Raw genomic sequence first — 57115 nt, 5'->3', positions numbered from 1 at the left:
TATATAATTCGAGCGCCTGGACCGGGGTGTTGTAGCGGATCTGTACACCCATCTGCTCCGCGCTGCGGTAATAAGCATTTATAAGAGCCTTGCCGCCGCCCATGAAAAAGGCGTTGGTGCGGGCGACGTGCAGTGCGCCGGAGAGCGGCGGCTGAAAGTTAACTCCGTGCTGGCGCATCCAGTCCCGGCACTGCGATGAGGTACGGATCACCAGCCGCGCCAGCGCTTCGTTGGTATTACCCTCGGTGACGCGCAGCAGATCCTGCCAGTACTCTTCTTCCGGATAGCTGTCGACCAGCACATCCTGCGGAGCATCGTGCATACAGCGAAGGTTCCGCGTGTGCTGAGAGTTTCCGCCGCGCCATTCTTTCGGTGCGGCCTCCAGCAGCAGCACGGACGCGCCGGATTCCCGGGCGGTCAAGGCGGCGCATAGCGCAGCGTTGCCGCCGCCAATCACCAGTACATCCACCATTTTTGGCTCCATTACGGTTTGCTTTATTGTTAAATTTGTAATGGAAATGTATGCGCTCAGGGCAGCAGGACGCTATGGCGTATTGCTAAAGAGGGGTTTAGTGTGCGTAAAGGCTGGCGCCAGGCCAGCGGCCAGATTCGACCAGCTGACGCATGACTTTTGCCAGTATGACTCGCGCGGCGAGACCCGATGGGGTCAGTTCATCATCGGAAAGACTGACGAGAAAATTAGGCCGACTGAGTATCGGATTGTTGATGCCGATCACTCTCAGGGGGTCGCCATCGAGATGAGAAATCGCTGCTCCCGGCTGCAAAGTGGCGCCGAGGCCGTCGCGCACGGCGCGCATCAGCAGGGCCAGACCGTCGATTTCAGCGACCACATCGACATTAAGCGCATGCTCCTGGCAAATCGCCTCCAGCCTGCCGCGCAGCCCATGCCCCAGGCTTGGCATAATCAGCGGGACAGCGGAGAGCTGGTCCGGCGAGATGCTATCGTCGGGAAGGGGAGCCAGTACCTTATGGGTGCCAATCAGAAACAGACGCTCTTCAAGAATCGGCCTGGCGCTCCAGCGCACAAGCTTCTCCTTCTGGAACACGATCGCTAAATCGAGCTGACGGGTGTTGATCATGCGTTCAAGGTTGCCGGAGAGACTTTCTACCAGATGCAGGCGGACGTCGGCATAGCTTTCGCGCATCGCGTTGATAAAGGGTACGCCGAGCACAGAGGCGGTGCTGGGGGCCATGCCGACGCTGACGTGGCCAGATAGCCGCGCCTCGCGCGCAGCAAGAACCGCATCATCAGCGTGACGTAGTGCCAGCTGCGCCTGTGAATAGAAGGCGAGGCCAGCGCTGGTGGGCATTACGCCGCGAGACGTCCGTTGTAGCAGGCGAATGGCGAGTTCATTTTCCAGGCGCGCCATTTGTTGGCTAAGCGCGGAGACGCCGATATTCAGGTCAAGCGCGGCGCGGCCCATACTGCCGGTTTCAATAATGCGCACAAAATAGCGTAGCTGGCGAAGCTCCATAAGCACTCCGTATAAAGCAGGATGCACCGACAGTAAACGTATTCAGGCGCGAGAGGAAGAGGCGGCAGATGGCGGGCAAAAAAAAGCCAACCCGCAGGCTGGCTTTGGCTGATAAACGATGCGGTGATTATTTCTCTACCGCGTCGTGGGCATGTTCATCTTCGCGGCAGTCGCCTTCTGCACAGTGGCCGTACAGGTACAGACTGTGGTTGGTGAGGCGAATACCGTGTCTGGCGGCAATCTCACGCTGGCGCGCTTCGATGGAATCATCGCTAAACTCGATCACTTTGCCGCAGTCCAGGCAAATCAGGTGATCGTGATGGTGCTGCTGCGTCAGTTCAAAAACGGATTTACCGCCTTCGAAATTATGACGGGTGACGATACCGGCGTCGTCAAACTGGTTCAGTACGCGGTAGACGGTGGCCAGGCCAATCTCTTCACCCATATCAATCAGGCGTTTGTATAAGTCTTCCGCACTGACATGATGGTTATCCGGTCCTTGCAGCACTTCCAGGATTTTTAATCTCGGAAGCGTCACTTTCAGGCCAGCTTTCTTTAATGCGGTATTGTTGTCAGTCATGCGGAATCTGTCCTGTTGCTAAACGATCTACTTCCATCAGCGGAAGTAATACAGAGAATCACCCGATGTAATGCGTCTCATTATAGAACTGCCATGGTGAAATGAAAACTGCAAGCATCGGGCCTTGTATGCTGTCAAAAACGAGGCACTCGCTACAAAGTGCTTCACGCGACCCCGTTAAATCAGAGGACATTGTACAGATATGTGATTAAAAGTTAAAAACTTGTAGCTATAACTTTGATTGCTTTTATCTATCAATTCGGCGAAATATGGTGATTACGCCGTTTAGACTCAGGCATTCTTGATTTCTTCGAGGTGCAGCTCCTCGGAAATCTGTTTTACCCATTTTTCGACGCGTTCGTTAGTCAGTTCAGGCTGACGGTCTTCGTCGATAGCCAGACCGACAAAATGATCGTCATCGGCCAGGCCTTTAGAGGCTTCAAAATGGTAGCCAGCGGTCGGCCAATGGCCAACGATAGTTGCGCCGCGCGGTTCGATGATATCGCGAATGGTGCCCAGCGCATCGCAGAAGTATTCAGCATAGTCTTCCTGGTCGCCGCAGCCAAAGAGGGCTACCAGTTTGCCATTAAAATCGATCTCTTCCAGCGTCGGGAAGAAATCGTCCCAATCGCACTGGGCTTCACCGTAGTACCAGGTTGGGATGCCGAGCAGCAGGATATCGTGAGCTTCCAGATCCTCTTTGCTGCTTTTGGCAATGTCGTGAACATCAGCAACATCTTTACCAAGCTGCTTTTGAATCATTTTTGCAATATTTTCGGTGTTGCCGGTGTCGCTGCCAAAAAAGATGCCGATGATTGCCATGAGTAAAATAACCTCTTGAAACTTAATGATGTGGTAGTGGCGTAATGCCCGCAGATAGGGGCAATGATAGCAGAACTGAGAAGGGCGCGGAAACAGCAATCACGCCCAACTGCACACTCTGCTACATGAAAGCTTATTTTTTGAGGGTTTTAGGCTTTATCCTGGCCGCGCAGGGCTGCCAGCTGGGTCATCAGCATCTCTTCGATCAGATCGCTGCGGTTCATGTTACGGGCTTCGGCCAGCTCATTGAGCGCATCGACCGCATCGGCATTGAGCTTAAGCTCCACGCGCTTCAGGCCGCGGCTCTTGTCGCGTTTAAGCTGATTGCGTTTGTTGATGCGCAGCTGTTCATCGCGCGAAAGCGGATTCGTTTTCGGTCTTCCCGGCCGACGCTCAGTTGCGAACAAATCTAATGTCGTACGGTCCGTTTGTTCTTTTGCCATGATTCAGAGTGACTTCGGGGGAAACAAGCTATCGGGCATAGCCGACGCAGACAGCGCGCCATAATACATCAGGCGGCGGGCTGCGCCAACGGCCGCGGACATTAAGCCGCGCGGTCGAGTATATTTTAGGCAGTTACGCGGCGATAGAGGTCAAATAACGGCGAATGGCGCGGATCACGGCCTCCGGTTTTTCAGCGTGCACCCAATGCCCGGCGCCGGCGATAACGTGCGCCCGAGCTTCGGGAAACTGCGCAAGCAGCGCGTCACGACAGGCATCGGTCACGTAAGGGGAGTTGCCGCCGGGGATAAACTGCGCCGGATGCGGCCATGCCGGGACGGTTTGCCAGCCGACGATGTTGTCGTACTGCTCCCACAGCACCGGTACGTTAAAACGCCACTGGCCATCCACAAAGGATTTCAGCAGAAACTGAACTACGCCCTCTTCATTAAGATGTTGACGCATGACCGTCGCTGCCTGCTGACGCGTAGCGGCGCCCGCATCGGTGACGGCGTTGATGGCAGCAAAAATTTCATCATGGCGGCGGACGTGATAATCCACCGGGGCGATATCAATAGCTACCAGGCCTGCGATGCGCTCTGGTGCCAGCGCGCTCAGCGCCATCACCGCTTTGCCGCCCATAGAGTGACCAATAAAGGTGGCTTTCTCAATCTGCGATTCATTGAGAGTATCAAGCAGATCCTCAGCCATCGCGGCGTAGGTCATCTCCGGCGCGCGCGGGGAGAGACCGTGGTTTCGCATGTCGACCTGCACCGTATCGTGATCGACAACCAGATCGCGGGCGAGGATCCCAAGGTTGTCCAGGCTGCCAAAAAGGCCGTGGACCAGGACGATAGGGGGATTATTGTGCTGATTCTGTGCAGATTGCGCTCGGCTATTTAATTTCATGGCAAAGTTCTTTTTTTCGCTCCGTCGGGTTAGGGTATTATGTTGAACATTCTGCCATCCGGCTGCAAGACCCGGAAGATTTCTGAGTTTTGCCGTCATCCTGGTTTGACGCTATCCGCGGTTGGGATTTGTCCCTATAATCCCGACAACTTGTATTCAGAAAAAGATATCGCACTGGATTAAGATGAAAACAATTGAAGTTGATGATGAACTCTATAGCTATATTGCCAGCCACACCAAGCATATTGGCGAGAGTGCATCCGACATTTTACGGCGCATGTTGAAGTTTTCCGCCGTTTCCCAGCCTGCCGCACCGGTAGCGAAAGCCGCTCCGGCACCGGCGCCAACGCCTGTCGTTGACGTGAAGCCCGCTAATCCTCTGAAGGATAAAGTTCGCGCGATGCGTGAGCTGCTGTTATCTGATGAGTATGCCGAACAAAAGCGCGCGGTAAACCGATTCATGCTGGTTCTGACTACCCTCTACACCTTAGACAGCAAAGCGTTTGCCGAGGCCACCGAGTCTCTGCACGGGCGCACCCGCGTCTATTTCGCTGAAGATGAGCGCACGCTGCAGAAAAACGGTAATCAGACTAAGCCTAAGCAGGTCCCCGGTACGCCGTGGTGGGTTATCACAAATACCAATACCGGTCGCAAATGCAGCATGATCGAACACATCATGCAGTCCATGCAGTTCCCTGCGGAATTGATCGAAAAGGTTTGCGGTACGATCTAGTCATTTAACTTTTGCACCAGAAGGATCAGGCAATGGCAATCGATAAGCGCGCAGGTCAACCTGCGCAACAGAGTGATTTGATTAACGTCGCCCAACTGACTGCCCAGTACTATGTGCTGAAGCCGGAAGTAGGCAATGCGGAACATGCGGTGAAGTTTGGCACCTCCGGCCATCGCGGCAGCGCGGCGCGCCATAACTTCAACGAGCAGCATATTCTGGCGATTGCCCAGGCAATTGCTGAAGACCGCGCGAAGAACGGGATCACCGGCCCATGCTACGTCGGGAAGGACACCCACGCGCTCTCCGAACCTGCCTTTATTTCCGTACTGGAAGTGCTGGCGGCGAACGGGGTTGACGTTATCGTGCAGGAAAACAACGGTTTCACCCCGACGCCGGCGATTTCCAATGCGATTCTGGTGCACAACAAAAAGGGCGGCCCGCTGGCTGACGGTATTGTTATTACGCCGTCCCACAACCCACCGGAAGACGGCGGTATCAAATACAACCCGCCGAACGGCGGCCCGGCTGATACCAACGTCACCAAAGTGGTCGAAAACCGCGCCAACGAACTGCTGGCGGCGGGTCTGCAGGGCGTGAAGCGTATGACGCTTGATGCGGCGCTGGCCTCCGGTCACGTCAAAGAGCAGGATCTGGTGCAGCCGTTTGTTGAGGGATTAGCGGATATCGTCGACATGGCGGCGATCCAGAAAGCCGGACTGACGCTGGGCGTCGATCCGCTGGGCGGCTCCGGTATCGAATACTGGAAGCGTATCGCCGAGCATTACAACCTAAACCTGACTATCGTGAATGACCATGTGGATCAGACTTTCCGCTTTATGCACCTCGATAAAGATGGCGCAATCCGCATGGACTGCTCCTCCGAGTGCGCGATGGCGGGCCTGCTGGCGCTGCGCGACAAGTTTGACCTGGCTTTCGCCAACGACCCGGATTACGACCGCCACGGTATCGTCACGCCGGCCGGGTTAATGAACCCGAACCACTACCTGGCGGTGGCGATTAACTACCTGTTCCAGCATCGCCCGCAGTGGGGCAAAGATGTTGCGGTGGGTAAAACCCTGGTCTCCTCGGCGATGATTGACCGCGTAGTCAACGATCTGGGCCGCAAGCTGGTGGAAGTACCGGTTGGCTTTAAGTGGTTCGTTGATGGCCTGTTCGACGGTAGCTTCGGCTTCGGCGGCGAAGAGAGCGCGGGGGCGTCGTTCCTGCGCTTTGACGGGACGCCGTGGTCCACTGACAAAGACGGCATCATCATGTGCCTGCTGGCGGCGGAAATCACCGCGGTGACCGGGAAAAACCCGCAGCAGCACTACGACGAGCTGGCAGAGCGCTTCGGCGCGCCAAGCTACAATCGACTGCAGGCTTCCGCGACTTCAGCCCAGAAAGCGGCTCTGTCTAAGCTCTCTCCGGAAATGGTGAGCGCCAGCACCCTGGCAGGCGATCCGATTACCGCGCGTCTGACTGCGGCTCCGGGCAACGGGGCGGCGATTGGCGGTCTGAAAGTGATGACCGACAACGGCTGGTTCGCCGCGCGTCCGTCAGGTACCGAAGATGCCTACAAAATCTACTGTGAAAGCTTCCTCGGCGCTGAACACCGTCAGCAGATTGAAAAAGAAGCGGTGGAGATTGTCAGCGAAGTGCTGAAAAACGCCTAATCTCCCACATGATAATCAGGCCCGTTTCAGGGCCTGATTTTTTTCGCAAGGCGGCGATGAAACTAAAACGTAAACACGTCTTCCGGTTCTGGGGCGGGATGGATCTCTTTTATCTCATCCAGTTTCTCGGCTGGAATCTTTACCATCAGCGCCTGCCTTTCTACGACGACATCCTCTCTTATCTCCAGCTTGTACCCACCCTTGGCCCCGCGGCCGCCTGGCTGTTCCCGCTGAATGTGCTGCTGATTGTCACTATTCCCGTGTCGATGGTTCTCCTCTGGCGGCAGAGCCGCTATGCCCTGCGGTTGGCCTGTGCGCAAACGCCCCTGCGGCTGGCCTTTATGCTGCCCTCACTTTCGCTGGTGCTATGGGGCGCGCAGGTCCTGGGAGTTAAAGGCGCGGCTTTCTTTATCGCTCTGCTGCTGGTCTCTGAGGCGGCAAAATTGATGACGTTATGGCGATGGCGAAAGATTTAACTTTTCGCGTTATCTTCACGGGGCAGGGGTATCCGGTAACACGGTGACCGAATCGGGCATAAACGGGTATCAGGTCGTTGACCGGGTTTGCCCGTTTTGCCGAATTAACTACCGGAGCAGGTGAACAATCACGGCTAATTCTGCGATTTTAGTCACAAATTTCTCGTGATTAAAATGAAATTTCCCATATATATATGATCTACTTCAAATTAAAAAAAGCTAAAAGCTTGTTTTGATTTTGTATGATTTATGTCACTTACTGATATGGATGATTTTGTTATATTTATGTCATTAAATCCTGGATGCTTTCTTGAGAACTTATATGTTACAAGTTAAACGTCACTCATTAATTGTGGAATATGTCGTAGAAAAGGGATGTGCCAGAGTTAATGAGCTGTCGCGATTATTTGGTGTATCTCCGGAAACTATTCGACGTGATTTAACTGCGCTGGCCAGGAATAAGAAAATAGTGCGCAGCTTTGGCGGCGCAATGATTTCCGAAAATACGGCATCGTTTTTAGCTGCCGATATGCCGGCAAATAACGGAAACTTTGTCGATAAAGCCGAAGCCTTTATTAAACGCACGAAAGAACAGCCAGAACGTAAGATGCGCATCGCCAAAGGTGCGCTGCAATTTATTCATGAGCATGAGTGCATCATTATGGATAATAGCAGCTCCTGCTGGTTTTTAGCCCGTCAGCTACCTGACATTGAATTGACCGTTATTACTAATTCTTTGAATATTATTCAAACCTTAGCCTGTCGCAAAAAAATAAGAATTGTCAGCGTTGGTGGTGAATATTCTGAGCGTCACGGTGACTTTCACGGTCCGGTTGCTGAGTTCATTATCAACAATTTTAAGGTCAATAAGCTGTTTTTTTCCTGTCAGGGCCTGGACTCCGGTCTGGAAATTAAAGACAGTAATGAAGTCAACGTCCGGCTAAAGCAAGAGATGCTGAAAGTTGCCGATCAAAAAATTCTGATGGTCGATAGCAGTAAATTTGAACGCTATTCGCTTTATAAAATATGCGATCTGGCGGATATTGATATCTTGATCACTAATGAGTTACCCGGCGATATCTATCGCCAGCATCAGGTACATATTGTAGAGACCAAATAAGGCTCTGAATAATAATCTAATTGCATCATCATTTAATCGCTCTGTACCAGTTGGAGGAGTATTGCATTAGCAATACTGTCCCTCTTCATTATTTATCCGAAAAAGAGGTTTACGATGGAACAATTACCTGAAGATATGAAAGCGGTTGTCTGCCACGGTCCCCAGGATTATCGCTTTGAGAAAATTCGCCGCCCGATCGCCAAAGAAAAGGAAGTGGTCATTAAGGTTGACGGCTGTGGAATATGCGCCGGTGATTGCAAGGCCCAGGACGGTGCGCCGATGTTCTGGGGTGATAATCCGTGGGTAAAAACGCCGGTAGTGCCCGGCCATGAGTTTTACGGTCGGGTTGCTGAATTAGGCCCGGGTTCCGCTGAAAAATATAAATTAAAAATTGGCGATCGCATTCTCGCTGAACAGATTGTTCCCTGCCATGAGTGCCGTTTCTGTAAAACCGGAAAATACTGGATGTGTGAAACCCATGATATTTACGGCTTCCAGAAAGATGTCGCCGATGGCGGTATGGCTGAATATATGCGTTTCTCCGAACGCGCGATTATTCATAAAATTCCTGAATCATTAAGTGAAGAAGATGCGGCGCTGATCGAACCTATGGCCTGTGCAATCCATACGGTACGCCGCGGGGATATCGAACTGGATGATGTGGTCGTTATCGCCGGCGCCGGGCCGCTGGGGCTGTGCATGGTGCAGGTCGCTCATCTTAAGACGCCGAAGAAACTGGTGGTCATCGATACCATGGAAGATCGCCTGGCGCTGGCTAAAGCGTTTGGCGCCGACGTGGTCATCAACGCGGCGAAAGAGGACGCCGTCGCCATTGTTAAATCCATGACGGACGGATACGGCTGCGACGTTTATATCGAAGCGACCGGCGCGCCTGTTGGCGTGACTCAGGGACTGGAGATGATACGCAAACTGGGGCGCTTCGTTGAATTTAGCGTGTTTGGGAAAGAAACCACCGCCGACTGGTCGATCATCGGCGACCGCAAAGAGCTCGATATTCGCGGTGCGCATCTCGGCCCCTATAGCTATGAAATCGCTATCGATCTTTTTGAGCGTGGCCTCTTGACCGCCAAAGGCGTGGTAACGCATTTCTATTCTATCGATGAGTGGAAAGCCGCTTTTGAGATGGCCAAATCGCTGGATTCCATCAAGGTCGTTATCAAGCCATAAATTTATCAACATTCACTCGCGTCATTTATATTTATTGTTCTGCACTTTCATAAATGGCTGCTAAATCAATACTTGATTTCTTCAATCATGGGGATTGCTGAGATAAATGTCGGTAGCCTCTGCTAATTACCAGTGGTGAATTTATTGCTCAGTAAATCAGGCAACATTAGTACCATGAAAACGCTGCTGAATAATTTATATTCCGCAGCGCACAACTCAATAAGGAGATATTGAATGCCTGTTAAATTTAATACCAAAGCATTACTCTCAGGACTTCTGGCTATGAGCATGGTCGCCTGCGTTAATGCTAAACCTTTGACTATCGGCATGTCCTTCCAGGAATTAAACAACGAATATTTCGTGACCATGAAAGAGTCACTTGAACAGTCGGCAAAAGATATTAACGCCACCGTCTATACTGCGGATGCGGCGCATGATGTCTCCAAGCAGATTAGCGATGTTGAGGATATGCTGCAAAAGAAAATTGATATTTTGCTGATTAACCCGGCAGATAGCGTTGGCGCGGAAACCGCCGTCCTGGCCGCCAAAAAAGCCGGCGTGGTGGTGGTGGCGATAGATGCTCAGGCTAACGGTCCGATTGATTCTTTTGTGGGTTCAAAAAACTATGATGCGGGCTTTATCGCCGGAGAGCATTTAGCCAAAGCGCTGGGAGATAAAGGCAACGTGGCGATTCTCGACGGAATTCCGGTGGTGCCTATTCTGGAGCGTGTGCGCGGCTTTGAAGATGCGATGAAAAAGCATCCCAATATTAAAGTGCTTACCAAACTGAATGGTAAACAAGAGCGCGATACCTCCATGAGCGTGACGGAAAATATGCTGCAATCCAACCCGACGCTCAACGGTATTTTCAGCGTCAATGATGTTGGCTCACTCGGTGCCTTGGCGGCTATTCAGTCATCTGGACGCGATGTCAAGCTGGTCAGCGTCGATGGATCTCCGGAAGCGGTGGCTGAAATTGCCAAAGGTAATACGCCGTTTATTGCTACCGCAGCACAGTTCCCGCGCGATCAGCTGCGTATTGGCTTAGGTATTGCCCTGGCAAAACACTGGGGGGCGAATATTCCTAAAGAGATTCCTGTTGATGTGAAGCTTATCGATAAAAACAACGCCAAAGATTTCCACTGGTAATCGCGTTATTACGCCACAGCGGCTCTCGCTTATTCAGGTGAGCCGTGCCGGATTCTTATTAAAGTATGGCTCGCTATTTTATCGAGCCATTATGGAGCGATGTTTATGCCCAGCTTACTGGAAGTCAAAAACGTCAGTAAAAGCTTCCCCGGAGTCAAGGCGCTGGATAATGTTAATATCACCCTTGCTCGTGGAGAAGTTCACGCTTTATTAGGTGAAAACGGCGCGGGTAAATCGACGCTGATGAAAATCCTGTGCGGGATCTATCAACCTGACGCCGGTAATATTTATATTGATGGTAAGCAGCAGCATTTTCATAACTATCGCGATGCGATTGCCTGCGGCGTAGGGATTATCTTTCAGGAGTTTTCTCTTATTCCCTATCTGAACGCTTATGAGAATATTTTCCTTAATCGTGAAAAGGTAAATCGTTTTGGCCTGTTAGATCGTAAAGCGATGCGTCGGGAGGCGTTACGCATTTTTAAAGAGCTTGGCGTCACGCTCGATCCCGACGAGCAAATCTGCCATCTCAGCGTCGCCGAGCAGCAGTTCGTGGAAATTGCCAAAGCGCTGTCGCTGGATGCGCGAATTCTCATTCTGGACGAACCCACCGCGACCCTGACTCCTGGCGAGGCGGAACATCTTTTCCGCGTGATGCGCGATTTAAAGGCCAAAGGCGTCGGCATGTTCTTTATCTCGCATCATCTGGAGGAGATATATGAAATCTGCGATAGCCTGAGTATTCTGCGCGACGGCAAATATATCGGATCGGCAAAGGTCGACAATATCGATATCGCAGAGATGATCCAGATGATGGTCGGCCGTGAGGTAGAGAACATCTATCCCGAGCGGCGGACGCTGGCGCATGATGAAATACTGCTGGAGGCGGAAATTCAGCTGACCGAAAGTAGTCAGGTTAATCGGCTGACGTTGCGCAAAGGGGAGATCTTAGGTCTTGCCGGGCTGGTGGGGTCGGGGCGTTCCGAAGCGATTCTGGCTCTGACCGGCGCGGATAAATGCTACAAAAAACGCGTCCGTCTGGCCGGAAAAGAGGTGACGATAAATTCAACCGATCGGGCTCTGCGTCTGGGTATCGGCCTGTTGCCGGAAAGCCGCAAAACGCAGGGACTGGTACTGCCTTTTTCGGTCAAAGACAATATCTGGCTTAACAAACACGCCTGCCAGTTCTCGCTAATCCGCGATAACGAAGAGCGCCTGACCGCCGAGCGTTTAATTAGCCACGTTGGTGTGAAAACGCCAGATGCCGGGACCGCGGTGGGGACGTTGAGCGGCGGTAACCAGCAGAAAGTCGTTATTTCTCGTTGGTTAAATCATGACGTCAATATTCTTATTTTTGACGAGCCGACTCGCGGTATTGATGTCGGAGCAAAATCAGAAATCTACCAGATTATGCGCGACCTCACCGCCCAGGGGATTGCGATAATTATGATTTCATCTGAGCTTCCAGAGGTCATAGGCGTCAGCGACCGGGTGATGGTTTTTCGCGACGGTAATATCGTTGCGGAGCTTGAGAACGACCAAATTAATTCCACCGTCATTATGCTGCATGCTGCCGGTAATATTATTTAGGGAGTATTAAATGAGTAATGAAAACGTATCATTAGCGCCAGCCGTGTCTCCTGATAAAAATAAAAAGATGCTGCATAGTTTATTAAAAATGCCTGCATTCCTGCCATTCGTTGGTCTGGTACTCCTGTTTTCCTGTATGGCCATTTTTAATGACTACTTCTTAACGGTTGATAACTTATCTACCGTCGCCCGTCAGGTCTCGATCAATGCCATCATCGCCATCGGAATGACCTTTGCCATCCTGACCGGCGGGATCGACCTCTCCGTCGGCGCGGTCATGGCCCTGGCCGGTACGCTGATGGCGGGATTAATGAAGTACTATGGTTTAGACCCGTGGTTAGCCATTCTTATCGGCCTGGGTTCCGGCGTCGCCTTTGGCGCGCTAAACGGCTTTTTAACCGCCTACGGCAAAATGCCGCCGATTATCGTAACCCTCGGCGCGATGATTATTGCGAAGGGGCTGGCACTGATCTATACCGGCGGCTATCCCATCTCCGGCTTACCGGATTCATTCGCTTTTTGGGGCCGTGAATATCTGTTCGGTATTCAGGTACCTATTATTCTGATGGTGGTTTTATATTTCATCTTTTATATCGTGCTGAATCATATGCCGTTTGGCCGCTATGTTTATTCTCTTGGCGGCAATGAAGAAGCGGCGCGCCTGAGCGGACTGCGGGTTAAATATTATAAATTGCTGGTTTATGTGATCAGCGGTTTTACCGCCAGTTTTGCCGGTCTTATTTTTACCTCACGGGTGATGAGCGGTCAGCCTAATGCGGGCGTCGGTTTTGAACTGGATGCTATTGCCGCCGTGGTGCTCGGCGGGGCATCGATTGCCGGTGGGCGCGGAATGATTATTGGCACGCTGATCGGCGCCATGATGCTCGGCGTACTGAATAATGGATTAAACCTGTTAGGGATCTCACCTTACGTTCAGTACGTGGTGAAAGGGCTTATTATTTGGGGCGCCACCTTTATTAGCTCAGCCAGACGTTAACTTATATTAATTATGGGACGAAGGGATATGAATTTTATCGGAGTGGATATCGGTGGTACGGTCACCAAAGCCGGGATATATACTGAGTGCGGGCAGGAGATCCACGTGGCTTCGCAATATGCTCAGGTATTATCCGAACAGCCGGGTTTTACCGAGCGGAACATGCATGAGCTATGGGATACCGTTTGCAGCGTAATAAAAAAAGCGCTGTTTGAAAGCCAGGTGCCAGCGTTAAGTATTGGCGGGATCGGCTTCTCCTCGCACGGCAAAGGGCTGTACGCGATTGATAAAAAAGGCGAGCCGGTGCGCAACGGAATTATCTCATCCGATACCCGGGCGCTGGCGTTCGTCAAAAAATGGTACCGCGAAGGGGTCGATAAACTGGCCTATCCCAAAGGGCTGCAGCAGTTGTGGACCGGGCACCCGGTATCGCTGCTGGCGTGGTTAAAAGCACATGAGCCCGCCAACTACGACAGAATCGACGCCGTTTTAATGGTGCACGACTACATTCGCTTTCGTCTGACCGGCGAGGCGACGGCGGAAATTACCAATATTTCCGGCAGCAATTTTTATAACCAGCTTTCCTCCCGCTACGACCGCGACATGATGGCGCTGTTCGGCATTGAGGAAGTGGCGGATAAGACCGCGCCGGTGGTCAACTCGACGGACTGCGTGGGCCACATTACCCTGCAGGCCTCGCTGGACTGCGGATTATGTCCCGGAACGCCGGTATTCGGCGGCTTTTTCGACGTGGTGGCCTCCGCCGTCTCATCGGGCATTGACCGGGCGGATACCCTGAGCGCAGTGGCCGGTACATGGAGTATCGCCACCTCGGTGGTGGACAGCATTATTGCCAGCGACTATCCCTACATTTGGGGAAAATACTGCATTCCGGGCAAATATTTTGTTCATGAGGGCAGCCCCACTTCGGCGAGCAATCTCTCCTGGTTTGTGAAACAGTTTTTCCCTGACGATGACCGCTGCTACGACCATTTCGAAAGCTGGATTGCGCAAGAGACCGACAGCAACCTGATTTTTTTACCTTATCTGTTCGGTTCCAATCTGGCGATGGATCTGCCGGGTGCGCTGGTAGGTCTGGCGGGACATCATACGAAAAAGGATATTATTGCGGCCATCTACCGCGGGATCGTTTTTTCTCACCTGATACATCAGGACCGCATTATTGAACTCAATCGGGGTATTGAAAAAATTCGCTTTACCGGCGGGCCGAGCCAGTCGAGAGGCTGGACCCAGATGTACGCCGACGCTGCCAATCTTCCTCTGGAAGTCGTGGACATCGAACAGGCGGGATGTCGAGCCGCCGCGCTGTGCGCAGCCGCCGGCAGCGGAGCCTACGCCAACTTCAGCGAAGCGATAGCGGCCACGCAGCCCGAGGTGGTCAGTTATCAACCGGACGGCAAGCGGCATCAGCAGCTGCGCGAAGGTTATGCCCGTTACGTAGAGGTCGCGCAAAGCCTCTCCAGGGCAACGGGGGCGGCGCAATGAAACCGAGACTTGGTATCTACGAAAAAGCGCTTCCCGCTGCGCTGGACTGGCCGAAACGCTTCGAAATGGCGGCTGGCCTGGAGTTTGATTTTATCGAAATCTCCGTTGATGAGAGTCCTGAACGCCAGGCCAGGCTGCGCTGGAACCGTGGACAGCGGCTGGCATTTGTGGCCGACAAAATTAACAGCGGTATCGATGTGCCGAGCATGTGCCTCTCCGCGCACCGCAGCCATCCCTTTGGTAGCGTCAATCGCGAGACCCGGCTCAAGGCGCGGGAACTGATGCTTGATGCGCTGGATTTTGCCAGCCACGTCGGTATTCGCAACATCCAGCTGGCAGGCTATGACGTCTATTACGAATCCTCTTCGGCGCAGACCCGGGAATACTTTATTGAGGGCATCAACTGGGCGGTAGCCGAAGCGGCGAAAGCGCAGGTGATGCTGTCGATGGAGATTATGGATACCGCCTTTATGAGCAATATCTCCCGCTGGCTGGATCTCGAAAGGAAGGTCTGTAGTCCGTGGTTTTGCGTCTATCCGGACGTCGGCAACTTAAGCGCATGGCAAAACGATGTTCCCGAAGAGTTGAGTAAGGGAATTCATAAAATCACCGCCATTCATTTGAAGGATACGCAGCCGGTGTCCCACGCTTCGCTGGGGCAGTTTCGCGATGTGCCATTCGGTACCGGCTGCGTCGATTTCACGGAGATATTTCGTACGCTCTCGGCGCTGAACTATCGCGGCGCCTGGCTGATTGAGATGTGGGCCAAAAACGACGGGCTGGATAGCGAGAGAATCGCCGACGCTAAAGCGTGGCTAACGGATAAATACCAGCAGACATTTCGTCCACCGCACTATGAAGGCATTGTGAATTCAGGAGTGAAGTATGTTGGATAACCTCAAGCAGGCGGTTCTTGATGCCAATCTGGCGCTGCCGAAATTTAATCTCGTGACCTTTACCTGGGGCAACGTCAGCGGCATCGATCGCGACGCCGGGCTGGTGGTGATCAAACCCTCCGGCGTGGAATACGCCGTGATGACCGCTGACGATATGGTGGTGGTGGAGCTGGCGACCGGCAGCGTGGTGGAGGGACGCTATAAGCCCTCGTCGGATACGCCGACCCATCTCGAGCTGTATAAGGCATTCAGCGGCGTGGGCGGAATTGTGCATACCCATTCGCGCCATGCGACGATTTGGGCGCAGTCGGGGAGGTCGCTGCTGGCGATGGGCACCACCCATGCCGACTATTTTTATGGGCCGATCCCGTGTACCCGTCCCCTTAGCGATGATGAAATCCGCAGTGATTATGAAACCAATACCGGTCACGTGATTATCGAAACGCTGGGCGCGCAGCATACCGATCCACTCAGCGTGCCCGCCGCGCTGGTTCACGGCCACGGCCCATTTGCATGGGGAAAAGATCCGGCGAACGCGGTGCATAATGCCGTGGTGCTGGAAGAGATTGCCTATATGAATATGTGGACCCGCCAGTTAAGCGCTGACGAACAGCCGGTCTCTGCGACCCTGCTGGATAAACACTATTTGCGTAAACACGGCGCGGGGGCCTACTACGGGCAGTAATTGTCTGCATTCCCCGGATGGCGGCGTAAACGCCTTATCCGGGCTACCGGTCCGCAGTCGACGGTGAACCCGTAGCCCGGTCAGCGCAGCGCCACCGCGATGAAACAGCGCAGGAACTGTAGCCCGGCTAAGCGAAGCGCGAGCCGGGGACAACGGCTAGGGCATAAACCGATAGCCGATCCCCGTTTCGGTCAGCAAGTGCTGCGGACGGGCCGGGTCGGCCTCCAGCTTTTGCCGCAGGTGCCCCATATAAATCCGCAGGTAGTGGCTGTGCTCCACCGCATTTGGCCCCCAGACCTGGTTGAGCAGCTGTCGCTGGGTCAGCACTTTGCCAGGGTTGTTGAGCAGGACCACCAGCAGGCGAAACTCAATCGGCGTCAGGTGGATCTCTTCATCGCCGCGCACGATGCGGCGGGCGGGGATATCAACGTCAATATCGGCAAAACGCACCCGCGGCTCGTCGGCCTGGGCGCCGGCATGGCGACGCATCGCCACCCTCAGTCGCGCCTGCAGCTCGCCAATGCCAAAGGGTTTACTGAGATAGTCATCGGCTCCTGCGTCAAGGGCGGCGATTTTGTCCTGCTCCTCGGTGCGCGCCGACAGCACGATAATCGGCATCTGGCTCCACTGGCGAACCTCGCGAATAAACGCGTTGCCGTCGCCATCGGGCAGACCCAGATCGAGAATAGCTAAATCCGGCTTGCGGGTCGCGGCTTCGATCAGCCCGCGCTGCAGCGTCTCTGCTTCAAATACGCGCATGCCGTCGGCTTCCAGCGCGGTGCGCAGAAAGCGGCGGATAGCGTTTTCGTCTTCGATAATCAGAACGTTAATCACATTTCCTCGGCTAACTCTTCCAGTTCAGGGGGCGCTTCTCGCGGCAGTGTAACACGGAAACAGGCGCCGCCTTGCGGGCGCGTCTCGGCGCTAATCGTTCCGCCGTGCACCTCAACGATGGCCTGACAAATCGCCAGTCCCAGGCCTACGCCGGGGATCGCCGACTCTTTATTGCCGCGGGCGAATTTATCAAAGATAGCCTGTTCCTGCCCTGGAGGAATACCCGGCCCGTTATCCCACACCTCAAGCAATAAATGGTGCGGGTCGACATGCGCCGCGATGCCGATTTGCGCCTGCGGCCCGGTGTACTTCACCGCGTTTTCCAGCAGATTAATCAGCACCCGTTCAAATAGCGGGCCATCGACGTGTACCAGCAGCAGCGGGTCCGGCAGATCGAGCTGAATATGCCGCCCACCGAGCCCCGGTTCCAGCATGCGCAGCGCGCTGCCGACCACCTCTTCGAGGGTTAACCACTCTTTATGCAAATTAAAGCCGCCGGACTGGATCCGCGCCATATCCAGCAGATTATTCACCAACCGGGTGGTGTTCAGTACGTGCTGGCGTATCTCATTGGCCTGCGGCGCGTGCTTCGACCCTTCGCTGGCAAGATCGAGGGTCAGGATCTCCGCCTGGCCGAACAGCACCGTCAGCGGGGTGCGTAAATCATGGGACAGCGCCGCCAGCAGCGAGTTGCGCAGGCTTTCCCGCTCGCTGTTCAGCCGCGCCTGCTCTTCGCTGGCGGTGAGCGTCAGTCTCTCCAGCGCGCTGGCGACCAGCAGGGTAAAGGTTTCCAGCAGGCGCTGTTGTTCGGGGATCATCAGCTGGCGCAGGTTAGCCGGCTCCACCACCACCAGCCCCCAGGTACGGGCGGCGCTTTTCAGCGGCAGGATTTGGTAGGGGACGCCGGGTAACGTATCGGTACCCGCCCCGGCGGGCAGCCCCTTATCGAAGCTCCAGCGGGCGATCGCGTCGTCCCAGGTGATGGCCGCGGTGGGTTGAGTCAATGGAGAGAGCCGGTTCATCTCATCGGGCAGCAGTAGCTGACTGCGCGCCTGAAACGTCGAGGCGATAAACCGTTCGCTGGTGGCGGCGATATCTTCACGGCTGCGGCCCACCGCCAGCGCTTTGGACATTTCGTACAGATGCCGGGTGCGCCGCTCGCGATAGCGCGCCACCCGCGCCTGGTAGCGAACGCCGGCGGTGAGGTTGCCGATAAGCAGCCCGACGGTCAGCATCACGCCAAAGGTGAGTAAATACTGTACATCTGAAACCGCCAGCGTACCGCGCGGCGCAACGAAAAACAGATCGAAGCTGACCACGTTAATCACCGTCGCCAGTACCGACGGCCAACGGCCATACACGAGAGCGATAATCACCACGCCAAGCAGATACAGCATCACCAGGTTGGCGGCCTCAAAGGCCATCAGCCACTGCATGGCGACAACGGTAATCACCGCGCACAGCGCGATGGCGACGACGCAGCCCTGGAGCTGTAGACGCCATTTATCCATCGCCGTCCGGCTATCGCTGGCGCGAGCCGGCAGGGAGGCGGCTTTTTCATCCAGCGCGATCACCACCAGATCGAGATCCGGGGCGTGACGGGCCAGCCGATCGGCGAAGCCGCCGCGATCCCACCAGCGCCTTTTCTGCTGGCGGCCAATCACTATCTTGCCGAGATTATGTTCGCGGGCGTAGTGCAGAACGGCCTTCTCTTCGGAGGGATCGGAGAGGGTGGCGGTTTCCGCTCCCAGCTCCTGCGCCAGCCTGAGCGCGGCGAGAATCGCCCGCCGCTTCGCCTCCGACAGGCGGTGCAGCGACGGGGTTTCAACATACACCGCATGCCAGACGCTGCCCAATCTGGCGGCCAGCCGGGCGGCGGCGCGCACCAGCTTTTCGCTGCCGGTGTTATGGCCGATGCAGAGCAAAATGGCGTCGCGGGTATGCCAGACTTTTTCCTGGCCCTGGCGATCGCGCCAGGCGCGCATCTGCTCATCGACTCGATCGGCAGTACGGCGTAGCGCCAGCTCGCGCAGGGCGATGAGATTGCCCTTGCGAAAGAAGTTTTCAATGGCCCGCTCAGCCTGACCGCCGATATAGACTTTACCTTCATTGAGCCGCTGACGCAGATCGTCCGGAGGCAGGTCAACCAGCACCACATCGTCGGCGGCGTCGAAAAACGGATCGGGGACGGTTTCGCGAACCTGCACGCCGGTGATGCCGCTGACGACATCGTTCAGGCTCTCGAGGTGCTGAACGTTAACGGTGGTAAACACATCGATGCCGGCTTCCAGCAGCTCTTCGACGTCCTGCCAGCGTTTAGGATGACGCGATCCGGGCGCGTTGCTGTGCGCCAGCTCATCGACCAGGATCAGCGCCGGGCGGCGGGCCAGGGCGCCGTCAAGGTCAAACTCCTTCACGTAGCGCCCGCGGTGGGAAAGGCGGCGCAGGGGCAGGGTACTCAGCCCCTCAAGCATCGCCGCCGTCTCTTTTCGCCCGTGGGTTTCCGCCACGCCAATCAGGATATCCAGCCCCTGGGCGCGCAGCCGCTGCGCTTCCGCCAGCATCGCCCAGGTTTTACCGACCCCGGCGCAGGCGCCGAAAAATATCTTTAGCTTACCGCGATGCGGGGCGGCGGCGTGTTGCAGCAGGCGATCAGGGTCCGGACGCAGCGGCTCATCACTCATCTTACTTATCCTTCAGGGCATCCAGCGACATATTCAGCTGCAGTATATTTACCACAGGTTGGCCGAGAAAACTGAGCAACGGTTTTTGCGTTGCCTCGTTCACCAGTTGCGTGACCTGCTCCACGCTGAGCTGGCGCGCTTTGGCGACGCGCGGCGCCTGCCACAGGGCGGCGGCAGGCGTCAGGCTGTAATCCAGTCCGCTCGCCGAGGCGGTGACCAGCTCCACCGGAACCGTGGCGCTGGCGTCCGGATTGGCGGCGCGCAGGGCCTGCACCCGTTCGCTGATGGCGTTGTCCAGCGCCGGATTGCTGGCGGCCAGGTTGCTGCCGCCGGAGGCCAGCGGGTTATCCGGCATCTCCGCCGTGGCGGAAGGGCGGCCCTGGAAATAGCCCGGCGCGGTAAAGTTCTGCCCGATGAGACGGGAACCGCGCACTTCGCCGTCAATCCGCACCAGCGAGCCGTTGGCCTGCTGTGGGAACCACCACTGTCCCAGCGCGGTGGTCAACAGCGGGTAGACGCCGCCGGTGAGCAGCGTTAACAGAATAAACAGTACAAGGGCAGGACGAATGAATGACATGGTTTTTTCCTCACAGCAGCCCGGTCAGGGTCAATAACAGGTCGATAGCTTTGATACCGATAAAGGGCACCAGCAGTCCGCCCAGGCCGTAGACCCACAGGTTGCGGCGCAGCATCGCCGAGGCCGTCAGCGGCTTATAGCTCACGCCCTTCAGCGCCAGCGGGATCAGGAAGATGATAATCAGCGCATTAAAAATCACCGCGCTCAGGATCGCCGAAGAGGGCGAGTGCAGATGCATCACGTTGAGCATCGCCAGCGGCGGATAGACGGCGGCAAAGGCGGCCGGAATGATGGCAAAGTACTTCGCCACGTCGTTGGCGATACTGAAGGTGGTCAGGGATCCGCGGGTCATCAGCATCTGTTTACCGATATGTACGACCTCGATCAGTTTGGTGGGGTTAGAGTCGAGATCCACCATATTGCCCGCCTCTTTCGCCGCCTGGGTACCGGAGTTCATCGCGACCGCCACGTCGGCCTGCGCCAGCGCCGGGGCGTCGTTGGTACCGTCGCCGGTCATCGCCACCAGCCGACCTTCCGCTTGATACTGGCGGATCAACGCCAGCTTGGCCTCCGGCGTCGCTTCGGCGAGAAAGTCGTCCACTCCGGCTTCCGCGGCGATAGCGGCGGCGGTCAGTCGGTTATCGCCGGTGATCATCACCGTTTTAATCCCCATTTTACGCAGTTGGGCAAAACGCTCTTTGATGCCGCCTTTCACGATATCTTTCAGCGAGATAATCCCCAGCACCCGCTCGCCTTCGGCGACCACCAGCGGCGTCGCGCCAAGACGCGCCACTTCTTCAACCTGCTTATCGACATCGGCCGGAAAGTGGCCGCCGTTGGCCTCAACGTGGCGGCGGATGGCATCTACGGAACCTTTGCGGATCATCCGCTGGTCGATGTTGATGCCGCTCATCCGGGTCTGGGCGGTAAACGGCACAAAGGTGGCATGCAGCGACTGGAGATCGCGCTCGCGCAGGTTAAAGCGCTGTTTGGCCAGGACGACGATGCTGCGGCCTTCCGGCGTTTCATCGGCCAGCGACGACAGCTGGGCGGCATCGGCAAGGGTTTTCTCTTCCACGCCCTGCGCAGGCAGGAATGCCGAAGCCTGGCGGTTGCCGAGGGTAATGGTGCCGGTTTTGTCCAGCAGCAGGACGTCGACGTCGCCCGCCGCCTCAACCGCGCGGCCGCTGGTGGCGATGACGTTCGCGCCGAGCATGCGGCTCATCCCGGCAACGCCGATGGCCGACAGCAGGCCCCCAATAGTGGTGGGGATCAGGCATACCAGCAGCGCCACCAGTACCGTTACGCTGACCGCATTACCGCTCCAGGCGGAGAAGGGCCAGATAGTGGCGGTGGCCAGCAGGAATACCAGCGTCAGGGCAATAAGCAGGATGGTTAGCGCAATTTCGTTCGGCGTCTTGCGGCGCTGAGCGCCTTCAACCATGGCGATCATCCGGTCAAGGAAGGTTTCGCCCGGGTTGACGCTACAGCGGATCACCAGCCAGTCGGAGAGAATACGCGTCCCGCCGGTCACCGAGGCGAAGTCGCCGCCGGATTCGCGGATAACCGGCGCGGACTCACCGGTAATGGCGCTCTCATCTACCGACGCGCCGCCTTCGATAACCTCGCCATCGCAGGGGATAATATCTCCCGCTTCCACCAGCACCACGTCACCTTTACGCAGCTCTTCGGCGGGGACGTGGTCAATTTGCGCATCGTGCTGCGGCGCGCGCAGCTTACGGGCAAAGGCGGTCTTTTTGACACCTTTGAGGCTGTTGGCCTGCGCTTTACTGCGGCCTTCCGCCATCGCTTCGGCAAAGTTGGCGAACAGGACGGTGAACCACAGCCAGAGACTAATGGCGGCGGTAAATCCGGCGCTGCCGACGATTTGCCCGCTCGCCATGGCAATGGCCAGCAGGGTGGTGAGCAGGCTGCCGATCCAGACGATAAACATCACCGGGTTACGCCACTGTACGGCAGGGCTCAGTTTTTTCACGGCGTCGAGCAGGGCCTGACGCACCAGCGTCGGCTCCAGCAGGGCTAATGATTTGCGACTCATAACAGGTTGCTCCGCAATCGCTTAAAGTAAGGAAAAATGTTCTGCCAGCGGGCCGAGCGCCAGCGCGGGAATAAAGGTCAGGGCGCCGACCAACAGTACGGTGCCGATCAGCAGGCCGATAAACAGCGCGTCATGGGTGGCGAGCGTGCCGCTGCCGGCGGGCTGAATTTTCTTCGTCACCAGCGAACCGGCAATCGCCATCACCGGGATAATCACCGCGAAGCGGCCGACCAGCATGCAGAATGCCAGTAGCAGGTTCCAGAACGGTGTTGCCGCGCTGAGGCCGCCAAAGGCGCTGCCGTTGTTGTTCGCCGCTGAGGTGACGGCATACAGTACTTCGCTGAAGCCATGCGGCCCGGGGTTAAACATGCCCGCGCGACCGGCCTCGGTCAGCATCGCCAGCGCCGTGCCGAGGAGCACCAGCGTCGGGGTAACGAGGATCGCCAGCGCGATCATTTTCATTTCGCGGACGTCGATTTTTTTCCCGAGGTATTCCGGGGTGCGGCCAATCATCAGCCCGGCGATAAACACGGCCAGCATCACGAACAGCAGCATGCCGTACAGACCTGAGCCGACGCCGCCGAAGACCACTTCGCCTATCTGCATCAGCCACATAGGGACCATCCCGCCCAGCGCGGTAAAGGAGTCGTGCATGGCGTTGACCGCCCCGCAGGACGCGGCGGTGGTGACCACGGCAAACAGGCTGCTGGCGAGAATACCGAACCGGCTCTCTTTGCCTTCCATGTTGCTACTGCTGTCGGCGCCAAGGCTCAGCAAGTGAAGGTTGCCGCGGGTTTCTGCCCACATCACTACCGCCACGCAGACGATGAAGATGAGCGTCATCGCCCACAGAATCGCCCGACCCTGACGGCGATCGCCCACCGCCTCACCGAAAGCGAAGCACAGCGCCGCCGGAATGAGAAAGATCGCCAGCATCTGCACCAGGTTGGTCAGCGCGGTGGGGTTTTCAAAGGGATGCGCCGAGTTGGCGTTAAAGAAGCCGCCGCCGTTGGTACCCAGCATTTTTATCGCTTCCTGCGAAGCCACCGGCCCCAACGGCAGCAGCTGGCGTACCCCTTCAAGCGAGGTAAATTCCTGATTCGGCGATAAACTTTGCGGCACGCCCTGCTGGATAAAGAACAGCGCAATCAGCAGCGAAATCGGCAGCAGCACCCAGAGAGTAATGCGGGTCAGATCGACCCAGGCGTTGCCCAGAGCGGTGACTTTCTGCCGGGCGTATGCGCGGGTGAGGGCAAAGATCACCGCGATGCCGGTAGCGGCGGAGAGGAAGTTTTGCACCGCCAGTCCGGCCATCTGGCTAAGGCTACTCATGGTGGCTTCACCGGCATAGGCCTGCCAGTTGGTGTTACTGACAAAGCTCACCGCCGTATTCAGCGCCAGATCCCATGACAGACCGGGCAGATGCTGCGGGTTGAGCGGCAGAGAGCCTTGAAACATCAGCAGAGCGAACAGCGCCGCCAGACCCAGCGCGTTAAACAGCAGAATCGCCACTAAATACTGGAGCCAGTTCATCTCCTGCGAACGAATCCCCGCTGCCTGCCATAAACCGCGTTCAATCCGGGCCAGACCCGGTAGCGGCATATCATTGATCATCGTCGCCAGCGCCGTACCCAGCGGACGAGCGAGGATCATTAGCAGCAGAATAAAAGTCGCGATGAGTAAAAAACCTTGAGCGGCCATCAGAATGCCTCCGCATGTATCAGGGCATAAACCAGATAAACCAGCAACAGGAACACCAGCGCTACGCCAGCGATTACGCCTGTAGTCACAATCCACCTCCGGATGTCTTTTTTGATTTACGAGGAGAATAGGAAGTCGGGCGCAAAGATTTCGCAAAAATCAGCCACGGGGGTGTAAAAAAAATATAAAAATGGCCAAAACCACAATTTAACTAATGATTAGTATTAATTTAACCTTTATGTAACTTAATTACCGGATGAATGTAAATAAATCCTGAATAGGCGTTTTTTAGTGGTCGGATGAGTAGTAAAATTACAGCCAAAGCGGTACTATTTTAAGCAGAGAAACAGATTAACTTTACCGGCTTTGCTTGCCGGCCTGACAAAGGGGAGAGAAATTATGGCGTTGTACAAAACTTATCCTGCTCATATCATCTTTGCGCGTCGCGCTTTCGCCGTGGCGGCTGGCGTACTGGCGCTGCCGGTGATGCTGTTCTGGAAAGATCGCGCCCGTTTTTACAGCTGGCTGCACCGCGTGTGGGCAAAGACCAGCGAACAGCCGGTATGGATGGCGCAGGCCGAAAAAGCCTCCGCAGATTTTTATTAATAACGGCTTATGGCTCAGCGCGTGCGCGCCGTGGAAACAGGCTAATGTATTGAGATTGCGGTTTATTTACCCTGTCTCCTCCGCCAGACTCGCGACACAGCGTGCCAACAGATTGCTTTATCATCATGCCGCCGGTTTATCCGGCGGTTTTTTTTTGCCATGAGTGGCTTACACTTATTCACTCCCCGAAGGTTAACCTGCGGGAGGATTAAATATACGTCGAACTTATCAATTTTCATGATGAAAGGAATGTTATGGCCACCCATCTGGTCTGGTTTCGCGCGGATTTGCGCATCCACGATAACCTGGCGCTCGCCGCCGCCTGCCGCGATCCGCATGCCAGGGTGCTGGGATTATTCATCGCCACGCCAGGGCAATGGCGTCAGCACGGTATGGCGCCGCGCCAGGCGGCGTTTATGGTCAGCCATCTGCACAGCCTGCAAGCGGCGCTGGCCGAAAAGGGGATCCCGCTGCAGATTGAACATGCTGAAGATTTCACCGCCAGCGTAGAGCTACTCGTCAGCATTTGCCGGCAGCAGCAGGTGACGCATCTGTTTTACAACTACCAGTATGAAATCAATGAGCGCCAGCGCGATGCGGCGGTGGAAAAAACCTTAGCAGAGGTGACCTGTCAGGGGTTTGATGACAGCGTGCTGCTGCCGCCCGGCAGCGTGCTGACCGGCAGCCGCGAAATGTATAAGGTATTTACGCCGTTTAAAAATGCTTTTGTTCGGCGTTTACAGGAGGCGCTGCCGGAGTGCGTCGCCGCGCCGAAAGTCCGTGCGGGTGGGCCCATCACAGCCTCGTCTGCAGTAAAAATAGATTTTCCACAGACGTCATTCGATAGCGAACTGTTCGCCGCGGATGAAAAAAGCGCTATCGCCCGGCTTCGCGGCTTCTGCCAGCAAAAGGCCGCCGAATATGAACAGCAGCGCGATTTTCCGGCCATCGAAGGGACCAGCCGGCTGTCGCCGTGCCTGGCTGTGGGGGCGCTCTCGCCGCGCCAGTGTCTGCACCGCTTACTGGTGGAGCTGCCGCGGGCGCTGGATAGCGAAGCCGGAGCGGTATGGCTCAACGAGCTTATCTGGCGCGAGTTTTATCGCCACCTGATGGTTTACTACCCGGACTTGTGTAAAGGTCGGCCTTTTATTGGCTGGACCGATAAGGTTGCCTGGCTGGACGATAAAACCGCGCTTCAGGCCTGGCAGCGTGGGCAAACCGGCTTCCCGATTGTCGACGCCGCGATGCGTCAGCTTAATGCGACCGGCTGGATGCATAACCGCCTGCGGATGATTGTCGCCAGTTTTCTGGCGAAAGATCTGCGCATCGACTGGCGGCTGGGGGAGCGCTATTTTATCGAACAGCTTATAGATGGCGATTTGGCGGCGAATAACGGCGGCTGGCAGTGGGCGGCTTCGACCGGCACCGATGCCGCGCCCTATTTTCGTATTTTTAACCCTACGACCCAGGGAGAGCGCTTCGACAAAGCGGGGCAATTTATTCGTCAATGGCTACCGGAGCTGGCCGGGGTGCCTGAGAAAGCGCTGCATCAACCGTGGCTGTGGGCGGAGAAACAGGGCGTAACGCTGGATTATCCGCGCCCGATTGTCGATCACAAGCAGGCGCGGCTGGAGACGCTGGCGACCTGGGAAGCCGCCAGAGAAGTTAAGACTCCATCGCCAGGCGGCGAGCCCTGATCTTAACGGAGTGATACAGCCAGATAGCCAGCACCAGGCCGACGCAGGCCAGCGAGCCCCAGGTTATCTGGCTGAACACCTCAATGTAGGCATTAATTGAATAGTTGACGGCTCCGGCGGCGTCGAACGATCCCTGCGAGGTCTGATCGGCAATAACCCCAGCCAGATAGTTGGCGATAGCGCCGGAGAGCAGCATATATATGCCGGTCAGCACGCCGGTCACGCCGGGGATCTCGATACGGGTAATCTGCGACATCGCCACCGGGTCGATAAACAGTTCGGCAAACCCCATCACCGCCAGGCCCAGCACCATCAGCGGCATTGAGGAGTGCCCATAGGCGGCTGACCAACGTGCGCTAAGGGTCAGGATGCAGAACCCGGCGCTCATCAGGCCAAGGCCCAGCGCGAACTTACCCCAGATGCGCACGGTACGGTTGCCGTTGATGTTTTCTTTCACCAGCCACGCCAGAACCACCCCGCAGAGCATCACCGCAAAGGCATTGACCGACTGGAACATCGCGGTCGGAATCTCATAGCCCATAAAATGACGGTTAACAAAACGGTCGATGTACAGGCTGATGGAGCTGCCGCCCTGCTGCGCAAAGGCCCAGAACAGCAGGCTGAAGCAGGTGAGCACCATAATCAGGCGCAGCTCTTTACGCTGCCTGGCGGTCTCTGCCCGCAGGTAGATCCGCGCCAGTACCGCCAGACCAATCACCGTCGCGACAATCAGCGCGTACACCGACCACTCCTGCCAGAACAGCACGGTGATCAGCAGCGGCGCGGCGATCAGCAGAACCAGCAGCCAGCCCCAGTTCGGTAAGACAAAACTCCGCGCCCGCAGCGCTTCGCGATTCACGCCCCGGGTGTGGCGGAAATGGTGATTGCCGCTGAGGAAAATCACCAGCCCGGCAATCATGCCAACGGCCGCCAGCGCGAAGCCCATCGCCCAGCTGTACTCTTGCTGTACGTAGCCGCAGGCGATTGGCGCGACGATAGATCCGACGTTGCCCGCCGCGTACATCAGCGAAAAACCGCCATCGCGACGCGGGTCTGTGGGTTCATACAGTTCACCGAGCAGACAGCTGACGTTGGATTTAAACAGCCCGTAGCCGCAGACAATAATCGCCAGCGACAGATAGAGAAAGGTGGGGGCGATTTCGCTGGCGCCGAGCACCAGATGGCCGATGGCCATCAGCAGCGCGCCGAGCATCACCGCCATACGGTTGCCCAGCAGCTTATCGGCCAGGAAGCCGCCGAGAATCGGCGTGACGTAGACTAAAGAACAGTAGGCGCTGAACAGCGCATAGGCATGATTATCGTCATACTTGAGCTGATTGGTGAGATAAAGAATGAGCAGCGCGCGCATGCCGTAAAAACTGAAGTATTCCCAGATTTGCAGCGCGACGACGTAATAAATCGCCCGCGGCTGTGAAGATTGTGTGTTCATGAAACGCTTTGTCCTGCCATAAAAATGAAAGTCGATCTTTCTGCATGAATAGCCACTCGCTAGTGATATTCATGGCCTTATAGGCTTTCTGGTTATTTAATATGCTGTAATAGTGCATAAATATACACGAATGCGCGAGAAGGTGAGTAGACAAATTGCGGGATTTTGTGAATGGGCAAAATTGACGGCGACGCGGCAGGACTATCGACTGATTGGGCGGATACCGTTATGTTATTCCTCTGCATAAAACGATGACCTGGTGGAACGGCAATGAAAAATAGTGAACTGGAACAACTGATTAATGAAAAACTCAATAGCGCGGCCATCAGTGATTACGCACCCAATGGGCTCCAGGTGGAAGGTCGCGAGACGGTTCGGAAAATCGTCACCGGCGTAACCGCCAGCCAGGCGCTGCTTGATGAGGCCGTCCGTCTTGAGGCGGATGCGGTCATCGTCCACCACGGCTACTTCTGGAAAGGCGAGTCGCCGATTATTCGCGGCATGAAGCGTAATCGCCTCAAAACGCTGCTGGCTAACGACATCAACCTTTACGGCTGGCATCTGCCGCTTGATGCCCATCCGGAGCTGGGCAATAACGCCCAGCTGGCGTCGCTGCTCGGCATTAACGTGATGGGCGAAATTGAACCGCTGGTGCCGTGGGGCGAACTGTCGATGGCGGTCTCGGGCCTGGAACTGGCGTCGTGGATTGAAGCGCGGCTGGGGCGCAAACCGCTGTGGTGCGGCGACACCGGGCCGGACAAAGTGGCCCGCGTGGCGTGGTGTACCGGCGGCGGCCAGAGCTTTATCGACAGCGCAGCCCGCTTTGGCGTTGATGCATTTATTACCGGCGAAGTTTCAGAGCAAACCATCCATTCGGCGCGCGAGCAGGGGCTGCATTTTTACGCCGCCGGACATCATGCCACCGAGCGTGGCGGAATTCGCGCGTTAAGCGAATGGCTGACGGAAAATACCGAGCTGGATGTCACCTTTATTGATATCCCGAACCCGGCCTGATGAACGGAGGTAAAAGTGCAGCGAGCGCGTTGTTATCTATTAGGTGAAACGGCAGTCGTACTGGAGCTTGAACCTCCGGTGACGCTGGAGAGTCAGAAGCGGATCTGGCGATTAGCCCAACGGCTGGTTGGTCATACCGAGGTGGTGGAAGCCGTTCCGGGTATGAACAACATTACCGTGATACTGCGAAATCCCCAGCAGACGGCGTGGGACGCGATCGAGCGCCTGCAAATCTGGTGGGAGGAGTGCGATACGCTCGAACCGGAATCGCGGGAGATTCTGGTGCCGGTCGTTTACGGCGGCGAAGGCGGTCCGGATTTGGGGGAAGTGGCTCGCCACAGCGGACTGAGCGAAAAGCAGGTGGTGGAGCTGCATTCATCGGTGGAGTACGTGGTGTGGTTCCTCGGCTTCCAGCCGGGGTTCCCCTACTTCGGCGGCCTGCCAGAGCGCCTGGCGATGCCGCGGCGGGCGGAACCGCGTCTGCTGGTGCCGGCGGGTTCGGTGGGGATCGGCGGAGCGCAGACCGGGATTTATCCGCTGGCGACGCCGGGAGGTTGGCAACTGCTGGGCCGAACGCCGCTGGCGCTATTTGATCCGAAGCGCAAGGAGCCGGTGCTGCTGCGCTCCGGCGACAGAGTGCGTTTCGTCCCGCAAAAGGAGGGCGTATGTTAAAAATCATCCGTGCCGGGATGTATACCTCGGTGCAGGACGGCGGGCGTGAAGGTCTGCGTCAGCTGGGCATCAGCCGCTGCGGTGCGATGGATAAACCGGCGCTGGTTACCGCGAATCTGCTGGTGGGCAACGGGGCCAATGCCGCGGCGCTGGAGATCACGCTGGGCCAGGTGGATATTCAATTTGAACGCAGCGGCTGGTTCGCGCTCACCGGCGCCGCCTGCGAGGCGAAGCTTGACGGCGAGCCGGTGTGGGTGGGCTGGCGGACGGCGGTCAAGGCCGGGCAGCGTCTGGTGCTCAAGAATCCACAGCACGGCGTGCGCAGCTATCTGGCAGTGGCGGGCGGTATCGCGGTGCCGAAGGTGCTGGGCTCGCGCAGTACCGATCTGAAAGTGGGTATTGGCGGTCTGGAAGGTCGACGTTTGCAGGATGGAGACCGACTGAAGCTGGGGAAATCGGATAAGCAGTTCCGCGGGCCGCGCGGGGTGAAGCAACTGCCCATCGGCAACCGCATCCGCGCGCTGCCCGGCCCCGAGTATCAGGAGTTTGACAGCGTGTCGCAGGACACCTTCTGGCGCTCGCCGTGGCAGCTTAGCCCGCAGAGCAACCGCATGGGCTATCGTCTGCAGGGGCAACCGCTGAAGCGGACGACCGATCGCGAGATGCTTTCGCACGGTCTGCTGCCTGGCGTGGTGCAGGTTCCGCATAACGGTCAACCTATCGTACTGATGAACGATGCCCAGACCACCGGCGGTTACCCGCGCATCGCGACGATTATCGAGGCCGATATGTATCAGCTGGCGCAAATCCCGCTGGGGCAGCCGATCCACTTTGTTCCCTGCTCTCTGGAGGAGGCGCTGAAGGCGCGCGCCGACCGGCAACGTTATTTTGAACAACTGGCATGGAGACTGAACGATGAAGATTGATTTAAACGCCGACCTTGGCGAAGGCTGCGCCAACGATAGCGCGCTACTGCAGCTGGTCTCTTCCGCCAATATCGCCTGCGGTTTCCATGCGGGCGATGCGGTGATGATGCTGCAGTGCGTGCGCGAAGCGCTGAAATATGGCGTCGCGGTGGGCGCGCACCCCAGCTTCCCCGACCGGGAAAATTTTGGCCGCACGGCGATGCAGCTGCCGCCGGAGACGGTTTATGCGCAAACGCTGTATCAGGTGGGCGCGCTGGCGGCGCAGGTGCGCGCGCAGGGCGGCGAACTACAGCACGTCAAACCGCACGGCATGCTCTATAACCAGGCGGCAAAAGATCCGCAGCTTGCTGACGCTATCGCCAAAGCGGTATATGACGTTGACGCCGGTCTGGTGCTGGTGGGCCTGGCGGGCAGCGAGCTGATTCGCGCCGGGCAGCGTTATCAGCTGACCACCCGCCAGGAGGTCTTCGCCGACCGCGGCTATCTGGCGGACGGTAGCCTGGTGCCGCGCACTCAGCCAGGGGCATTGATCGAGAGTGAAGAGCAGTCGCTGGCGCAAACGCTGGAAATGGTGCAGCACAGCCGGGTACGCAGCATCACCGGCGAATGGGCGCACGTGGTGGCGGAAACCGTTTGTCTGCACGGCGACGGCGAGCATGCGCTGGATTTTGCGCGTCGCCTGCGCGCGGCGTTCGCCGGACGTAACATTCAGGTGAGCGCGGAAGCAGAAGAATAAAAATAATATTATTAATCAATAAATTAATAACAAACAACACTTCACAACAACATACAGGATGTAATTATGGGAGAGTCATTATCTCTCTGGCCGCTGATCGGCATTGCCGCGATCGTGGTCGGATTTGTTCTGCGTTTTAACCCGGTGCTGGTGGTTATTGTTTCCGGGATCATCACGGGTCTGACGGCGCATATGCCGATCGCGACCATTCTGGAGAAGCTGGGTGAAGGATTTCTCAATACCCGCAATCTGCCGTTTATTCTTCTGTTGCCGCTGGCGGTGATTGGCCTGCTGGAGCGGCACGGTCTGAAAGAGCGCGCGCAGACGTGGATCGCGAAAATCCGCAGCGCCACCGCTGGTCGTCTGCTAATCGTCTATCTTTTCGTGCGTGAAGTGACCGCGGCGATGGGCCTTACCAGCCTGGGCGGTCATCCGCAGATGGTGCGCCCGCTTCTGGCGCCGATGGCGGAAGGGGCGGCGGAAAAAAACTTTGGCGCCTTGCCGGGAAATGTCCGCTATCGCCTGCGCGCGATGTCGGCGGCCACCGACAACGTGGGCCTGTTCTTCGGCGAAGATATTTTCGTTGCCTTCGGGGCGATTATCTTTATGCATAACTTTATGCTGGAGTCGGGGGGCATTCAGACTGAGCCGCTGCATATTGCCTTGTGGGGGATCCCAACGGCGGTATGCGCCTTCCTGATCCACTCTGCCCGCCTGTGGCGCCTCGACCGTCATCTCCAGCGCGAGCTGGACAAGGTTAACGCCGGACAGGCGAAAGGCGGTGCCGCATGAATTTTCAGCAAACCTGGCTGTACTGGCTGGCGGGCGTCGTTCTGCTGGTGGTGGCGGTGATGTCATGGCGCGATAAGGCTAATCCGCGCAGGCTGACAACCGGTCTGTTCTGGGGTCTGTACGGCGTGGTCTTTCTGTTCGGCGACTGGACCTATGCGCTGGTCGGCGACAAGCGCCTCGTCAATATCGGCGTTGGCGTGGTGGTCGTGGTGCTGGCGCTGATCGCCGGATTTGGCGGCGTGCGTCTCGGTCGTTATCACCAGCGCTCGCAGGAAGAACGCAGCGCCAGCGCCGCGCGCCTCGGCAATCGGCTGTTTTTCCCGGCGCTGGCGATCCCGGTAGTGACGGTGATCGGCGTCCTGCTGTTTAATAATTTGCCCTCGCTGCAGGTCGTCATTTTTGGCCCGGGCAATCACGCCACGCTGATTACGCTGTTTTCAATGACCGCGGGCACGTTGATTGGTCTGGTGATGGCTATCCGCATGACCCATGAAACGGCGGTTCAGCCGTTACAGGAAGCTCGCCGTCTGCTGGATTCTGTGGGCTGGGCGTTTATTTTGCCGCAAATTCTGGCGGTTCTTGGGCTGCTGTTTACCGCCGCGGGCGTCGGCAACAGCATCTCCTGGCTGACGCAGCACTATCTGGCGGTGGACAGCCGGTTTATCGCCGTCGCCGTCTATACCCTTGGTATGGCGCTGCTGACGATGGTGATGGGCAACGCGTTTGCCGCTTTCCCCATCGTGACGGCAGGGGTCGGGATCCCGATTCTGGTGCTGCAGCACGGCGGTAACCCGGCGGTGATGGCGGCAATTGGCATGTTCTCCGGCTACTGTGGAACGCTGATGACGCCTATGGCGGCGAACTTCAATATCGTCCCGGCCGCGCTGCTGGAGCTGCCGGACAAAAACGCGGTGATCAAAGCCCAGGTGCCGACCGGCATTATGTTGCTTATCGTGAACGTATTTTTGCTCTATTTCCTGATGTTCCTGTAAGGAGGGATGATGGCTGGCGTATTGATTACCGGTTTTGAACCGTTCGGCGGCGAAGCGGTTAACCCTTCGTGGGAAGTGGTAAAGCAGCTGGATGGCGCTATCATTGCCGGGCAACCGGTGGTGGCGCGGCAGCTGCCCTGCGTCTTCGGCGATGCCCTGATGGCGCTGAACACCGCGCTGGATGAGCTGCAGCCGCGCCTGATCCTGGCGATTGGCCAGGCGGGCGGTCGTGTCGACATCACCGTTGAACGGGTAGCGATCAACGTCGATGATGCGCGGATCCCGGACAATAAAGGTCTGCAGCCCATTGACGTACCGATCGTGGCTGACGGTCCGGCGGCGTACTTTAGCACGCTGCCGATCAAAGCGATCGTTGCCGCGCTGCGCAGCAAGGGGATCCCGGCGTCGGTATCGCAGACGGCGGGGACGTTTGTCTGTAATCACGTGATGTACGGTCTGCTGCATAGCCTGCATAACAGCAGCGGCGTGAAGGGCGGGTTTATCCATATTCCGTATTTGCCTGAGCAGGCCGCGGCTCACCCCGGGGCCGCCAGTATGGCGGTAGAGACGGTGCGTGCGGCGCTGGAAACGGCTATCGCCGTTGCCCTGCAGCAGGATGGCGACGTAAAAATCGGCGGCGGCGCAACGCATTAACACAAGGATATTATTATGCCGGAAGGTCCGGAAATTCGCCGTGCGGCGGATAGCCTGGAAGCGGCGATTAAAGGCGAACCCCTGACTGAGGCGTGGTTCGCCTTCCCGCAGTTACAACATTACCAATCTCAGCTTGTCGGCCAGCGAGTGACGCGCATTGAAACACGCGGTAAGGCGCTGTTGACCCATTTCTCCGGCGGATTAACGCTGTATAGCCACAACCAGCTGTATGGCGTCTGGCGAGTGGTGGATGCGGGGGCGCAGCCAGAAACCACGCGCGTGTTGCGCGTTCGGCTGCAGACGGCGCGTAGAGCGATTTTGCTCTACAGCGCCTCCGATATTGAAATGCTGACGCCCGAGCAGCTCGCCCGACACCCATTTTTGCTGCGGGTCGGACCGGATGTGCTCGATATGAGCCTTAGCGTTGAACAGGTTAAAGAGCGGCTGCTGTCGGCGAAATTCCGCAACCGCCAGTTCTCCGGACTGCTGCTGGATCAGGCGTTTCTTGCCGGATTGGGCAACTATCTGCGCGTGGAGATCCTCTGGCAGGTCGGGCTAACCGGTCGTCATAAAGCCTCTGAACTGGATGAAAAGCAGCTCGATGCGCTGGCCCATGCGCTGCTGGAGCTCCCGCGTTTGTCCTATAACACGCGCGGTCTGGTGGACGACAATAAGCACCACGGCGCGCTGTTTCGCTTTAAGGTTTTTCATCGCCAGGGTGAGGTCTGCGAGCGCTGCGGCGGGATTATCGAGAGGACCATGCTATCGTCGCGGCCGTTTTACTGGTGCCCGGGCTGCCAGCAATAAAAAAACGCGCCTTCAGGCGCGTTTTTTGTCGCTGCGAAAGCTGACTTAGCGGGCGATATCGTTCTTGAAGTCGCGTTTTTCGTAGCCGGTATAGAGCTGACGCGGGCGGGCGATTTTCATGCCGTCGCTGTGCATTTCGTTCCAGTGCGCAATCCAGCCCACGGTACGCGCCATCGCGAAGATAACGGTAAACATCGAAGACGGAATGCCCATCGCTTTGAGGATGATACCGGAATAGAAATCGACGTTCGGGTAGAGTTTCTTCTCGATGAAGTACGGATCGTTGAGCGCAATGTGCTCAAGCTCCATGGCCACTTCCAGCAGATCGTCCTTCGTTCCCAGTTCTTTCAGCACTTCATGACAGGTTTCACGCATCACGGTGGCGCGCGGGTCATAGTTTTTGTACACGCGGTGGCCAAAGCCCATCAGGCGGAAAGAGTCGTTTTTGTCTTTCGCGCGACGGACGAATTCCGGAATGTGTTCAACGGAGCTGATCTCTTCGAGCATCTTCAGCGCCGCTTCGTTGGCGCCGCCGTGTGCCGGTCCCCACAGGGAAGCAATGCCTGCAGCGATGCAGGCGAACGGGTTGGCGCCGGAAGAGCCGGCAGTCCGCACGGTGGAGGTGGAAGCGTTCTGTTCGTGGTCGGCGTGCAGGATCAGAATACGGTCCATTGCGCGTTCCAGAATCGGGTTCACTTCATATTTTTCACACGGCGTGGAGAACATCATATTCAGGAAGTTACCCGCGTAGGAGAGGTCGTTGCGCGGATAAACGAAAGGCTGGCCGATGGAATATTTGTAACACATTGCCGCCATCGTCGGCATCTTGGAGAGCAGACGGAATGCGGCGATATCGCGGTGGCGTGGGTTATTTACATCCAGCGAATCGTGATAGAACGCAGCCAGCGCGCCGGTAATACCGCACATTACGGCCATCGGATGAGAATCGCGGCGGAACGCGTGGAACAGACGAGTGATCTGCTCGTGAATCATGGTGTGGCGCGTCACGATGGTTTTAAATTCGTCGTACTGCGCCTGGGTCGGTTTCTCACCGTTTAACAGGATGTAGCATACTTCCAGATAGTTAGAGTCGGTTGCTAACTGATCGATCGGGAAACCGCGGTGCAGCAGGATACCTTCATCACCGTCGATAAAGGTGATTTTAGATTCGCAGGATGCGGTTGAGGTGAAACCAGGGTCAAAAGTAAATACGCCTTTTGAACCAAGACTACGAATATCAATAACATCCTGACCGAGAGTGCCCTTTAGCACATCCAGTTCAATAGCAGTATCACCACCCAGGGTGATTTTTGCTTTAGCATCAGACATTTATGGTCTCCTTAGCGCCTTTATTGCTTAAGACTGCCGGGGTGGTGGATTTGCATTCGGCCCGTAGCAGATGACGTTACCAGTTTGTTATGTTGCACATCGCTCTGCGTCGCGAAAGGGGCAGGGTACAGAGCAAGGGCGCTTGATGGTACGTCTTCAGCCTACGATGAAACAGCAGCAAATCAGCGTTTTAGCAGCCCGAATATTATAAAACTATATACCACTAATAACTGTCCTGATTACATCGGTCAATACTCTCTCACTGTTGCATAACTTATTCTCAGGTAAAAGAGTGACCCCATAACTTTTGCGTATTATTGCATTTATCTGGTAATGGTTGTAACAATAATGTTTAATATTTGTCAAATCAGATGATTAAAAATTAAAAATATGTTGTTATCGTGACATAGATCACTGTTCGGGAGAAAACCCGACAAACTATATGTAGGTTAATTGTAATGATTTTGTGAACGGCCTATACTGCCGCCAGGTCTCCGGAACACCCTGCAATCCCGAGCCACCCAGCGTTATTTTGTCACGCTTTAACTCCTGGAAAGGCGTTTTAACATGACTTTTAGTTATAGATAAGGACGCTGTCTGACCCGCAAGCAGACCGGAGGAAGGAAACAATAAGAACAGCATGTGGGCGTTATTCATGGTAAGAAATGTGAAAAAACAAAGACCTGTCAATCTGGATCTGCAAACGATCCGGTTCCCAATCACGGCGATAGCGTCCATTCTCCATCGCGTATCCGGAGTGATCACCTTCGTGGCGATCGGGATTCTGCTATGGCTGCTGGGCACCAGCCTTTCCTCTCCCGAAGGTTTCCTCACAGCGGCATCCATTATGGATAGCTTCTTTGTGAAATTCATCATGTGGGGCATCCTGACCGCGCTGGCGTATCACGCGGTGGTCGGTATCCGCCATCTGCTGATGGATTTTGGCTATCTTGCAGAAACTCTCGAATCAGGGACACGCTCCGCCAAAATTTCTTTTGTTATTACTGTCGTGCTTTCACTTCTCGCAGGAGTCCTCGTATGGTAAGCAACGCCTCAGCACTAGGACGCAACGGCGTACATGACTTTATTCTGGTCCGTGCTACCGCTATCGTTCTGACCCTCTACATCATCTATATGGTTGGCTTCTTTGCCACCACCGGTGAAATTTCATGGGAAGTCTGGACGGGCTTTTTCTCCTCCGCGTTCACTAAAGTCTTCACCCTGCTGGCTCTCGTTTCCATTCTGATCCACGCCTGGATCGGCATGTGGCAGGTGTTAACGGACTACGTTAAACCACTGGCCGTGCGCTTAATTCTGCAACTGCTGATCGTTGTTGCGCTGGTGGCTTACGTTCTTTATGGATTTGTTGTGGTGTGGGGTGTGTAATGAAATTGCCTGTCAGAGAATTTGATGCAGTTGTGATTGGTGCCGGTGGCGCAGGTATGCGCGCGGCGCTGCAGATTTCCCAGAGCGGCCAAAGCTGTGCGCTGCTCTCCAAAGTTTTCCCGACCCGTTCCCATACCGTTTCCGCACAGGGCGGTATCACCGTCGCGCTCGGTAATACCCATGAAGATAACTGGGAATGGCACATGTACGACACCGTTAAGGGGTCGGACTACATTGGCGATCAGGATGCCATCGAATATATGTGTAAAACCGGCCCGGAAGCGATTCTGGAGCTGGACCATATGGGTCTGCCGTTCTCGCGTCTCGATAACGGCACGATTTATCAGCGCCCGTTCGGCGGCCAGTCGAAAAACTTCGGCGGCGAGCAGGCGGCACGAACCGCTGCGGCGGCTGACCGTACCGGTCACGCCCTGCTACATACTCTCTATCAGCAGAACCTGAAAAATCACACCACGATTTTCTCCGAGTGGTACGCGCTGGATCTGGTGAAAAACGCCGATGGCGCGGTGGTCGGCTGTACCGCCCTGTGCATCGAGACCGGTGAAGTGGTTTACTTCAAAGCCCGCGCTACCGTGCTGGCGACCGGCGGCGCCGGCCGTATTTATCAGTCCACCACCAATGCGCATATCAATACCGGCGACGGCGTTGGCATGGCGATCCGCGCCGGCGTTCCGGTACAGGATATGGAAATGTGGCAGTTCCACCCGACCGGTATTGCCGGGGCGGGGGTTCTGGTGACCGAAGGCTGCCGCGGCGAAGGCGGCTATCTGCTGAATAAACACGGCGAGCGCTTTATGGAGCGTTATGCGCCGAACGCGAAAGACCTGGCGGGTCGCGACGTGGTGGCGCGTTCCATCATGATCGAAATCCGTGAAGGTCGCGGCTGCGACGGTCCGTGGGGCCCGCACGCCAAGCTGAAACTCGATCACCTCGGTAAAGAAGTGCTTGAGTCCCGCCTGCCGGGTATCCTGGAACTCTCCCGTACCTTTGCCCACGTCGACCCGGTGAAAGAGCCGATTCCGGTCATTCCAACCTGCCACTATATGATGGGCGGTATTCCGACCAAAGTGAGCGGCCAGGCGCTGACCGTCAACGAGCAGGGCGAAGACGTGGTGATTCCGGGGCTGTTTGCGGTAGGCGAAATCGCCTGCGTATCGGTACACGGCGCAAACCGTCTGGGCGGCAACTCGCTGCTTGACCTGGTGGTCTTTGGCCGCGCGGTAGGTCTGCATCTGCAAGAGTCTATCGCCGAGCAGGGCGTACTGCGCGATGCGACGGATGACGAGATCGACGCTTCTCTGGAACGTCTGAACCGCTGGAACGGCAACCGGAATGGCGAAGATCCGGTCGAAATCCGCAAAGCGCTGCAAGAGTGTATGCAGCATAACTTCTCGGTATTCCGCGAAGGGGATGCGATGGCGAAGGGCCTTGAGCAGCTGAAAGCCATCCGCGAGCGTCTGAAAAACGCCCGTCTGGATGATACTTCCAGCGAGTTCAACACCCAGCGCGTTGAGTGCCTGGAGCTGGATAACCTGATGGAAACCGCTTACGCCACCGCAATGTCTGCAAATTATCGTACCGAAAGCCGCGGCGCGCATAGCCGCTTCGACTTCCCGGATCGTGATGATGAAAACTGGCTGTGCCATTCCCTGTATCTGCCAGAGTCGGAATCCATGACGCGTCGTAGCGTCAATATGGAACCGAAACTGCGTCCGGCATTCCCGCCGAAGATTCGTACTTATTAATGCGGAGACAGGAATATGAAACTCGAGTTTTCAGTTTATCGTTATAACCCGGACGTAGACGATGCTCCGCGTATGCAGGATTACACCCTGGAAGCGGAAGAGGGTCGTGACATGATGCTGCTGGATGCGTTAATCCAGCTGAAAGAGAAAGATCCGTCGCTGTCGTTCCGTCGCTCCTGTCGTGAAGGGGTATGTGGTTCCGACGGTCTGAACATGAACGGTAAAAATGGTCTGGCGTGCATCACGCCGATCTCCGCGCTGAATCAGCCGGGTAAGAAAATTGTTATCCGTCCGCTGCCAGGATTACCGGTTATCCGTGATTTGGTGGTAGACATGGGGCAATTCTATGCACAATATGAGAAGATTAAGCCTTACTTATTGAATAATGGGCAAAATCCTCCGGCTCGTGAGCATCTGCAGACGCCAGAGCAGCGTGAGAAACTCGATGGTTTGTACGAGTGTATTCTCTGCGCATGTTGTTCGACTTCTTGCCCGTCGTTCTGGTGGAACCCGGACAAGTTTATCGGCCCGGCTGGCCTGCTGGCCGCGTATCGCTTCCTGATCGACAGCCGCGATACCGAAACCAGCGATCGCCTCGAAGGGCTGAGCGATGCTTTCAGCGTATTCCGCTGTCACAGCATTATGAACTGCGTCAGTGTGTGTCCTAAGGGGCTGAACCCGACGCGCGCCATCGGCCATATTAAGTCGATGCTGCTGCAGCGTAGTGCGTAAGTAACCCGGTCTGTCCCGGATGGCGCTACCGCGTATCCGGGCAATCCGAAGCAGTAGCCCCGGCAAGCGTTCGCGCCGCCGGGGGATATAGCAGGAAATCTTTAAAAACCGCCAAATATGTACCAGTAATCAAGGCGTTCAGAGCGAGGTAAGGCGGCAACTGAACGCATCCCCGGGAGCATAGTGAACTATGTGACCGGGGTAAGTGAAGGCAGCTAACGCAACCGCAGCCTGAACGCCGAAGATTAATGGCAGTTTTTAAAGGTTCCTTAGCGGACGAAACCACAACTCCTCCGCAACAAGTGAACCCCGGCACGTACAACTTCTGTGCGTGGTAGTTTCTACGGCGAAATAAGCATATAAATGCTTAAGGGATCACGATGCAGAACGGCGCAATGAAAGCCTGGCTGGACTCTTCTTACCTCTCTGGTTCGAACCAGAGCTGGATAGAACAGCTCTATGAAGACTTCTTAACCGATCCTGACTCTGTTGACGCCAACTGGCGTTCTATGTTCCAGCAGTTACCTGGCACCGGAGTCAAACCGGATCAATTTCATTCCAAAACGCGTGATTATTTCCGCCGCCTGGCGAAGGATGCCTCGCGTTACACTTCTTCGATTTCCGACCCTGACACCAATGTGAAGCAGGTTAAAGTCCTGCAGCTCATCAACGCATACCGCTTCCGTGGTCACCAGCATGCGAATCTCGATCCGCTGGGACTGTGGCAGCAAGAGAGAGTGGCGGATCTCGATCCGGCTTACCACGATCTGACCGAGGCCGATTTCCAGGAGATCTATAACGTAGGTTCTTTCGCCATCGGCAAAGATACGATGAAGCTGGGCGATCTGATCTCCGCCCTTAAGCAGACCTACTGCGGCTCCATCGGCGCGGAATATATGCATATTACCTCCACCGAAGAAAAACGCTGGATCCAGCAGCGCATTGAGTCGGTAGCAGGCAAAGCGAACTTTAGCGCCGAAGAGAAAAAACGCTTCCTCAGCGAATTGACCGCGGCGGAAGGCCTGGAGCGCTACCTCGGCGCGAAATTCCCGGGCGCTAAACGCTTCTCGCTGGAAGGCGGCGACGCGCTGATCCCGATGCTGAAAGAGATTATCCGCCACGCGGGTAAGAGCGGCACCCGCGAAGTGGTGCTGGGTATGGCGCACCGCGGACGTCTGAACGTGCTGGTCAACGTGCTGGGTAAAAAACCGCAGGACCTGTTCGACGAGTTCGCCGGTAAACATAAAGAACACCTCGGCACCGGTGACGTGAAGTACCACATGGGCTTCTCTTCCGATATGGAAACCGAAGGCGGCCTGGTGCACCTGGCGCTGGCGTTTAACCCGTCGCATCTGGAAATCGTCAGCCCGGTGGTTATCGGCTCCGTCCGCGCTCGTCTCGATCGTCTCGACGAACCGAGCAGCAACAAAGTTCTGCCGATCACCATTCACGGCGACGCCGCGGTAACCGGCCAGGGCGTGGTTCAGGAAACCCTGAACATGTCCAAAGCGCGCGGTTACGAAGTCGGCGGTACCGTACGCATCGTTATCAACAACCAGGTGGGTTTCACCACTTCCAACCCGCTGGATGCGCGTTCTACCCCGTACTGTACCGATATTGGTAAAATGGTCCAGGCGCCTATTTTCCACGTGAATGCCGATGATCCGGAAGCGGTCGCTTTCGTGACTCGCCTGGCGCTGGACTTCCGTAACACCTTTAAACGCGATGTCTTCATCGACCTGGTGTGCTACCGCCGTCACGGCCACAACGAAGCCGACGAGCCGAGCGCAACCCAGCCGCTGATGTATCAGAAAATCAAAAAGCATCCGACCCCGCGCAAAATCTACGCTGACAAGCTGGAAGCGGATAACGTCGCGACGCTGGAAGACGCCACTGAGCAGGTTAACCTCTACCGCGACGCGCTGGATGCCGGCGAATGCGTGGTGAAGGAGTGGCGTCCGATGAACATGCACTCCTTTACCTGGTCTCCGTACCTCAACCACGAGTGGGATGAGAGCTATCCGGACAAAGTTGAACCTAAGCGTCTGCAGGAGCTGGCAAAACGCATCAGTACGGTACCGGAAGCCGTTGAAATGCAGTCGCGCGTGGCGAAAATCTACGGCGATCGTCAGCTTATGGCCGCCGGCGAGAAGATGTTTGACTGGGGCGGCGCGGAAAACCTCGCCTACGCCACGCTGGTCGATGAAGGCATTTCGGTGCGTCTGTCCGGCGAAGACTCCGGGCGCGGAACCTTCTTCCACCGCCATGCGGTGATTCACAACCAGAAAAATGGCTCAACCTATACGCCGCTGCAGCACGTGCACAACGGCCAGGGCCATTTTAAAGTCTGGGACTCCGTGCTGTCGGAAGAAGCAGTGCTGGCGTTTGAATACGGCTACGCCACCGCTGAGCCGCGCACCCTGACCATCTGGGAAGCGCAGTTCGGCGACTTCGCCAACGGCGCGCAGGTGGTCATCGACCAGTTCATCAGCTCCGGCGAGCAGAAATGGGGCCGTATGTGCGGCCTGGTGATGCTGCTGCCGCACGGCTACGAAGGCCAGGGCCCGGAGCACTCCTCCGCGCGTCTGGAGCGCTATCTGCAGCTCTGCGCTGAGCAGAATATGCAGGTTTGCGTACCGTCCACCCCGGCGCAGGTTTACCATATGCTTCGTCGCCAGGCGCTGCGCGGCATGCGTCGTCCGCTGATCGTGATGTCGCCGAAATCGCTGCTACGTCACCCGCTGGCGGTATCAAGTATGGACGAACTGGCTAACGGCACTTTCCAGCCGGCGATCGGTGAAATCGACCAGCTCGATCCGAAAGCAGTGAAGCGGGTTGTGCTGTGCTCTGGTAAGGTTTACTACGACCTGCTGGAACAGCGTCGTAAAAACGAGCAAAAAGATGTCGCTATCGTTCGCATAGAGCAGCTCTATCCGTTCCCGCATCAGGCGGTACAGGAAGCGCTGAAGCCTTATGCGCACGTGCATGATTTTGTCTGGTGCCAGGAAGAACCGCTCAACCAGGGCGCGTGGTACTGCAGCCAGCATCACTTCCGTGAAGTGATTCCGTTTGGGGCCTCTCTGCGTTATGCAGGCCGCCCGGCCTCCGCCTCTCCGGCGGTAGGATACCTGTCCGTTCACCAGAAACAGCAACAAGATCTGGTCAATGACGCGCTGAACGTCGATTAATTAAAGGATACATAATGAGTAGCGTAGATATTCTGGTTCCCGACCTGCCTGAGTCCGTAGCTGACGCAACGGTTGCCACCTGGCATAAAAAACCGGGCGATGCGGTTGTTCGTGACGAAGTGCTGGTAGAAATCGAAACTGACAAAGTGGTACTGGAAGTACCGGCTTCAGCGGATGGCATTCTGGACGCGGTGATTGAAGACGAAGGCGCCACCGTGCTTTCCCGTCAGATCCTCGGCCGCCTGCGCGAAGGTAACAGCGCGGGCAAAGAGTCCGGTGCGAAAGCTGATGCTAAAGAGTCGACTCCGGCCCAGCGTCAGCAGGCTTCTCTGGAAGAGCAAAATAACGATGCGCTGAGCCCGGCAATCCGCCGTCTGCTGGCGGAACACAGTCTCGACGCGGCAGCCATTAAAGGCACCGGCGTTGGCGGCCGTCTGACCCGCGAAGACGTTGAGAAACACCTGGCGAAAGCGCCAGCGAAGGCGGAGGCCCCGGCCGCAGCGCCAGCCGCTGCTCCGGCTCCACAGCTGGGCAATCGCTCTGAAAAACGCGTGCCGATGACCCGTCTGCGCAAGCGCGTTGCCGAGCGTCTGCTGGAAGCGAAAAATTCTACCGCCATGCTGACGACCTTCAACGAAGTCAACATGAAGCCGATTATGGATCTGCGTAAGCAGTACGGCGAAGCGTTTGAAAAACGTCACGGTATCCGTCTGGGCTTTATGTCCTTCTACGTGAAGGCGGTAGTGGAAGCGCTGAAGCGCTACCCGGAAGTGAACGCCTCTATCGATGGCGATGACGTGGTGTACCACAACTACTTCGACGTCAGCATGGCGGTCTCTACGCCGCGCGGCCTGGTAACGCCGGTTCTGCGCGATGTCGACCTGCTGGGCATGGCGGATATCGAGAAGAAAATTAAAGAGCTGGCAGTAAAAGGCCGCGACGGCAAGCTGACCGTAGACGATCTGACCGGCGGTAACTTCACCATTACCAACGGCGGCGTATTCGGTTCACTGATGTCCACGCCGATCATCAACCCGCCGCAGAGCGCGATTCTGGGTATGCATGCCATTAAAGATCGCCCGATGGCGGTGAATGGTAAGGTAGAAATTCTGCCGATGATGTACCTGGCGCTCTCCTACGACCACCGTCTGATCGACGGACGTGAATCGGTAGGCTACCTGGTAGCGATTAAAGAGCTGCTGGAAGACCCGACTCGTCTGCTGCTGGACGTGTAGTCAGCAAGAGTATTACCTACCGTAGGCCGGATAACGCGCCCTGGCGCCGTTATCAGGCCTACAGGTTTAAAGATAATTATTTCCTGAAGGATGGACTGAACACATGAACTTACATGAATATCAGGCAAAACAACTTTTTGCCCGCTATGGCTTACCGGCGCCGGTGGGTTATGCCTGTACTACTCCGCGTGAAGCAGAAGAAGCCGCTTCTAAAATCGGCGCGGGTCCGTGGGTAGTGAAATGTCAGGTTCACGCTGGTGGCCGCGGTAAAGCGGGCGGTGTGAAGGTAGTAAAAAGCAAAGAAGACATTCGCGCATTTGCTGAGCACTGGCTGGGCAAGCGCCTCGTCACCTATCAAACAGATGCGAACGGCCAGCCGGTTAACCAGATTCTGGTTGAAGCCGCGACCGATATCGATAAAGAGCTATACCTGGGCGCGGTAGTTGACCGCAGCTCCCGTCGCGTGGTCTTCATGGCCTCCACCGAAGGCGGCGTGGAAATCGAAAAAGTGGCGGAAGAGACTCCGCATCTGATCCACAAGATCGCCCTCGATCCGCTGGCGGGCCCGATGCCTTACCAGGGTCGTGAACTGGCGTTTAAACTGGGTCTGGAAGGTAAACAGGTTCAGCAGTTCACTAAAATTTTCATGGGCCTGGCGACCATTTTCCTTGAGCGCGACCTGGCGCTGATCGAGATCAACCCGCTGGTTATCACCAAACAGGGCGATCTGATCTGCCTCGACGGCAAGCTGGGCGCTGACGGCAACGCGCTGTTCCGCCAGCCGGATCTGCGCGAAATGCGCGACCAGTCGCAGGAAGATCCGCGCGAAGCGCAGGCTGCGCAGTGGGAACTGAACTACGTCGCGCTGGACGGCAACATTGGTTGCATGGTTAACGGCGCGGGCCTGGCGATGGGCACCATGGACATCGTTAAGCTGCACGGCGGCGAACCGGCTAACTTCCTTGACGTTGGCGGCGGCGCAACCAAAGAGCGCGTCACTGAAGCGTTCAAAATCATCCTCTCTGATGACAACGTAAAAGCGGTTCTGGTTAACATCTTCGGCGGTATTGTACGCTGCGACCTGATTGCCGACGGCATCATCGGCGCGGTTGCCGAAGTGGGCGTTAACGTACCGGTAGTCGTACGTCTGGAAGGTAACAACGCCGAACTGGGCGCGAAGAAACTGGCTGACAGCGGCCTGAATATTATTGCAGCGAAAAGTCTGACGGATGCAGCTCAGCAGGTTGTTGCCGCAGTGGAGGGGAAATAATGTCCGTTTTAATTAATAAAGACACCAAGGTTATCTGCCAGGGTTTCACCGGTAGCCAGGGCACATTCCACTCTGAACAAGCCATCGCTTACGGTACGCAAATGGTCGGCGGCGTCACCCCGGGCAAAGGCGGCACCACGCATCTGGGCCTGCCGGTATTCAATACCGTTCGCGAAGCGGTCGAAGCCACCGGCGCAACCGCATCCGTCATCTACGTTCCGGCGCCGTTCTGCAAAGATTCTATTCTGGAAGCTATCGATGCTGGCATTAAGCTGATTATCACCATCACCGAAGGTATCCCGACGCTGGATATGCTGACCGTGAAAGTGAAGCTCGACGAAGCGGGCGTGCGCATGATCGGGCCGAACTGCCCGGGCGTGATCACTCCGGGCGAATGCAAAATCGGCATCATGCCGGGCCACATTCACCAGCCGGGTAAAGTGGGCATCGTTTCCCGTTCCGGTACCCTGACCTATGAAGCGGTTAAGCAGACCACCGACTACGGCTTTGGTCAGTCCACCTGCGTGGGCATCGGCGGCGACCCGATTCCGGGATCCAACTTCATCGATATCCTGAAACTGTTCCAGGAAGATCCGCAGACCGAAGCGATTGTGATGATCGGTGAGATCGGCGGTAGCGCGGAAGAAGAAGCGGCCGCTTACATCAAAGATCACGTGACCAAACCGGTTGTCGGCTACATCGCCGGCGTGACCGCGCCGAAAGGCAAACGTATGGGGCACGCGGGTGCCATCATTGCGGGTGGTAAAGGGACGGCGGATGAAAAATTCGCCGCTCTGGAAGCCGCTGGCGTGAAAACCGTTCGCAGCCTGGCCGATATCGGCGAAGCGCTGAAAACCGTCATTAAGTAATAAGTAAAAAAACAGCCCTGACTTTCTGCATGGTCAAGGGCTGGTCCAGTTTCGACATGGTTGGCCATCTGATGATGGCCTTTTTTTTGCCCGTAACTCAGCTCTCCGCCAGCGCTTTCAGCCAGCGAATCCCGCTTTCTGGTGAGGTCATGACCGGTACCGGCGGGGCAGGGAGCTGCTGCAATACCCGGGCCATCGAGGCTTGCGCCAGCATCACTACATCCGCCTGGCTAAACGCGCTTTGTAGCCCTTCACTGACGATTCGGTCATGGGTATCCATATCGCCTGCCAGCAGCGCGTGGAATGCCTCTTCCATTAATATGGGGGTAATGGCGCGCGGCTTACCGCTCTCCTGTACTTTGCGCTGGACGTAATCCAGCGTCGGCTTTAGCGTGGTCGCTACGGTTGCCAGCACGGCGATACGCTCGCCTTTTTCAATCGCTTCTTCGACCATCGCGCTGTCAATACGGGCGAGCTGAAGCGGCGTGAGAAACTGGCACTGTTCCACCGCCGTGCCAATAGAAGAGCAGGCGGTAATGAAAATATCGCAGTCCGCTTTTTCGGCAATATGCACGTAGTCGGCAATGCGGGCGGCAATATTCGGCGTTACCCCTCCGGCCTTCATTACCTGCTTGATCATGGATTCTTCCACCAGATGCATGACTTCCACTTCCGGCATGATATCGGCAATCAGCTGCTGCATCATCGCGAGCGTCGCTGAACTGGTGTGCAGCATAGCGATCTTTTTCATTGGGCTATCTCCTTAAGCAAATTTTCTGCGACGGCCAGCGCCGCGTCGTGATCTTCCTGTGCCGATAGCCCGCCTACCGCGACGGCGCCGAGACATTTACCGTCGTACAGAAGCGGGACCCCGCCGGGCAGGGCGGTAAAATGCGGATCGGCAAAGTAACTGATGTCCAGCTGCTCTTTTTGCAGGCGCTGTAAAAATGCCTGCGTGGTACAGCCGAGGCGACTGCTGGTATGCGCCTTGCGCTGGGTAAGTTCAATGGTTAACAATTTGGCATTGTCCATCCGCGCGAAGCTGAGCAGCTCCCCGCTGGCGTCGCACACCGCTACGCTTAGCGGGCGCTTTGCATAGCAGGAGTCAGCGAGGTCAAGCGCGAACGCTACGGCGCGTAAAGCCTGTTCCAGAGTGAGAGTCGTCATGGTGATTATCCTTTTGAAAGATGTTCAGAAACGGTTTGAGCGGGGTTGTTCGCGGCGGCCTGCGCCTGTCGGGCGTCCTTTTTGCGCCAGTAGTTCGCCAGCAGCGAGCCGCTGACGTTGCCAAGCGGAGTCATCACCGCGGAAGCAAGGCCCACTGTTGCCAGCTTGCCCATCGCGGCGGCAAGCCCCGACGCCATTCCGCCGTTTTGCAGTCCGACTTCAAAGGCCACGGTACGGGCGGACTGTACGTCCATGCGAAAGATCCAGCGACTCATCAGATAACCAATCAGGAAACCGCCGAGGTTATGCATCAGCATGGCGAAACAGAGCAGGAAGCCGACCTGCACCAGGTTGTCGCGTCCCGCAGCGGCGGCGGTGGTCGTGAAGAAAATAATCCCTATCATCGAGATAGTCGGCATGATTTTCTTAATACCTTCAACGCGACCGTACAGCCAGTTGTAAAACAGCGCCCAGACGAGACCGCCAGCCACGAAGTTGACAACCACGGCGTACATTTGCGCTTCGGCGCCGGCGCTGGCGAACAGCGTGTTCCAGCCTCCGGCGCTCATATACAGCAGCCACAGGGCGCCGAGCCCGGCCAGTCCCTGCACAATACGGCGGCCGCGTATACTGGCGTAGGTTTTCAGGTAGTCGTGTAAGATCGCCGCGCCGATCGGGATGAGCACGATTTTCACCACGTCCATCACCATTGCGGTCAGCTGAATATCGATCATCGAGCCCGCCAGCAGGTTAACCCACAGCGGCGTCATCACCGTGGCCGCCAGGGTTGATACTGCCGCTATCGATACCGCCAGCGCCAGGTTAGCGTTGGCGATGTAAACCATCACCGTCGAAGAGAGGCCGCTGGGACACGCGCCAATCAGCAGGATGCCCACCGCGACTTCCGGCGGAAAGTTGAAGACCAGGGTAATGGTCAGGCCGAGCAGGGGCATAATGACAAAATGGCAGAAGGTACCGATAAACACCGCCCACGGCATTTTGGCGACATCGATAAAATCCTGGATCGTCAGCTTGGTGCCCATGCTGAACATAGTGGCCTGGATGACCAGGAAAACGATCCATTTATGGGTGATGTTAAAGCCGCCCCAGACGATCAGATCCGTAGACCAGGTCATCGCGGCAACGAAACCGGCGATGATCCACAAGGTAAACTGATAGCTGCGTAACCCCGGCCAGTATCCTGCTCCCGCCGCAAAACCGGCGGTGAACATCACCAGCCCAGGCTGCCAGAGCGCGGGTGAATGCATCAGCGCGCCAACCGCCGCCAGGGCGGCGCCGGCGATGCTGACGCCGAGACCGGTTTTGTGAATAACAGTGGTCATAGTCATAGCGAAATGTCCTTTCTGTTGTTATTGCTGCCGGGGGGAATAGATAACATTTGCCGCGCAATGTCGGGCGTGGCGACTTTCTTATCCATGCTGCGAATCAGGGTGGCGAGTTTGGCGACCTGCTGATAGTTATTCTGGGCTTTTTCTTCTGCGCTTAAATAATAGCTATCCTCAAAGCCAATTCGAACCTCGCTGGCGCCCATGGCGACCGCGGCAGCGATAATATCGAAATTCTTTCTGCCAAAATGCGTTATTCCCCATAAGGCCTCGCGGGGGAGCATGCTGCGCATGGCAATTAATGTATCAATCGTGGCGGGGGTACTGCCGCGATGCCCCAGTACAATATTAAACAGCATCGGGGTTTTGAATTTTATATTTTCCTGCAGAGCCAGGATGTTATTAATCATGCCAATTTCGAAAACTTCAAATTCGGGAATTATGTTATGCGCGATGATTTGTCTTGCACAATATTCGACGTCCGGGCCGGGATTAAAGTAAACGGCATCGCCAAGGTTAACGGAGCCGACGTTAAGCGACGCCATCTCAACTCCTGAGCAGGCCAGGGGCGCGCAGCGTTCGGCGATGGACAGCGAAGAGACGCCGCCGGTAGAGGCCTGAATTATCAGGTTTGAATGGCGCATCACAGGGTCGATTGTGGCCTGAAAATCGACGGTGTCCGGCGTCAGACGCCCCTGCTTATCACGGACGTGCAGATGAACAATCGCCGCGCCATATTCTACGCTGGCGAGTATTTCCTGCGCCAGTTCTTCGGGTATGACTCGAGGGCAATCCGCGGCAACGGGCGCCAGCGAGATAATAACGGTATCCGACATATTTTCCTCCGGTACAGAGAGATTAAAATTACAGGTAAGGCGTTATCCAGCGTAATGATTCGGGGCCTGATGTTGAGGGTTGATATTCACAACCAATCCAGCCCTTGTAGTTCATTTTTTTAATAAAATCGAATAACCATGCTTCATTTAATTCGCCGGTCCCAGGTTCATGGCGATAAGGAACGGAAGCAATTTGAATATGTTTGATAAGCGTAAAGTAGCGTTCAATATTTTTGGCGACGTTGCCGTGAATTTTCTGGCAGTGATAAATATCAAACTGTAAACCGATATTGTTCCTGGCGACCTGGTCAATGATTGCTGCGGCCAGCGGAAAGCTATCAATAAAATAGCCGGGCATATCCTGCGAGTTTAATGGTTCAATCAGCACGTCTATTCCCGCAACAGCCAGCACATCGCAGGCGATACGCAGCCTGTTGCGCAAGAGCTCAAGCTGGGCCTGATGCGTCAGAGCATCGCAGCGCAAGCCCGCCATAACGTGAACCCGGCGGCAGCCCAGCGCCGTGGCATAATGACGAGCCCGCTCCAGACTGCGGTGAAACTCCTCTTCGCGCCCGGGTAGCGCTGCCAGCCCGCGTTCACCCTGAGACCAGTTGCCTGCCGGAGCGTTCATCAGCACCAGCGGTAGAGACGTTTGCCGCTGTGCCGCCTGCAGCTGTTCCAGCGGGTGTTGCCAGAGAAATAGCCCTTCAATACCGTGAAAACCGGCCGCTTTTGCCGCCTGGAAACGGGCCGCTATCGGTAAATCGGTAAATAGCCAGTCGAGGTTAGCCGCGAGCTTCAGCATGATGCGCTCCCTCCCGGCTATCTACCAGATGCAGTTTCACCCCCTGGCTGGCAATAGTGTGTTGCGCATCCTCCGGTAGCCGGTTATCAGAAACAATATCGGTCAATTGCTCCAGCCCGCAGATATGGAACATGCCGTATTTGCCAAATTTACTGCTATCGCAGACCAGTACCCGACGCCGGGAAACGGTGAGCACCGCCTCCTTGACCGAGGCTTTCCCTTCGCTCGGCGTTGACATCCCGCGTTCGGTATCCCACGAAGAGGAGCTCAGAAACGCCACGTCAATATTAATGGTGCGAAGAAAGCTGGCGGCGCTTTTACCAATGCTTGAGCGGTTGCGCTGGTCCACCAGGCCGCCGGTGTGATAGAGCGTGATATGCGGCATATCCATCAGGTAGTGGCTGATGGAAAAGTCGTTGGTGACGACCGTCAGGTTAAAACAGCGGCTGGCGGCCACCGCTTTCGCCACTTCAAACAACGAGGTGCCGGCATCGAGGTAGAGCGTTTGACCCGGCTCGATGAGCATCGCCGCCAGCTGGCCCATTTTGCGTTTTACTTCATGATGCAACTCCGCTTTCTCTCGCCACGGCAGCTCGGATTTAAGCAGGTTATTGAGCTTCACGCCGCCGTTAATGGCGATAACCTTGCCTTCTTCTTCCAGCAGCTGAATGTCGCGGCGTACCGTCATATGCGACACGCTCATCAGCTCCGCCAGTTCATTGAAGGAGGCGGCGTTTTTTTCATGCACGTAGCGGTAAATAAAGTCGCGCCGTTGTTCCGGGATCATCATCGCACCTCAGGCCGGTCGGGATTGTTCGAGTTCGGCCACTGCTGCTTCTGAGAGCGGGACATAGCCGAGCGGTTTTAAGGTCAGCCAGATACGGGCGCTGTCTTCCAGTTCTTCGGCGTTAAACACCGCCTCGCGCAGCGAGCGACCGCTCACTACCGGCCCGTGGTTGGCCAGTAGCGCCGCCGTATGGTCTGCGGCGATGTCACTGAGCGCGCTGGCAATGCCCTCGTGTCCGGGTTTGAAATAGGGCAGCAGCGGCAGCCGTCCGACGCGCATCACGTAGTACGGCGTTAGCGGCGGCAGGCAGTTTTCCGGCGTGGCGCACGGTAGACAGGAGAGCGCGGTCAGCCACGGAGAGTGCAGATGTACTACGGCCCCGCAGGAAGGCCGGTGGCGGTACCACGCCAGATGCATAGGGACCTCTTTTGACGGCTTATCGCCGCTGAGATGCACGCCATCGGCATCCAGTCGACTCAGGGTGGCGGCCTGCAGTTCACCCAGACAGGAATTGGTTGGGGTCACCAGATAGCCGCCGTCCGGCAGCTTCACGCTGAGATTGCCGGAACCGCCGCTGCTGTAGCCGCGCATAAACAGCGAGCGCCCATAGTGGACCAGCTGTTCGCGGAGTTGGTGTTCACTCACCGGATTCATGATGGATACTCCTGGGCCGTAAAAAAGAAATCTTCGTCGCCAAAGTTGCCTGACTTCAGGGCCAGCGCCAGGCCGGAGGAGAAGACCCAGGGTACGCCCGGCGCGATCGCTCTGCCGACGGCCAGGCGCTTCACCTGTAGCGCTTCCACGACGGTGCCGGAGGTTTCTCCGCCAGCGACAATAAAGGTGTTGACGCCTGCGGCCAGAAGTTTGGCGCTCAGCCGGGCGAAAGTGCGTTCGATTGCCCGACTGGCGGCCTGTTCGCCGTATTCCTGCTGAATGCGCTGTAGCGCCTCTGGCGGCTGGGTGGCATAAAGTAGCGGCGCGAGCGGGTCGTTGATATGCGCCATCGCCCAGGTAGACAGCTCGTCGCTGTAGCTTTCGGTATCCGACAGGCAGCGGGCAACGTCAAGCAAACAGGATGCCGCCTGGGCTTTATAGCGGTTGACCTGGCGGTTGCTCATCGTCGAACAGCTGCCGGAGAACACGACTGCTCTGGCGGGAGAGGGAAAGCGGTGCGGCGACGCAACAGGATGACCACCAGCGTTAGCGGCCAGCGCGCCGCCGAGACCGGAACCTCCGGCCAGCAGCGGATACTCCTGCAGCGCCTGAGCCAGGGTATGGAGATCGGTGTCGTCCAGCGTATCGACAATCACATGGCGCGTTCCTTCAATCTGATAGCGTTCTAAGGCGCAAGTGACCGCTTCCACACCGCTGCGAATCGTATTGAGAGCAATGTGCCCAACCGGGCTGGCCGTCTGCGCGGCCAGCAGGCGCGGTACGCTGGCATCGGTCATCGGATTTAGCGGATGTTTTTCCATACCGGATTCGTTAAGCAGCACCCCGTTCACAAACAGATGGCCGTGGACCACCGTGCGCCCATTTTGCGGCAGAGCGGGGCAGTGAACGATTAGCGGGGCCTGAATGTCGTTCATCAGCGCATCGCTTACCGGGCCGATGTTGCCCGCCGGCGTGGAGTCAAAGGTTGAGCAATACTTGAAATAGAGCTGGCGGACGCCGGCGTTTTGTCTTAGCCAGCGGGCGCAGGCCAGGGACTGGGCGACGGCCTGTTCTGCCGGTAAAGCGCGGCTCTTCAACGAGATGACGATAGCGTCAACCTCTTCGTTCCAGCACTGAGTGATATCGGGCATGCCGGGCAGCAGCGCGACTCGCCAGCCCTGTTCAGCCATAAAGCTTGCTATATCCGTTGCGCCGGTAAAATCGTCGGCGATAACGCCTGTAGTGACGGCCATGGATCCACTCCGTTCAAGTTGTTTTCACATTGAACCTATTATTCAGGAGGGCATTTCACATTCACATGATGATTCTCACAAACAACAACATCACGAAAACGCATGGTATTTTTATAACTGTATGAAATATAACAATTAATCATTTGTCGGTCAGAAATTTGTGCTCACAGTTTTCTGTGAAGATTCGTTAAAGTTTGAGAACGCTGGCCGCCTGAGCGCGGGCAGCTCTCAGGCATCGACCTCCTGAACCGGCGTAACGGTTGTGCATTTTGATCATATTCATCTGTTTAAATGAGATTATTTTTTGCGTCAGTCATCATCCTTTTTATCCGTAATATTTTGCATATTAACCGCTTACAAAAGCTTACGGAGAATAAGATGGCGGAAAATAAAAGGGATAATGGCATCGTTTTTTTTAGTTCGTTAACAGATGTTTTTTCGCGGGCAACGGGGCTGACGGCGACGGTTATTAAGGTAACCGACGGTCGCTTGCCCGATTGCTATGCGGGGGCAGAGTTCTTTTCCCTACCGCTGGTTCAAAGCAATAAAATATGCGGGTATATTATTTTTGACCATCGAGCAGCAACCGATAATAATCATCGCTCGGCGGCGATAAGGCTTCTGCATTTCATCGTTAGTCATTACTCAGCGATGGAAGAAGCAGAGGAGGAAGGTGCGAGACAGGCGCGACAAAAGAGCACTTTTTATTATGCGCAAAAATCGCCGCATGAAATAAAACTGGCGGCTGCGCTGCGCTATATTGATGAACATTTATATGATGAGCTGTCTCTGGAATCTGTTGCCGCCCATGTTTGTCTCAGCGCTAACTACTTCAGCCGTTTTTTTAAAAAGCGTCAGGGCGTAAATTTTAAGGTGTGGGTCAATCAGAAGAAAATGCAGCGTGCCGGAGAGCTGCTCGGGGACCCGGCTAATTCCATAGACAGCGTGGCGCGTAAGCTTCAGTTTGCGCAAACCAGCTACTTTTGTCGGGTGTTCCGCGCTGCTCACCGCACGACCCCCCAGTCGTTCCGCGAACGGAACCTCTGGAGATCTTCACCTCGCATCGGTTAGCCTCGAATTCAGGCTAATACAGATTTTTCCTGGAGCATTCATAATGTGTGCCCGATCGCGGAATTTTTCAATTATGCCCATGGCCAGGTAATTAATTCCCATTGGCTCTCTTCATGTCTTCGCTAATAAACAAGTTAACGTGAAAAAATATTGACAACTTAATGCTTTTAATTGTGCAGAAATCACGTTGTTTAAATTGTCTTTATTGTAGCGCCTGGGTATCATTGGTTATTATTTGATCAGTGATAGTATGCATTAATCATGGAATAGATCAATGACACCTGACGGTAAAATAAAATATAACACCGGGGGCTAACCTGATGTCCTTGCGCGCTTTTTTTATCTATTAAACAATTTTTGCACGCCGTAAATGGAAGACGTTATGAGAGGAAAAATACCGAAAACTGAATTACTGGTGACTTTTGAGGTTGTGGCTCGCCATGAAAGTTATACCCGGGCAGCGGAAGAGTTGGCTTTAACACAAAGCGCCGTGTTCCGACAGGTCACGGCGCTGGAGGATTTCCTCCATACGTCATTATTTAATCATGCTAAAAAAAGGATTTTTTTAAATGAGGCCGGCAAGCATTATTTGTCTATCGTTAAAGAAACGTTGAACAAACTGGAGCGTGATACCAATTCGATTATGACCTGGCAACCGACGGTGCAGGTTCTTGAACTGGCCGTTAATCCCACCTTTAGCACCCACTGGCTGATCCCCAACCTGCGCGAGTTTAATAAATTAAATCCTGACATCATCGTTAATATTCATTCGCTGGCCAGCATGAGTGATTTTCTGAGCCGCGAGTACGATGCCGCCATTATGCGCGAGGATTTTTGCTCGCCGTGGTCTGAAGTGGAGTATCTGTTTGAAGAGGAAATTTTGCCGGTGTGCGGCTGCGGACTGCTGTCGGAACCCGGGCAAAAGCTGGCGGTGGAGGAGCTGCTGGGCGAATTTCCGCTGCTGCATCAAAGCACGCGGATTCACGGCTGGCAGGAGTGGTTTGCGCTGTCGAATATCACCAGCCCGCAGATCAACATCGGTCCACGTTTCGATCTGCTCTCGATGCTGATTGCGGCAGTGCGTTCAAATCTGGGAGTCGCGCTACTGCCGCGTTTTGCCATTCAGCATGACCTGGATAGCGGTGAGATGGTGATCCCCTGCGATGTGCCGATTCGTACCGGTAACCGTTTTATTATGACGTGGCAGGAGGATAAAACGGAATCCCGTCATTTGCAGGTATTTCGCGACTGGCTGCTGCAAAAATCGGTGGTGTCGGCTGCCTGACGGCGCTTTACCCGGGCTTCTGGCCCGCAAACGGCGGTGAACCCGTAGCCCGGGCAAGGCGCGTTGAGCGCCGCCCCCGGGAGCAGCGCGCAGAGTAGCCCAGGGAGCAGAACGCAGCGCGAGCCGGGTCAAACTACCAGTCGATTCCTGCCTGCGCCTGAATACCTCCGTCAAAGGCGTGCTTCACCGGGCGCAGCTCGCTGACCGTATCGGCAAGCTCCAGCAGGCGGGCATGGCAGCCGCGGCCAGTAACAATCACGTTCTGCTGCGGCGGACGATTGACAATAGCGGCAATTACTTCCTGTGGATCCAGATAGCGATACGCCAGCATATACGTGAGCTCATCCAGCACCACCAGATCGTAGCTCGGATCGGCCAGCATGCGCTTACTCTCTCGCCATACGGCCGATGCCGCCTCCATATCCGTTTCCCGGTTTTGCGTTTCCCAGGTAAAGCCGGTGCCCATAATGTGAAACTCAACGCCCAGAGGATGCAGCGTATTGTACTCTCCATTATCCCACTGGCCTTTAATGAACTGGGCAACGCCGACGCGCTTACCATGTCCGACGGCTCGCGTTGCCGTACCAAAGGCGGCAGTAGATTTGCCCTTACCGTTGCCGGTGAAGACGATCAAGATGCCTTTTTGCTCCGTTGCCGCCGCCACGCGGGTATCAACCTGCGTTTTCAGCTTCTGCTGGCGCTGACGATGGCGGTCAGGATTGCCTCGCGCGTGCATAAATGCTCCTTAGTGCCCTGCCGGACAGGTGGCGCAGCGGTGCTGCTGCTCGAACTGGCTAAAGAAGTTGTTGCCTTTGTCGTCAACCAGCACAAACGCGGGCAGGTTTTCGACTTCCATCATCCATACCGCTTCCATGCCCAGTTCCGGATACTCAAGGCAGCGTAAACTTTTCACGTACTGCTGCGCCAGCAGGGCCGCCGCACCGCCGATGCTGCCGAGATTAAAGCCGCCGTGTTTCAGGCAGGCTTCGGTCACCTGCGGGCTGCGGTTGCCTTTTGAGAGCATGATCAGACTCCCGCCCGCGGCCTGGAAAGCATCAACATACCCGTCCATCCGTCCGCCGGTGGTGGGACCCAGCGAGCCGCAGGCAAGATTGTCTGGCGTTTTCGCCGGTCCGGCGTAGTAGACGATATGATTGCGCATGTAAGCCGGCATCGGTTCGCCATTATCCAGCCGCTCTTTAATTTTGGCATGGGCAATATCGCGGGCGACGACAATTGGACCGCTCAGCGACAGCCGGGTACCGACCGGCAGGGCTGACATATCGCGAAGGATATCGCGCAGCGGCCGATTCAGGTCGAGCTGGACGGTCTGCGCCCCGTTTTCTATCCGCTGAGAATCAGGAATGAACTTGCCCGGGTTATGTTCCAGCTTCTCCAGCCAGATGCCGTGCTTGTTGATTTTGGCTTTAATGTTTCGATCGGCGGAGCAGGAGAGGGCCATAGCGATAGGGCAGGAGCCGCCGTGCCGCGGCAGGCGGATCACGCGAATATCGTGAGCGAAATATTTGCCGCCAAACTGCGCGCCGATGCCGAACTCGCGGCTGGCGTTAAGCAACGTTGCCTCCAGCGCAGTATCGCGAAACGCCTGGCCCAGCGCATTTCCGCTGGTGGGCAGATTGTCATAATATTTGGTCGAAGCCAGCTTCGCCACTT

General features: G+C 56.2%; 56 protein-coding genes (2 of these 56 running past the window's edge). 31 read left to right on the top strand and 25 right to left on the bottom strand.

From position 1 onward, the window contains the following. The 6 genes from tcuA to ybfF all read right to left on the bottom strand — a co-directional run. Positions 1 to 472: the 5' end (the start) of an FAD-dependent tricarballylate dehydrogenase TcuA gene (gene tcuA, locus KO1_RS13315; protein ID WP_024273918.1), read on the bottom strand. 932 nt of this gene lie to the left of the window's left edge; the window shows 472 of its 1404 coding nt (coding positions 1–472); it begins with the start codon at positions 470 to 472; its stop codon lies off the left edge, out of view. A gap of 97 nt (positions 473 to 569) precedes the next feature. Continuing rightward, positions 570 to 1496, bottom strand: a complete 927-nt coding sequence (gene tcuR / locus KO1_RS13310) for a tricarballylate utilization LysR family transcriptional regulator TcuR (protein WP_016807939.1) — start codon at positions 1494 to 1496, stop codon at positions 570 to 572. Positions 1497 to 1623: 127 nt separating this feature from the next. Continuing rightward, positions 1624 to 2076: a ferric iron uptake transcriptional regulator gene (gene fur / locus KO1_RS13305; RefSeq protein ID WP_004100233.1), complete on the bottom strand. Its 453-nt coding sequence runs from the start codon at positions 2074 to 2076 to the stop codon at positions 1624 to 1626. A 291-nt stretch (positions 2077 to 2367) separates the two neighbouring features. Continuing rightward, positions 2368 to 2898: a flavodoxin FldA gene (gene fldA / locus KO1_RS13300; RefSeq protein ID WP_004100234.1), complete on the bottom strand. Its 531-nt coding sequence runs from the start codon at positions 2896 to 2898 to the stop codon at positions 2368 to 2370. A 149-nt stretch (positions 2899 to 3047) separates the two neighbouring features. Next, entirely contained in the window at positions 3048 to 3341 is a 294-nt protein-coding gene (gene ybfE / locus KO1_RS13295) for a LexA regulated protein (RefSeq protein ID WP_004100235.1), read from the bottom strand. Between the two features lie 133 nt (positions 3342 to 3474). Next, on the bottom strand, positions 3475 to 4248 hold the full coding sequence (gene ybfF, locus KO1_RS13290; RefSeq protein ID WP_004100236.1) for an esterase: 774 nt from the start codon (positions 4246 to 4248) through the stop codon (positions 3475 to 3477). A gap of 184 nt (positions 4249 to 4432) precedes the next feature. On the opposite strand from ybfF, the gene seqA reads away from it, so the two are divergent. The 11 genes from seqA to araD all read left to right on the top strand — a co-directional run bounded on the left by seqA (position 4433) and on the right by araD (position 16261). Further along, positions 4433 to 4981, top strand: coding sequence for a replication initiation negative regulator SeqA (gene seqA, locus KO1_RS13285; RefSeq protein WP_004111417.1), 549 nt, complete (start codon positions 4433 to 4435; stop codon positions 4979 to 4981). A gap of 32 nt (positions 4982 to 5013) precedes the next feature. Then, positions 5014 to 6654: a phosphoglucomutase (alpha-D-glucose-1,6-bisphosphate-dependent) gene (pgm, locus tag KO1_RS13280; protein WP_024273919.1), complete on the top strand. Its 1641-nt coding sequence runs from the start codon at positions 5014 to 5016 to the stop codon at positions 6652 to 6654. Between the two features lie 56 nt (positions 6655 to 6710). Beyond that, on the top strand, positions 6711 to 7130 hold the full coding sequence (locus tag KO1_RS13275) for a hypothetical protein (RefSeq protein WP_004100239.1): 420 nt from the start codon (positions 6711 to 6713) through the stop codon (positions 7128 to 7130). A gap of 322 nt (positions 7131 to 7452) precedes the next feature. Next, on the top strand, positions 7453 to 8250 hold the full coding sequence (locus tag KO1_RS13270) for a DeoR/GlpR family DNA-binding transcription regulator (protein WP_004100245.1): 798 nt from the start codon (positions 7453 to 7455) through the stop codon (positions 8248 to 8250). A gap of 114 nt (positions 8251 to 8364) precedes the next feature. Then, a complete protein-coding gene (locus KO1_RS13265) occupies positions 8365 to 9438 on the top strand; it encodes an erythritol/L-threitol dehydrogenase (RefSeq protein WP_004100247.1) in 1074 nt (357 codons plus the stop codon). A gap of 234 nt (positions 9439 to 9672) precedes the next feature. Then, positions 9673 to 10587 (top strand): ABC transporter substrate-binding protein, encoded by a 915-nt coding sequence (locus KO1_RS13260; protein WP_004100249.1) that lies wholly within the window; start codon positions 9673 to 9675, stop codon positions 10585 to 10587. Between the two features lie 105 nt (positions 10588 to 10692). Beyond that, on the top strand, positions 10693 to 12177 hold the full coding sequence (locus KO1_RS13255) for a sugar ABC transporter ATP-binding protein (protein ID WP_004111422.1): 1485 nt from the start codon (positions 10693 to 10695) through the stop codon (positions 12175 to 12177). Positions 12178 to 12187: 10 nt separating this feature from the next. After that, on the top strand, positions 12188 to 13174 hold the full coding sequence (locus KO1_RS13250; protein WP_004100252.1) for an ABC transporter permease: 987 nt from the start codon (positions 12188 to 12190) through the stop codon (positions 13172 to 13174). Positions 13175 to 13201: 27 nt separating this feature from the next. After that, positions 13202 to 14680, top strand: a complete 1479-nt coding sequence (locus KO1_RS13245) for an FGGY-family carbohydrate kinase (protein WP_023320574.1) — start codon at positions 13202 to 13204, stop codon at positions 14678 to 14680. After that, positions 14677 to 15576 (top strand): L-ribulose-5-phosphate 3-epimerase, encoded by a 900-nt coding sequence (locus KO1_RS13240; protein WP_004100254.1) that lies wholly within the window; start codon positions 14677 to 14679, stop codon positions 15574 to 15576. Before KO1_RS13245 ends, KO1_RS13240 begins: the two co-directional genes overlap by 4 nt. Further along, positions 15566 to 16261 carry an L-ribulose-5-phosphate 4-epimerase gene (gene araD / locus KO1_RS13235; protein ID WP_004100255.1) on the top strand — a complete coding sequence of 232 codons (696 nt, stop codon included), beginning with the start codon at positions 15566 to 15568 and terminating at the stop codon, positions 16259 to 16261. Before KO1_RS13240 ends, araD begins: the two co-directional genes overlap by 11 nt. A 156-nt stretch (positions 16262 to 16417) precedes the next feature. Here araD and kdpE read toward each other — a convergent pair whose 3' ends face one another. From kdpE to kdpF, 6 genes are read right to left on the bottom strand one after another with little or no spacing between them, the layout of a single operon-like run. Next, a complete protein-coding gene (gene kdpE / locus KO1_RS13230) occupies positions 16418 to 17095 on the bottom strand; it encodes a two-component system response regulator KdpE (RefSeq protein ID WP_004100256.1) in 678 nt (225 codons plus the stop codon). Continuing rightward, positions 17092 to 19779 carry a two-component system sensor histidine kinase KdpD gene (kdpD, locus tag KO1_RS13225; protein ID WP_004111429.1) on the bottom strand — a complete coding sequence of 896 codons (2688 nt, stop codon included), beginning with the start codon at positions 19777 to 19779 and terminating at the stop codon, positions 17092 to 17094. Before kdpD ends, kdpE begins: the two co-directional genes overlap by 4 nt. Before the next feature lies 1 nt (position 19780). Continuing rightward, positions 19781 to 20356 carry a potassium-transporting ATPase subunit KdpC gene (kdpC, locus tag KO1_RS13220; RefSeq protein ID WP_016807942.1) on the bottom strand — a complete coding sequence of 192 codons (576 nt, stop codon included), beginning with the start codon at positions 20354 to 20356 and terminating at the stop codon, positions 19781 to 19783. Between the two features lie 10 nt (positions 20357 to 20366). Further along, complete coding sequence (gene kdpB, locus KO1_RS13215; RefSeq protein ID WP_004111433.1) at positions 20367 to 22415, bottom strand: potassium-transporting ATPase subunit KdpB; 2049 nt, start codon at positions 22413 to 22415, stop codon at positions 20367 to 20369. 21 nt (positions 22416 to 22436) lie between these two features. Beyond that, on the bottom strand, positions 22437 to 24116 hold the full coding sequence (gene kdpA / locus KO1_RS13210; RefSeq protein ID WP_024273920.1) for a potassium-transporting ATPase subunit KdpA: 1680 nt from the start codon (positions 24114 to 24116) through the stop codon (positions 22437 to 22439). Then, the gene (gene kdpF / locus KO1_RS27240; protein WP_016807944.1) at positions 24116 to 24205 is read right to left on the bottom strand and encodes a K(+)-transporting ATPase subunit F; all 90 of its coding nucleotides are present in this window, start codon (positions 24203 to 24205) and stop codon (positions 24116 to 24118) included. Before kdpF ends, kdpA begins: the two co-directional genes overlap by 1 nt. A gap of 310 nt (positions 24206 to 24515) precedes the next feature. On the opposite strand from kdpF, the gene KO1_RS13200 reads away from it, so the two are divergent. Continuing rightward, positions 24516 to 24722, top strand: coding sequence for a DUF2517 family protein (locus KO1_RS13200; RefSeq protein WP_004100261.1), 207 nt, complete (start codon positions 24516 to 24518; stop codon positions 24720 to 24722). 254 nt (positions 24723 to 24976) lie between these two features. Then, positions 24977 to 26419 carry a deoxyribodipyrimidine photo-lyase gene (gene phrB, locus KO1_RS13195; protein WP_024273921.1) on the top strand — a complete coding sequence of 481 codons (1443 nt, stop codon included), beginning with the start codon at positions 24977 to 24979 and terminating at the stop codon, positions 26417 to 26419. Here phrB and dtpD read toward each other — a convergent pair. Further along, a complete protein-coding gene (gene dtpD, locus KO1_RS13190; protein ID WP_024273922.1) occupies positions 26388 to 27869 on the bottom strand; it encodes a dipeptide permease DtpD in 1482 nt (493 codons plus the stop codon). The two genes, phrB and dtpD, sit on opposite strands and share 32 nt — an antisense overlap. 270 nt (positions 27870 to 28139) lie before the next feature. Here dtpD and KO1_RS13185 point away from each other — a divergent pair, with 270 nt between their 5' ends. The 8 genes from KO1_RS13185 to nei all read left to right on the top strand — a co-directional run bounded on the left by KO1_RS13185 (position 28140) and on the right by nei (position 34462). Then, positions 28140 to 28883, top strand: a complete 744-nt coding sequence (locus KO1_RS13185) for a type 2 GTP cyclohydrolase I (protein ID WP_004100265.1) — start codon at positions 28140 to 28142, stop codon at positions 28881 to 28883. Between the two features lie 15 nt (positions 28884 to 28898). Then, positions 28899 to 29555, top strand: a complete 657-nt coding sequence (gene pxpB, locus KO1_RS13180; RefSeq protein ID WP_004100266.1) for a 5-oxoprolinase subunit PxpB — start codon at positions 28899 to 28901, stop codon at positions 29553 to 29555. Next, entirely contained in the window at positions 29549 to 30481 is a 933-nt protein-coding gene (gene pxpC, locus KO1_RS13175; RefSeq protein WP_004100268.1) for a 5-oxoprolinase subunit PxpC, read from the top strand. The genes pxpB and pxpC overlap by 7 nt, the downstream gene beginning before the upstream one ends. Next, on the top strand, positions 30471 to 31217 hold the full coding sequence (gene pxpA / locus KO1_RS13170) for a 5-oxoprolinase subunit PxpA (RefSeq protein ID WP_024273923.1): 747 nt from the start codon (positions 30471 to 30473) through the stop codon (positions 31215 to 31217). The genes pxpC and pxpA overlap by 11 nt, the downstream gene beginning before the upstream one ends. A 66-nt stretch (positions 31218 to 31283) precedes the next feature. After that, a complete protein-coding gene (locus KO1_RS13165) occupies positions 31284 to 32009 on the top strand; it encodes a DUF969 domain-containing protein (protein WP_023320579.1) in 726 nt (241 codons plus the stop codon). Beyond that, positions 32006 to 33001, top strand: a complete 996-nt coding sequence (locus tag KO1_RS13160; RefSeq protein WP_023320580.1) for a DUF979 domain-containing protein — start codon at positions 32006 to 32008, stop codon at positions 32999 to 33001. Before KO1_RS13165 ends, KO1_RS13160 begins: the two co-directional genes overlap by 4 nt. 9 nt (positions 33002 to 33010) lie before the next feature. Then, entirely contained in the window at positions 33011 to 33655 is a 645-nt protein-coding gene (gene pcp / locus KO1_RS13155) for a pyroglutamyl-peptidase I (RefSeq protein WP_023320581.1), read from the top strand. A 15-nt stretch (positions 33656 to 33670) separates the two neighbouring features. Then, positions 33671 to 34462 carry an endonuclease VIII gene (nei, locus tag KO1_RS13150; protein WP_017146334.1) on the top strand — a complete coding sequence of 264 codons (792 nt, stop codon included), beginning with the start codon at positions 33671 to 33673 and terminating at the stop codon, positions 34460 to 34462. A 45-nt stretch (positions 34463 to 34507) separates the two neighbouring features. Here nei and gltA read toward each other — a convergent pair whose 3' ends face one another. Both gltA and KO1_RS28980 read right to left on the bottom strand, forming a co-directional pair. Continuing rightward, positions 34508 to 35791, bottom strand: coding sequence for a citrate synthase (gltA, locus tag KO1_RS13145; protein ID WP_004100276.1), 1284 nt, complete (start codon positions 35789 to 35791; stop codon positions 34508 to 34510). A 213-nt stretch (positions 35792 to 36004) separates the two neighbouring features. After that, on the bottom strand, positions 36005 to 36157 hold the full coding sequence (locus KO1_RS28980) for a hypothetical protein (RefSeq protein ID WP_418268728.1): 153 nt from the start codon (positions 36155 to 36157) through the stop codon (positions 36005 to 36007). A gap of 274 nt (positions 36158 to 36431) precedes the next feature. Between KO1_RS28980 and sdhC the strand changes: the two genes are divergently transcribed. The 8 genes from sdhC (at position 36432) to sucD (ending at position 46237) form a co-directional block, all read left to right on the top strand. Next, a complete protein-coding gene (gene sdhC / locus KO1_RS13140; protein ID WP_004100277.1) occupies positions 36432 to 36836 on the top strand; it encodes a succinate dehydrogenase cytochrome b556 subunit in 405 nt (134 codons plus the stop codon). After that, positions 36830 to 37177 carry a succinate dehydrogenase membrane anchor subunit gene (gene sdhD, locus KO1_RS13135; protein ID WP_004100278.1) on the top strand — a complete coding sequence of 116 codons (348 nt, stop codon included), beginning with the start codon at positions 36830 to 36832 and terminating at the stop codon, positions 37175 to 37177. The genes sdhC and sdhD overlap by 7 nt, the downstream gene beginning before the upstream one ends. After that, positions 37177 to 38943: a succinate dehydrogenase flavoprotein subunit gene (sdhA, locus tag KO1_RS13130; protein WP_004100279.1), complete on the top strand. Its 1767-nt coding sequence runs from the start codon at positions 37177 to 37179 to the stop codon at positions 38941 to 38943. Before sdhD ends, sdhA begins: the two co-directional genes overlap by 1 nt. A 15-nt stretch (positions 38944 to 38958) precedes the next feature. Continuing rightward, positions 38959 to 39675 carry a succinate dehydrogenase iron-sulfur subunit SdhB gene (gene sdhB, locus KO1_RS13125; protein WP_004100281.1) on the top strand — a complete coding sequence of 239 codons (717 nt, stop codon included), beginning with the start codon at positions 38959 to 38961 and terminating at the stop codon, positions 39673 to 39675. 380 nt (positions 39676 to 40055) lie between these two features. Next, entirely contained in the window at positions 40056 to 42863 is a 2808-nt protein-coding gene (gene sucA / locus KO1_RS13120) for a 2-oxoglutarate dehydrogenase E1 component (RefSeq protein WP_004100282.1), read from the top strand. Between the two features lie 14 nt (positions 42864 to 42877). Then, a complete protein-coding gene (gene odhB, locus KO1_RS13115) occupies positions 42878 to 44098 on the top strand; it encodes a 2-oxoglutarate dehydrogenase complex dihydrolipoyllysine-residue succinyltransferase (protein ID WP_004100284.1) in 1221 nt (406 codons plus the stop codon). A 103-nt stretch (positions 44099 to 44201) separates the two neighbouring features. Next, the gene (gene sucC, locus KO1_RS13110; RefSeq protein ID WP_004100286.1) at positions 44202 to 45368 is read left to right on the top strand and encodes an ADP-forming succinate--CoA ligase subunit beta; all 1167 of its coding nucleotides are present in this window, start codon (positions 44202 to 44204) and stop codon (positions 45366 to 45368) included. After that, entirely contained in the window at positions 45368 to 46237 is an 870-nt protein-coding gene (gene sucD / locus KO1_RS13105) for a succinate--CoA ligase subunit alpha (RefSeq protein WP_004100288.1), read from the top strand. Before sucC ends, sucD begins: the two co-directional genes overlap by 1 nt. 97 nt (positions 46238 to 46334) lie before the next feature. Here the strand turns inward: sucD and KO1_RS13100 are convergent, their stop codons facing one another. From KO1_RS13100 to otnK, 8 genes are read right to left on the bottom strand one after another with little or no spacing between them, the layout of a single operon-like run. Further along, positions 46335 to 46988: an aspartate/glutamate racemase family protein gene (locus KO1_RS13100; protein WP_023329450.1), complete on the bottom strand. Its 654-nt coding sequence runs from the start codon at positions 46986 to 46988 to the stop codon at positions 46335 to 46337. After that, positions 46985 to 47404 carry a GlcG/HbpS family heme-binding protein gene (locus KO1_RS13095; RefSeq protein ID WP_004100290.1) on the bottom strand — a complete coding sequence of 140 codons (420 nt, stop codon included), beginning with the start codon at positions 47402 to 47404 and terminating at the stop codon, positions 46985 to 46987. Before KO1_RS13095 ends, KO1_RS13100 begins: the two co-directional genes overlap by 4 nt. Positions 47405 to 47409: 5 nt before the next feature. After that, positions 47410 to 48753, bottom strand: coding sequence for a bile acid:sodium symporter family protein (locus KO1_RS13090; protein WP_016807950.1), 1344 nt, complete (start codon positions 48751 to 48753; stop codon positions 47410 to 47412). Further along, positions 48750 to 49586, bottom strand: a complete 837-nt coding sequence (locus tag KO1_RS13085) for a beta-keto acid cleavage family enzyme (protein WP_032727960.1) — start codon at positions 49584 to 49586, stop codon at positions 48750 to 48752. The genes KO1_RS13090 and KO1_RS13085 overlap by 4 nt, the downstream gene beginning before the upstream one ends. A gap of 28 nt (positions 49587 to 49614) precedes the next feature. Continuing rightward, positions 49615 to 50391, bottom strand: coding sequence for a hydroxypyruvate isomerase family protein (locus KO1_RS13080; protein ID WP_032727961.1), 777 nt, complete (start codon positions 50389 to 50391; stop codon positions 49615 to 49617). Continuing rightward, a complete protein-coding gene (locus KO1_RS13075; RefSeq protein WP_017146329.1) occupies positions 50372 to 51181 on the bottom strand; it encodes a DeoR/GlpR family DNA-binding transcription regulator in 810 nt (269 codons plus the stop codon). The genes KO1_RS13080 and KO1_RS13075 overlap by 20 nt, the downstream gene beginning before the upstream one ends. A gap of 6 nt (positions 51182 to 51187) precedes the next feature. Next, positions 51188 to 51832, bottom strand: a complete 645-nt coding sequence (gene otnC / locus KO1_RS13070) for a 3-oxo-tetronate 4-phosphate decarboxylase (RefSeq protein WP_017146328.1) — start codon at positions 51830 to 51832, stop codon at positions 51188 to 51190. Beyond that, a complete protein-coding gene (otnK, locus tag KO1_RS13065; protein WP_024273926.1) occupies positions 51829 to 53085 on the bottom strand; it encodes a 3-oxo-tetronate kinase in 1257 nt (418 codons plus the stop codon). Before otnK ends, otnC begins: the two co-directional genes overlap by 4 nt. 378 nt (positions 53086 to 53463) lie before the next feature. Here otnK and KO1_RS13060 point away from each other — a divergent pair, with 378 nt between their 5' ends. Further along, positions 53464 to 54156, top strand: a complete 693-nt coding sequence (locus tag KO1_RS13060; RefSeq protein WP_032727962.1) for a helix-turn-helix domain-containing protein — start codon at positions 53464 to 53466, stop codon at positions 54154 to 54156. Between the two features lie 382 nt (positions 54157 to 54538). Then, positions 54539 to 55441 carry a LysR substrate-binding domain-containing protein gene (locus tag KO1_RS13055; RefSeq protein ID WP_004100304.1) on the top strand — a complete coding sequence of 301 codons (903 nt, stop codon included), beginning with the start codon at positions 54539 to 54541 and terminating at the stop codon, positions 55439 to 55441. A gap of 133 nt (positions 55442 to 55574) precedes the next feature. Here KO1_RS13055 and cobO read toward each other — a convergent pair whose 3' ends face one another. After that, positions 55575 to 56177, bottom strand: coding sequence for a cob(I)yrinic acid a,c-diamide adenosyltransferase (cobO, locus tag KO1_RS13050; protein WP_023320590.1), 603 nt, complete (start codon positions 56175 to 56177; stop codon positions 55575 to 55577). Positions 56178 to 56186: 9 nt separating this feature from the next. Continuing rightward, positions 56187 to 57115, bottom strand: the 3' portion of a protein-coding gene (locus KO1_RS13045; RefSeq protein WP_032727963.1) for a class I fumarate hydratase. The gene runs 724 nt beyond the window's last position; 929 of the gene's 1653 nt are visible here — the last part of the coding sequence; its start codon lies off the right edge, out of view; its stop codon occupies positions 56187 to 56189.

Source organism: Klebsiella oxytoca NBRC 105695 (assembly GCF_001598695.1).
GTDB classification, from domain to species: Bacteria; Pseudomonadota; Gammaproteobacteria; order Enterobacterales; family Enterobacteriaceae; genus Klebsiella; species Klebsiella oxytoca.
This window is presented reverse-complemented; position numbering and strand designations above follow the sequence as displayed.

Excerpts from the sequence above, each read along its gene's own strand:
- tcuR (WP_016807939.1), bottom strand. The coding sequence starts at position 1,496 with ATGGAGCTTCGCCAGCTACGCTATTTTGTGCGCATTATTGAAACCGGC.
- fur (WP_004100233.1), bottom strand. The coding sequence starts at position 2,076 with ATGACTGACAACAATACCGCATTAAAGAAAGCTGGCCTGAAAGTGACG.
- fldA (WP_004100234.1), bottom strand. The coding sequence starts at position 2,898 with ATGGCAATCATCGGCATCTTTTTTGGCAGCGACACCGGCAACACCGAA.
- ybfE (WP_004100235.1), bottom strand. The coding sequence starts at position 3,341 with ATGGCAAAAGAACAAACGGACCGTACGACATTAGATTTGTTCGCAACT.
- ybfF (WP_004100236.1), bottom strand. The coding sequence starts at position 4,248 with ATGAAATTAAATAGCCGAGCGCAATCTGCACAGAATCAGCACAATAAT.
- seqA (WP_004111417.1), top strand. The coding sequence starts at position 4,433 with ATGAAAACAATTGAAGTTGATGATGAACTCTATAGCTATATTGCCAGC.
- pgm (WP_024273919.1), top strand. The coding sequence starts at position 5,014 with ATGGCAATCGATAAGCGCGCAGGTCAACCTGCGCAACAGAGTGATTTG.
- KO1_RS13275 (WP_004100239.1), top strand. The coding sequence starts at position 6,711 with ATGAAACTAAAACGTAAACACGTCTTCCGGTTCTGGGGCGGGATGGAT.
- KO1_RS13270 (WP_004100245.1), top strand. The coding sequence starts at position 7,453 with ATGTTACAAGTTAAACGTCACTCATTAATTGTGGAATATGTCGTAGAA.
- KO1_RS13265 (WP_004100247.1), top strand. The coding sequence starts at position 8,365 with ATGGAACAATTACCTGAAGATATGAAAGCGGTTGTCTGCCACGGTCCC.
- KO1_RS13260 (WP_004100249.1), top strand. The coding sequence starts at position 9,673 with ATGCCTGTTAAATTTAATACCAAAGCATTACTCTCAGGACTTCTGGCT.
- KO1_RS13255 (WP_004111422.1), top strand. The coding sequence starts at position 10,693 with ATGCCCAGCTTACTGGAAGTCAAAAACGTCAGTAAAAGCTTCCCCGGA.
- KO1_RS13250 (WP_004100252.1), top strand. The coding sequence starts at position 12,188 with ATGAGTAATGAAAACGTATCATTAGCGCCAGCCGTGTCTCCTGATAAA.
- KO1_RS13245 (WP_023320574.1), top strand. The coding sequence starts at position 13,202 with ATGAATTTTATCGGAGTGGATATCGGTGGTACGGTCACCAAAGCCGGG.
- KO1_RS13240 (WP_004100254.1), top strand. The coding sequence starts at position 14,677 with ATGAAACCGAGACTTGGTATCTACGAAAAAGCGCTTCCCGCTGCGCTG.
- araD (WP_004100255.1), top strand. The coding sequence starts at position 15,566 with ATGTTGGATAACCTCAAGCAGGCGGTTCTTGATGCCAATCTGGCGCTG.
- kdpD (WP_004111429.1), bottom strand. The coding sequence starts at position 19,779 with ATGAGTGATGAGCCGCTGCGTCCGGACCCTGATCGCCTGCTGCAACAC.
- kdpC (WP_016807942.1), bottom strand. The coding sequence starts at position 20,356 with ATGTCATTCATTCGTCCTGCCCTTGTACTGTTTATTCTGTTAACGCTG.
- kdpB (WP_004111433.1), bottom strand. The coding sequence starts at position 22,415 with ATGAGTCGCAAATCATTAGCCCTGCTGGAGCCGACGCTGGTGCGTCAG.
- kdpA (WP_024273920.1), bottom strand. The coding sequence starts at position 24,116 with ATGGCCGCTCAAGGTTTTTTACTCATCGCGACTTTTATTCTGCTGCTA.
- KO1_RS13200 (WP_004100261.1), top strand. The coding sequence starts at position 24,516 with ATGGCGTTGTACAAAACTTATCCTGCTCATATCATCTTTGCGCGTCGC.
- phrB (WP_024273921.1), top strand. The coding sequence starts at position 24,977 with ATGGCCACCCATCTGGTCTGGTTTCGCGCGGATTTGCGCATCCACGAT.
- dtpD (WP_024273922.1), bottom strand. The coding sequence starts at position 27,869 with ATGAACACACAATCTTCACAGCCGCGGGCGATTTATTACGTCGTCGCG.
- KO1_RS13185 (WP_004100265.1), top strand. The coding sequence starts at position 28,140 with ATGAAAAATAGTGAACTGGAACAACTGATTAATGAAAAACTCAATAGC.
- pxpC (WP_004100268.1), top strand. The coding sequence starts at position 29,549 with ATGTTAAAAATCATCCGTGCCGGGATGTATACCTCGGTGCAGGACGGC.
- pxpA (WP_024273923.1), top strand. The coding sequence starts at position 30,471 with ATGAAGATTGATTTAAACGCCGACCTTGGCGAAGGCTGCGCCAACGAT.
- KO1_RS13165 (WP_023320579.1), top strand. The coding sequence starts at position 31,284 with ATGGGAGAGTCATTATCTCTCTGGCCGCTGATCGGCATTGCCGCGATC.
- KO1_RS13160 (WP_023320580.1), top strand. The coding sequence starts at position 32,006 with ATGAATTTTCAGCAAACCTGGCTGTACTGGCTGGCGGGCGTCGTTCTG.
- pcp (WP_023320581.1), top strand. The coding sequence starts at position 33,011 with ATGGCTGGCGTATTGATTACCGGTTTTGAACCGTTCGGCGGCGAAGCG.
- nei (WP_017146334.1), top strand. The coding sequence starts at position 33,671 with ATGCCGGAAGGTCCGGAAATTCGCCGTGCGGCGGATAGCCTGGAAGCG.
- gltA (WP_004100276.1), bottom strand. The coding sequence starts at position 35,791 with ATGTCTGATGCTAAAGCAAAAATCACCCTGGGTGGTGATACTGCTATT.
- sdhC (WP_004100277.1), top strand. The coding sequence starts at position 36,432 with ATGTGGGCGTTATTCATGGTAAGAAATGTGAAAAAACAAAGACCTGTC.
- sdhD (WP_004100278.1), top strand. The coding sequence starts at position 36,830 with ATGGTAAGCAACGCCTCAGCACTAGGACGCAACGGCGTACATGACTTT.
- sdhA (WP_004100279.1), top strand. The coding sequence starts at position 37,177 with ATGAAATTGCCTGTCAGAGAATTTGATGCAGTTGTGATTGGTGCCGGT.
- sdhB (WP_004100281.1), top strand. The coding sequence starts at position 38,959 with ATGAAACTCGAGTTTTCAGTTTATCGTTATAACCCGGACGTAGACGAT.
- sucA (WP_004100282.1), top strand. The coding sequence starts at position 40,056 with ATGCAGAACGGCGCAATGAAAGCCTGGCTGGACTCTTCTTACCTCTCT.
- odhB (WP_004100284.1), top strand. The coding sequence starts at position 42,878 with ATGAGTAGCGTAGATATTCTGGTTCCCGACCTGCCTGAGTCCGTAGCT.
- sucC (WP_004100286.1), top strand. The coding sequence starts at position 44,202 with ATGAACTTACATGAATATCAGGCAAAACAACTTTTTGCCCGCTATGGC.
- sucD (WP_004100288.1), top strand. The coding sequence starts at position 45,368 with ATGTCCGTTTTAATTAATAAAGACACCAAGGTTATCTGCCAGGGTTTC.
- KO1_RS13100 (WP_023329450.1), bottom strand. The coding sequence starts at position 46,988 with ATGAAAAAGATCGCTATGCTGCACACCAGTTCAGCGACGCTCGCGATG.
- KO1_RS13095 (WP_004100290.1), bottom strand. The coding sequence starts at position 47,404 with ATGACGACTCTCACTCTGGAACAGGCTTTACGCGCCGTAGCGTTCGCG.
- KO1_RS13090 (WP_016807950.1), bottom strand. The coding sequence starts at position 48,753 with ATGACTATGACCACTGTTATTCACAAAACCGGTCTCGGCGTCAGCATC.
- KO1_RS13085 (WP_032727960.1), bottom strand. The coding sequence starts at position 49,586 with ATGTCGGATACCGTTATTATCTCGCTGGCGCCCGTTGCCGCGGATTGC.
- KO1_RS13080 (WP_032727961.1), bottom strand. The coding sequence starts at position 50,391 with ATGCTGAAGCTCGCGGCTAACCTCGACTGGCTATTTACCGATTTACCG.
- KO1_RS13075 (WP_017146329.1), bottom strand. The coding sequence starts at position 51,181 with ATGATGATCCCGGAACAACGGCGCGACTTTATTTACCGCTACGTGCAT.
- otnC (WP_017146328.1), bottom strand. The coding sequence starts at position 51,832 with ATGAATCCGGTGAGTGAACACCAACTCCGCGAACAGCTGGTCCACTAT.
- otnK (WP_024273926.1), bottom strand. The coding sequence starts at position 53,085 with ATGGCCGTCACTACAGGCGTTATCGCCGACGATTTTACCGGCGCAACG.
- KO1_RS13060 (WP_032727962.1), top strand. The coding sequence starts at position 53,464 with ATGGCGGAAAATAAAAGGGATAATGGCATCGTTTTTTTTAGTTCGTTA.
- KO1_RS13055 (WP_004100304.1), top strand. The coding sequence starts at position 54,539 with ATGAGAGGAAAAATACCGAAAACTGAATTACTGGTGACTTTTGAGGTT.
- cobO (WP_023320590.1), bottom strand. The coding sequence starts at position 56,177 with ATGCACGCGCGAGGCAATCCTGACCGCCATCGTCAGCGCCAGCAGAAG.